This is a genomic window from Enterobacter sp. AG326 (genome assembly GCF_004362415.1).
GTDB lineage: Bacteria > Pseudomonadota > Gammaproteobacteria > Enterobacterales > Enterobacteriaceae > Enterobacter > Enterobacter asburiae.
The window spans coordinates 115344-172111 of sequence record NZ_SNXG01000002.1; the positions used below are offsets into that span (position 1 = coordinate 115344).

Consider the following 56768-nt stretch of genomic DNA (forward strand, 5'->3'; position numbering starts at 1 on the left):
GCTGTCGCGCGTGGACTTTACCTTAACCGGCGGATCCGTACACGCGCTGACCGGCGCCAACGGCGCGGGGAAATCGACGCTGATGGCGGTGCTGTGCGGGACGCATGACCACTATGAGGGCGAGATCAGCATTAACAACCAGCCGGTGAGCATCCGTGAACCGCTTGACGCCAAACGGCTGGGGATCCACCTCGTTCAACAGGAGGTGGACGTGGCGCTGATCCCGGGGTTAAGCATTGCCGAAAACATCATGCTCGACCAGCTGGCGCAGCCGGGGCATCGCTTCAGCTGGCGCGCGATCCGCCAGCAGGCGAGACAGGCGCTGGCGCAGCTGGATGTCTCTCTGGACGTACGCCGTTCCATCGACGGCTGTTCGCTGGCCGAAAAGCAGCAGATTTTGCTGGCACGCGCCCTGTCCCACCACTGCCGTTTTTTGATTCTTGATGAACCCACCGCGCCGCTGGACGCGCATGAGAGCGAGCGCCTGTTTGCGGTAGTGAGACGCTTAAAGCAGCAGGGCATCGGCGTGGTGTTTATCTCTCACCGCATTCACGAGCTGAAGGCCATCTGCGACACCTTAACGGTGCTGCGCGACGGCAAGCTGATCGAGTCCGGCCCGATGGCCGATCTTAGCGGCGAAGCGATCGTCGAGAAGATGCTCGGCCACGTGCTGAGCGATATCTATCCGCCCGCGCGACCGCCGCACGGCGACGAAACGCTGCTGCGCGTTGAGGGGCTTCACGATGACGCGCTGCTGAAAGATATCTCCCTGCACCTGCGCAAAGGCGAAATTCTCGGGATTGCCGGGCTGGCGGGGGCGGGGAAAACCGAACTCTGCAAGGCGCTGTTTGGCGCCACCAAAAGCCGCGTGGCGCGCGGCGAGCTGAATCATCAATCCTGGCAGCCGCGCGATCCGGCCGACTCCGTGCTGCGCGGTCTGGCGCTGGTGCCGGAGGAGCGCCGCAAAGAGGGCATTTTTATCGACGAGCCGGTGAGCATGAACCTTGCAGTGAGCGCCGATAACAGCTTTTCGCGCTGGAGCCTGTTTGGCCATCGTCAGGCGTGGCGCTGGGCGGAAGAGGTGATTGCCCGCGTCGGCGTGCGCACGCGCGGGCCGGGGCAGGTGCTGCGCCGCTTATCCGGCGGCAACCAGCAGAAGGTCGCCATCGGTAAATGGCTGCGCAATGACGCCCGCGTGCTGATATTCGACGAGCCAACCAAAGGCGTGGACGTGAAGGCCAAAACCGATCTGTTCCAGCTGATTGACGGCCTGGCGCGCGAGGGCAAAGGGGTGATTTACGCCTCGGGCGAATTTGCCGAGCTGGTCGGGCTGTGCGACCGCATCTGCGTCCTGTGGGACGGGCGCATCGTGGCGGAAATCGCCGGGGTCGAGGCTCGAGAAGAGACACTACTTTATTATTCAACCGGAGGAACGGCGTCGTGAGCAAGGCCCTTTCAGTGACCGCGGCGGCGTCTGGCCGCCAGCAGATTTTCGATTTTCTCTACAGGTGGGGCATGCTGTTAACCGTCGTCGCGCTGGTGGCCGTCTTTGGCCTGGCGTCGGACAGCTTCCTCGATCCGAACAACATCATCAATATTCTGCGCTCGATTGCCATCGTGACGGTGATTGCCATTGGCGTGTCGATATCATTGACCATCGGCGGGTTCGATCTCTCTGTCGGATCCACCGCCTCGCTGGCGAACGCGCTGGTGATTTCCCTTTTCGTCTGGCACGGCTTTGGTACCACCGAGTCGATTCTGATCACCATCGCGCTCTGCACGCTGGTGGGGCTGTTTAACGCCTTTCTGATCGTCATCCTGCGTATTCCGGACATGCTCGCGACGCTTGCCAGCCTGTTCGTCATTCAGGGCGTGGCGATGACCTACAGCTACGGCGGGTCGATTACCGAGAACATGGTGCTGCCGAGCGGCGACATGGCGGAAGGCACTATTCCGGCGGCGTTCAGCCTGCTGGGGCAGGTGCCGACCATCGTGATCGTCATGCTGGTGGTGACCGTGCTGGCGCAGCTGGGCCTCTCGTTGACCACTCACGGGCGCCGGATGTACGCCATTGGCGGCAACCCCGAAGCCGCGCGTCTCTCCGGCATTCGCACCACGCGCTACAAGGTGGCGGCCTACGTGATTGCCTCTTTGCTGGCGGGACTGGGCGGGATTTTGCTGGCGTCGCGCATCGGTTCGTCGCAGGTGAATGCGGGCGGCGGATACCTGATGGATGCGGTGGCGGCGGCGTGGATTGGCTTCTCCCTGGCAGGCTCCGGCAAGCCGAACGCGCTGGGAACCCTGGTCGGAGCGGTCATTCTCGGCGTGCTGTCGAACGGGCTGGTGATGCTCTCCGTGCCGTATTACGCCATGGACATTATAAAAGGGCTGGTGCTCGCGGTAGCGCTGGCGATTACCTACATACAAAAACGCTGACAACACAACGGGATAAAAAATGAAAAAGATTGCACTCTCTTTGGTGGCACTTGGGTTGCTCACGGCTCTGCCAGGCTTCGCGGCTACGCCCGCGCCGCTTCCGGCTGCCATTGCGAACCATGACGGCCCGATCCGCATCGCGGTGATCCGTAACCTCGGCTCAGATGACAACACCACGCAGTTTATTGCTGGCGCAATTCAGGAAGGGAAAAAGCTCGGCTTTAAGGTCAGCACCTTTTTAAGCAACGGGGATGACGCCAAATTCCAGGACTTCGTTAACCAGGCGATCAGCCAGAAATATGACGGGATTATTCTCTCTCAGGGGCGCGATCCGTACTCCACCGCGCTGGTGAAGAAAGCGGTGGATGCCGGTATTAAAGTCGCCGTTTTTGATACCGCCGTTAACGGCGAGATCCCGGGCGTGACCGTCACCCAGCAGGACGATGCCTCCCTGACGAATCTCTCCTTCGGCCAGCTGGCGAAAGATTTCAACGGCAAGGCCAATATCGTCAAGCTGTGGGTGGCGGGCTTCCCGCCGATGGAGCGTCGTCAGGCGGCCTATAAAGAGCTGCAAAAGCAGTATCCGGACATCAAAGAGCTGGAGTCCATCGGCGCCGTCTCCTCTGACGTACAGGGTGATACCGCCAACAAGGTGGGGGCGATCCTCGCGAAATACCCGAAAGGCAAAATCGACGCCATCTGGGGCACCTGGGACGCCTTCAGCCAGGGCGCGTATAAGGCGCTAGAACGGCCGCACCGAGATCAAGCTCTACAGCATTGACATCTCCAACCAGGATCTGCAGCTGATGCGCGAGCCGGGCAGCGCGTGGAAGGTGAGTGTGGCGGTGGATCCGAAGCTAATTGGCGCGACGAACGTGCGCCTGGTAGCGAACAAGATTGCCGGGGAAGCAACGCCTGCGACCTACGATTTCAAAGCAGCGCCCATTCCACAGGCGCTGCTGACCGCCCAGCCGGGCCCGGTGAACGTCGCGTCTCTGGGGAAAATCATTCCGGGCTGGGGCCAGACGGAAGATTTTATCGCGCCGTGGTTTGCGACGCTGGAAGCGAAAAACAAGTAAAACCAGGCCGGGTGGCGTCAGGTGTGGCCTGATGCCCTCACCCCGGCCCTCTCCCGCAGGGAGAGGGGGAAAACCCAAAGGAGCTAACGGTGACGCAAGTACCCCTTCCAGAATACAGCCGCAATATGCGGCTGATTGGCCATAGCGACCAGGGCGGTCGCCCGGACGGCGTGCAGCTGATGGTGCATCGCGGTTTCGCCTATATCGGCCATATGGTGTCGCAGGGCTTTTCGATTGTCGACGTGCGCGACCCGAAGAACCCGAAAGCGGCGGGCTACGTGCCCGCGCCGCCCGGCACCTGGAACGTGCACCTGCAGGCGCATGATGACCTGCTGCTGGTGATTAACGCCCGGGATCTGTTTGCCGATGCCCGCTTTGCCGACGAGAAGATCTACTACACCCGCCAGGTGGGGGAGACCGTCAGCGACGTGCAGGACAAAGGCTGGAGCGCCGGGCTGCGGGTGTTTGATATCTCCACGCCCGACAGGCCGAGCGAAATCGGCTTTCTGTCGCTGAGCGGCATCGGCATTCACCGCATCTGGTACGTCGGCGGCCGCTGGGCCTACGTGTCGGCGCTTATCGACGGCTTTACCGACTACATCTTCCTGACCATCGATCTGGCGGACCCGCGCAAGCCTGAAGTGGCGGGGCGCTGGTGGCTGCCGGGGATGAATCGGGCGGAAGGGGAGACGCCGAACTGGCCGGAAGGGAAACGCTACGCGCTGCACCACGCGATTATCGCGGGCGATACCGCCTACGGCAGCTGGCGCGACGGCGGCCTGACGCTGCTGGACGTGAAGGACCGCACCCGGCCGAAGCTGATTAGCCACCGCAACTGGAGCCCGCCGTTTGGCGGCGGGACGCACACCGCGCTGCCGCTGCCGGACCGCGATCTGCTGGTGGTGCTGGACGAAGCGGTGCTGGATAACCAGGAGGACGGCGAAAAGCTGATCTGGCTGTTTGATATCCGCGAGCCGTCGAACCCGGTGAGCATCTCGACCTTCCCGCAGCCGGATGAAACCGACTACGTGGCGAAAGGGGCGCATTTTGGCCCGCATAACCTGCACGAGAACCGGCCGGGGAGCTTCGTCAGCTCGACGCTGATTTTTGCGACGTATCAGAACGCGGGCGTGCGTGCGTATGACATTTCCAATCCGTATCGACCGGTGGAAACCGGTGCGCTGGTGCCCGCCGCGCCGGAGAGAATGATGGACACGCGGCCAAATCGTCCGCGGGTGATCCAGTCGTGCGACGTGTTTGTGGATGCGCAGGGGATTATTTACAGCACGGACTATAACGGCGGACTGTCGGTGATTGAGTATTTGGGGTAAGTGCGGTTTTATGCCCTCACCCCGGCCCTCTCCCACAGGGAGAGGGAGAAAACCAAATGTAATCAGCTGTACTGCCGCACCCGTGCCACCAGATCTTCCGCGCTGTCGATGCGGTCGGCAATGACAATCAGCGCTTTACCAAGCGTTATGGCGTGGCGCAGGCACTCGTGGCGCATCGCCTCGTCCTGAATGGTGTCGATATCCGCGACGTGGGAAAGCCCGACGCTGCGGCGAATGAGCTCGGTGCCGCAGAAGCCGATGGCGTCATGCCAGACCTTTTTCAGGAACGCGGAGGCATAGCCCGGCGCGCCGAGCGCGGCGTCGCGCGTTTTCTCGTTTGCCAGCGCCTGGAAGCGTTCCGCAAAGGTATTCCACAGCTCCTGGATATCGGTCAGGCGCTGTTCGCGCGCGGCGGCGGCATCGCGAATGCCCAGATGCCCCGGCAGGCCGCAGAAGTTCAGCAGCAGGTTGCCGATGGCGGTACCGACGTCAAAGCCAATCGGGCCAAAGTAGCCGAACTCGGCGTCGATGGCCTTCAGGCTGCCGTCGGCCACAAAAATCGAGCCGCTGTGAATGTCGCCGTGCAGGAGCGCTTCGGCGTGCGAGAAGAAGCGGTGCTTCAGGGAGGCCACGGCAATTTTAAGCTGAGCGTCGTCGCGCAGGGCCGCTACGTCATTTTCCAGCTCGGCCGGGTAGCTGTTGCGCTCGTGGATCTGGTACGGATCGTTGAAGAACAGATCTTCGGTGATCTCGCACATCTCCGGGTTGATGAATTTCGCCACCTGCGCTTTTTTCGCGTGCGGGTGCAGGTAGAAATCGCTGGTGTGGAACAGCGCGTGCGCGAGGTATTCGCCCAGCTGCTGCGCCGCCTGCGGGTAGTAAATGTTGTTGATCAGCTCCCCGCGCCAGATGCGATGGCTGGAGAGATCTTCCATCACCATCACCGCCAGCTCCGGGTCAAAGTGGTGGATTTTCACGGTGTGCTGCGGGCTGTGCTGGTAGTGCTCGACCAGGGTTTGCGCTTCAAGACGGGCGCGGTCCAGCGTCAGCGGCCAGGACTCGCCGACGCAGCGCACGTAGGGCAGCGCCTGCTTAACGACGATGCGGCTCACGCCCGCGCCGTCGAAAATTTTAAATACCAGATTGAGGTTGCCGTCGCCTACTTCCTGCGCCTCTACCAGCGATGAAGGATCGTCAAGTCCGCCAAACTGCCTGGCATACTCCACGGCGTCCTGAGCGGTAAAGGTACGGTATTGCGACATGGCCTGCTCCTCACGAGTTTTCTAATTAAGACATGTAGACGTCTATACATCTGGATTTCATCCTGACACAATGTGCTACAACAACGCAACAGGGAATTAACGACATGCAGACATTACAGACGACCAGCCTGCGGGTGGCGGATAATCAGCTCTTTATTCTCGATCAGCAGGCGCTTCCGCAGGAGAAACGCTGGCTGGATGCCTCGACGGTCGAGGCGCTGGTCGGGCATATCCACGCCCTGCGCGTACGCGGCGCGCCGCTGATTGGTCTCTCTGCAAGCCTGCTGCTGGCGCTGCTGGCGGAAAACGGCAAAAGCCGAGACGAGCTGGCGGCGGCGCTGGAAACCCTGCGCGCGTCCCGCCCGACGGCGGTGAACCTGATGAACAATCTCGACCGCATGAAGATTGCGCTGTGGCAGGAAGAGTATGTTCCGGCGCTGGTGGCGGAAGCGCTGCGCCTGATTGACGAAGACAAACGGCTTTGCGACGCGATTGCCAAAGCCGGCAGCGCGCTGGTGAAGCCCGGCAGCCGTCTGCTGACCCACTGCAATACCGGCGGGCTGGCAACGGCGGGCGTCGGCACCGCGCTGGGCGTGATTGCCCGCGCGCATCAGGACGGCAACGTCAGCAGCGTCTGGGTGGATGAAACCCGTCCGCTGCTGCAGGGCGGTAGATTAACCGCATGGGAGCTTGGCGAGCTGGGCGTGCCGTATCGGCTGATTACCGATTCCATGGCCGCCAGCCTGATGGCGAAAGGGCAGGTAGACGCCGTGTGGGTGGGCGCAGACCGTATTGCCGCCAACGGCGACGTGGCGAACAAGATCGGCACCTATTCTCTGGCGGTGCTGGCGAAATTCCACGGCATTCCGTTCTACGTTGCCGCCCCGCAAACGACCCTCGATCCGGACTGCCCGAACGGTGACGCGATCCCGATTGAGCAGCGCGCCGCCAGCGAGGTGACGGGCGTGGCCGGAAGCTTTGGCGCGGTGCAGTGGGCGCCGGAAAACGCGCAGGTCTATAACCCGGCGTTTGACGTTACGCCTGCCTCGCTGATTAGCGGCTGGGTGCTGGACACGGGCGTGGTCACGCCGGAAGCGGTGGCAAACGGGAAATTCGCCTGAGTCCGGCTATCCTTTAAGGGGTTCCCTTAAGAGGACAATATCGTGACGCTCGATCCTGAAACTGACTTAAAACTGGAGCGCGTGGTGGACGCACCGCGCGACCTGCTGTGGCTCTGCTGGACCACGCCGGAACACATCAAAAACTTCTTCATTCCTGCTCCCCATAAGGTGACCGAATGCGACCTCGACCTGCGCGTGGGCGGGCGGTTCAACACCGTGTTTGATGTGGACGGGCAGCGGATGGATAACCGGGGCGTATTTCTTGAAATCGACCCGGGTAAAAAGCTGGTCTTTACCGACGGCTATACCGAAGGCTGGAAACCGGCCGAGAAGCCGTTTATGACGGCGATCCTGCTGCTGGAAGATGTGGGTGAGGGCAAGACCCGCTACACGGCGATTGCGCGTCATCCAACGAAGGAAATCCGCGAACACCATGAACAGATGGGCTTCCACGAAGGGTGGGGGATTGTGCTGGATCAGCTGGTGGGGTATGTGAAAGGACTGAAGCGTTGAAGCTCGAGCGGCCTGATGCCCTCACCCCGACCCTCTCCCACAGTGAGAGGGAGCAAACACTAAAAACGGCAGCTATAGCTGCCGTTTTGCTTTTACCTATGCTAACCGTGGATACGCATCCGCGATGGCATCGCCCGTAAACTGGGCCACCCAGCCTTCCGGATTGTCGAAAATACGAATGGCGGTAAAGTTCGGCTCGGAGCCCATATCAAACCAGTGCGGCGTGCCCGCGGGAACGGAAATCAGATCGTTTTTCTCACACAGCACCTGATACACCTCATCGCCAATGTGCAGGCAGAACAGCCCTGCGCCTTCCACGAAAAAGCGCACTTCGTCTTCGCCGTGGGTATGTTCGTTCAGGAACTTCGCGCGCAGCGCCTCTTTCTGCGGGTTGTCGGCGCGCAGGCTGATCACGTCCCAGCTCTGATAGCCTTTCTCCGTCACCAGCTTGTCGATCGCATGCTGATACGCCTCGATCACGGCTTCGGGCGCGGGATCGTGGCCTAAATCGCGATCCGCAGCCCAGCGTTCAAACCGCACGCCTTTGGCGTTGAGCTGCTGGGCGATCTCGGCGGCGTCGGTGCTGTGCCACTGGTGTTGACTGGCATCTTTATCGGAATAAATGGTCAATGCGCTCATGAAGGGATCTGCTCCGGATTAATCTCGTCAAACTGGTGGACCTGATGGTGATGGCTTGCGCCGTCATCATCGCCGCGAATCAGCTGCAGGGTGCGAAAACCTGCCTGTTCAGCCGCGTCCAGCTCCTGATGAATATCGGACAGGAACAGGATCTGCGACGGGGCGATGCCCGTTTGTGCCGCAATGTTCTGATAAGACTGCACTTCGCGCTTGGCGCCGATGTGGGTATCAAAATAGCCGCTGAACAGATGAGTAATATCACCTTCGTCGCTGTAGCCAAATAAAAGTTTCTGCGCGGCGACGGAGCCTGAGGAATAAACATAGAGATCAATCCCTTGCGCTTTCCACTTTTCCAGCGCAGGCAGTACGTCCGGATAGAGGTGGCCGGTAAAGTCGCCGTTCACGTAGCCGTCATGCCAGATGATCCCCTGCAGGGCTTTGAGCGCCGTGGATTTGCGGTCCTCATCCATAAAGGCAAAAAGGGCCTCGATAAGCTCGCTGACGCTGGCGTGCGGGTTACCGATTTCATCACGCAGGTTGTCCAGAATGGATTTGACCGGCTCGGCGTACTGCTGCGCGGTCACGAAGGCCGCCAGCCGCTCACGCGCGTAGGGGAACAAAACGTCATGGACAAAACGGATATCGCTGGTGGTCCCTTCAATATCCGTCACAATCGCGCGAATCATACTCTCTCCAGTTGTCGTAAACGCATTTCGCATTCAAATAAGAATTCTAGTCCTTCCAGATGACGGCGGGCCTCGGCCACGTCGCGTCCCCAGCAGGTTAAGCCATGACCGCGCAGAAGAAAACCATAATTAAGCGGGCGTTCCTGTGCGTAATGGGCGATTCGGGAGGCGAGGGCGTCAATATCCTGGTCGTTATCAAAGACCGGGATAGCCACCGTATCCAGATGCGTGGTCTGCCCGGAGAGGGACTTTTGCATCTCAAAGCCGCTGATGTTGAGCTCGGCTTCTTTGACCAGACGCGACAGCACCGTGGCGTTGACGGTATGAACGTGCAGGACGGCGTTGGCTTCCGGGAACAGGCGATAAATCAGCGTGTGAAGACCGGTCTCCGCCGACGGCCTGCGGCCAGACGGCGCCCGGTTGGTGGCGATTTCAACCTGCAGAAAATCCTCCGTTGTCAGGCTGCCTTTGTCTTTGCCAGATTCGCTGAGCCAGCAGAGGCGTTCGTCCTGGCGCACCGACATATTGCCGCCAGTGGCGGGGGCCCAGCCTTTGGCGCCAATCCAGCGGCAGGCGTCGACAAGATGTGTGAGTTGCAGGTTGTCTGTCATTTCCTTTTACCCTCGCGGCCAGGAATATTCATATGGTTTAGACGTCTAAGCGTCTTGATTGCCAAAGACTAACATCGTGTTATAGTGGCAGCAACATAAGTATTACAAGCAGGCACGACACAATGAGCAATAACGCATTGATTCCGCAGAGTAAACTTCCCAATCTCGGTACTACCATCTTTACGCAGATGAGCGCTCTGGCGCAGCAGCACAACGCCATTAACCTTTCTCAGGGCTTTCCGGATTTCGATGGCCCGGCGTACCTACAGGAGCGTTTGGCGCACCACGTGGCGCAGGGGGCGAATCAGTATGCGCCGATGACGGGCGTGCAGGCGCTGCGGGAAGCCATTGCGGATAAAACGGCGGAGCTGTACGGCCATAAGCCCGATGCGAACACCGACATTACGGTGACGGCAGGGGCGACCGAAGCGCTCTATGCGGCCATCACCGCGCTGGTGCGTGCGGGCGATGAAGTCATCTGCTTTGATCCGAGCTACGACAGCTATGCGCCTGCGGTTGAGCTCTCCGGCGGCGTGGTGAAACGCGTGGCGCTCCAGCCGCCGCATTTTCGCCCTGACTGGCAGGCGTTTGCCGCGCTGCTGAGCGACAAAACCCGGCTGGTGATCCTGAATACCCCGCACAACCCGTCGGCGACGGTGTGGCAAAAGGCCGATTTCGCCGCGCTCTGGCAGGCGATTGCGGAACGTGAAATTTACGTGCTGAGCGATGAGGTCTACGAGCACATCTGCTTTGCAGAAGAAGGACACGCCAGCGTGCTGGCCCATCCGCAGCTTCGCGAGCGCGCTATCGCCGTCTCGTCATTCGGTAAGACTTACCACATGACCGGCTGGAAAGTGGGCTACTGCGTTGCACCTGCGGCTATCAGCGCTGAGTTGCGCAAGGTGCATCAGTACCTGACCTTTGCCGTGAACACGCCGGCTCAGCTGGCGCTGGCGGATATGCTGCGTGCCGAGCCGGAGCACTATCGCGAGCTGCCGCACTTCTATCGTGAACGTCGGGATCTGTTTGTGGCGGCGTTAAGCAAAAGCCGTCTGGAAATTTTGCCCTCAGAAGGGACCTATTTTCTGCTCGCCGACTACAGCGCGATATCGGATCTGGACGACGTGAGTTTCTGCCAGTGGCTGACGAAAGAGGTGGGCGTGGCCGCCATTCCGCTGTCGGTGTTCTGCGCCGATCCTTTCCCGCATAAGCTGATTCGTCTTTGCTTTGCGAAGCAGGAATCGACGCTGCTGGCGGCGGCAGAGCGTCTGAACACGCTCTGATTATTTCACCGTCCAGGCTTCTGAGTCACGGCGGTCTGCAAACAGCTTCAGCAGACCGTTGATTTGCCTGAGGCGCAAGACTTCATCGCCGTCCATTCCCAGCTCCTTGCTTATTCTCATCCTGCGGAATAAATACCAGACTGTAGCGCCAATATTAAAGAGAGGATGATATCAGGCAATAATTAAGTGGATATATGCCGCTTAATTCTATAACGGTGATGCCTTTTTAAAGACGTGGTTCTCATTTTGTGCGAGAACCACAGCAATATCTTACGGTAAGGATATCTCTTCAATAAAACTCGCGAATGCCGAGCTATTGAGCGCGGAACGGTTGTACATCATGTAAATATCAATGCTGGGGAATTGAATATCTGTTTCCACTTTGCGCAGGTTGAGGGCTGGTCCATATTTTTCGAAGGCCGGCATAGGCACTAATCCTATGAGGTCGGATGAACCGATCATCGACAGAAGGGATATAAAAGAGTCGCTACGATAGACAATATTTCTTTTGGTTAACAGGCTTTCGGCCTTTTCCTGATAGTCTTTGAAGCTGTTCTCGTCGTTCAGGTAGGCGGTAAAGTTTTCATTCAGAATCTCTTCACGCGTGGGATTTTCGCTGAGGCGGGGATGGCCCTCCCGACAAACGAGAACGAAAGGAAGCTTATGGTAGAGGCTACAGGCGACGGAATGACTGTTAGAGGACGAAAACGAAAATATCAGGTCGGCTCTTCTGTAGGCTAAGAGATCTTCCGCTGAATCAGATGAAAGAAAAACATCATGTAATTCAATCGAATAGTTATGGTTATCCATGAGCAGTTTTATAGGGTCAAGCGTTGCTTTCGTACTCATAAAATGCGGGCAGTAAATGACAAAATTCTTCTTTAACCCGCTGCTGTGCATGATATTGATAGTCTGCTCCAGCTGGTTCAGGTTCTGTTCCAGGTGATGATGCAAATTGACGCCGACGGTCGTGGGCGTGATCCCTTTACCGGAACGGATAAACAGAGGATCGTTGAGTTGTCCTCTCAGACGTTGCAGTGACTGGCTCACGGCAGAGGGTGTGATATACAGCGTCTCGGCGGCTTTACTGATACTAAGGTGCTGGTAAATGCACTCGAAAATGACTAACAGATTAAGATCGAATTTTTTAAGGTCATACAGGTTTGCCATGTTTCGTCCTGAGGGTGCTGCGTTTGCTGTGGTTATCATATAACTGATAACAATAGTTTGAGGCTAACCATTTATAATTCTTTCGGTTAATTCTCTTAGTTTTAAATTAAAACTACCTTAATATATCACGGTGGCAGATTATTGAAATAGCGCTTCAAAGGTGAGGAGGATAATTTTATCTTAAAAGAGGGAGTGATCGTATTAAATGACAATTGTCATTTATATATTGTGATAGTTTTATAATAAAAATAAATTTATAACGCTACGGAATGGTATTCGACACAACCTATCACAGCCATAGGCAGGAATGCCTCTCTTATGGATTGCTCAATCCCTGCGCGGGTGGTGTAATCAAAAGGCTGTTACCGCCTTGATATAGAGGGTTGTAGAGCGCAACGCAACGCCAGTTTCGGCTGGCACTGAATGTACCTGCGGGGAATTCAGGTATCAGGGCCGCCCGTTGAGGCGGCCTTTTTACTTTCAGGCTTTCCTGTAAAAGGTTCACCTTGTTGTCTTGTCGACGTTGTAAGGTTTGGCTGATTGATTTGATAAAGCATACGCATTAGCCCCGATGAATAAAGTTGGTTACCTTACATCTCAACGAAAACACGGAGGAAGTACAGATGTCTTTGATTAATACCAAAATTAAACCTTTCAAAAACCAGGCGTTCAAAAACGGTGAGTTCATCGAAGTTACCGAGAAAGATACCGAAGGCCGCTGGAGCGTCTTCTTCTTCTATCCGGCTGACTTTACCTTCGTTTGCCCGACTGAACTGGGTGACGTTGCAGACCATTACGACGAACTGCAGAAGCTGGGCGTAGACGTTTACTCTGTCTCTACCGATACCCACTTCACCCACAAAGCATGGCACAGCAGCTCTGAAACCATCGCGAAAATCAAATACGCGATGATCGGCGACCCGACTGGCGCCCTGACCCGTAACTTCGACAACATGCGTGAAGATGAAGGCCTGGCTGACCGCGCCACCTTCGTTGTTGACCCGCAGGGCATTATCCAGGCTATCGAAGTTACCGCTGAAGGTATCGGCCGTGATGCTTCTGACCTGCTGCGTAAAGTGAAAGCGGCTCAGTACGTGGCTTCTCACCCAGGCGAAGTATGCCCGGCGAAATGGAAAGAAGGCGAAGCGACGCTGGCTCCATCCTTAGATCTGGTTGGTAAAATCTAAGTTTTGCCCATCCGGCAATCAATGGGCGCCCCCCGCGCCCATTTTATTCCAGCACCATGATGCAAGTTGCATTCAGGCCGCCCGTATAAGGCAGCTTGCATGATGACGTCTTAAGAGAGGGAAGAACAATGCTCGACACTAATATGAAAACCCAGCTCAAGGCCTACCTTGAGAAACTGACCAAACCCGTTGAGCTGATTGCTACGCTTGACGACAGCGCCAAATCGGCAGAGATCAAGGAACTGCTGGCGGAGATCGCCGAGCTGTCGCCGAAAGTGACCTTCAAAGAAGACAACGCGCTACCGGTCCGTAAGCCCTCCTTCCTGATTACCAACCCAGGATCCGATCGGGGACCGCGCTTTGCCGGTTCTCCGCTGGGTCACGAATTTACCTCACTGGTGCTGGCGCTGCTGTGGACCGGTGGTCACCCGTCAAAAGAAGCGCAGGCGCTGCTGGAGCAGATCCGCGATATCGACGGTGATTTCGAGTTTGAAACCTATTACTCGCTCTCCTGCCACAACTGCCCGGACGTGGTGCAGGCGCTGAACCTGATGTCGGTCCTGAACCCGCGCATCAAGCACACGGCGATTGACGGCGGTACCTTCCAGAATGAAATCACCGATCGCAACGTGATGGGCGTTCCGGCGGTCTACATGAACGGCAAAGAGTTTGGCCAGGGCCGCATGACGCTGACCGAAATCGTAGCCAAAGTGGATACCGGTGCTGAAAAACGTGCGGCGGAAGAGCTGAACAAACGCGATGCCTACGACGTGCTGATCGTCGGTTCCGGCCCTGCGGGCGCGGCGGCAGCGGTGTACTCCGCGCGTAAAGGTATTCGTACCGGCCTGATGGGCGAACGCTTTGGCGGCCAGGTGCTCGATACCGTGGACATCGAAAACTACATTTCCGTGCCGAAGACCGAAGGCCAGAAGCTTGCGGGGGCGCTGAAGGCGCACGTCAGCGACTATGACGTAGACGTGATCGACAGCCAGAGCGCCAGCAAGCTGGTTCCGGCAGCGGTCGAGGGTGGTTTACACCAGATTGAAACCGCGTCCGGCGCGGTGCTGAAAGCGCGCAGCATCATCATTGCCACCGGTGCGAAATGGCGCAACATGAACGTTCCGGGCGAAGATCAGTACCGTACCAAAGGCGTGACCTACTGTCCGCACTGCGACGGCCCGCTGTTTAAAGGTAAACGCGTGGCGGTGATCGGCGGCGGTAACTCCGGCGTGGAAGCGGCTATCGACCTGGCGGGGATTGTTGAGCACGTTACCCTTCTGGAGTTCGCTCCAGAAATGAAGGCCGACCAGGTTCTGCAGGATAAAGTTCGCAGCCTGAAAAACGTCGACATCGTACTGAACGCGCAGACCACGGAAGTGAAGGGCGACGGCAGCAAAGTGACCGGACTGGAATACCGCGACCGCGTGAGCGGCGACGTGCACAGCGTTCAGCTGTCAGGGATCTTCGTGCAGATTGGTCTGCTGCCAAATACCACCTGGCTGGAAGGCGCGATTGAGCGCAACCGCATGGGCGAAATCATCATCGATGCGAAATGTGAAACCAGCGTGAAAGGCGTATTTGCGGCGGGCGACTGCACCACCGTGCCGTACAAACAGATCATTATCGCCACGGGCGAAGGGGCGAAGGCGTCTCTGAGTTCGTTTGACTATCTGATTCGCACCAAAACCGCATAATAGAAGAAAGTAAGGCTACACCTGCAATAGCGAGAGGCCACCGAAAGGTGGCCTCTTTTTTTATCTTACGACCATCACCGGTATGTGGGTGTGGCGGATCACGCTGGAGGCGTTAGAGCCCAGCAGATGCGTGGTAATGGAAGGGTTGCGCGAACCGATGACCACTACGTCTGCTTTCAGCTCGTTCGCCAGTTCGTTTACCGCATCGCGTACGCTGCCGAATCTGACGTGCGTTTTGATCCGTGAAGGGTCGATGCTGAAGTGGCTGACCATGGTTTGCAGGCGAGTTTCCGCTTCATGCTGCAAATGCTCCTCGAAGCGACGCACGTCGGCGGCAAAGCGGTGCAGGCTCAGGCTGGCGGAGCCCGGCAGTACGTGCAAAAGATGGATGACACCGTCCTGCTGCGCCAGGAACTCCGCATGGCGTACGGCCTTGTCGCTCAGCTCCATCTCAAAAACATCAACCGGCATAATGATTCTCTGATACATACCCGTTTCTCCTTGTTTATAAACGCTGAACTCATTTAACCATAAAATATTAATGGTTTCTGTAAGCGCCCCGTCAGTTTTCTTATCTCGCCAGGATAAATCTCAAAAGGCCCATATTCCGGGGCAGACCTTGAGGGGTAGCTACCCTTATACACTTACCTGGAACCTTTCGGAGGTCGCATGAAAGCACTTACGTATCACGGTCCGCACCATGTTCGCGTCGAGAATGTCCCCGATCCTATTATCGAGCAGCCCGACGATATCATTCTGCGCGTCACGGCCACGGCGATCTGCGGCTCCGATTTGCATCTCTATCGCGGAAAGATCCCGAAGGTGCAGCACGGCGACATTTTTGGCCATGAATTTATGGGGGAAATCGTCGAGTGCGGCGCAGAGGTGAAGAATTTGCAAAAAGGCGATCGCGTGGTGATCCCCTTTGTCATTGCCTGCGGAGACTGTTTCTTCTGCCGTATGCAGCAATACGCGGCCTGTGAGAATACCAATGCCGGTCAGGGCGCCGCGCTGAACAAAAAGCAAATTCCCGCGCCGGCCGCGCTGTTTGGCTACAGCCATCTCTACGGCGGCGTGCCGGGGGGACAGGCTGAATATGTCCGCGTGCCAAAAGGCAACGTCGGGCCGTTTAAGGTCCCGCAACTCCTCTCCGATGATAAGGCGCTGTTCCTGTCCGATATTTTGCCCACGGCCTGGCAGGCGGCAAAAAATGCGCAGATTGAAAAAGGCTCAAGCGTTGCGGTTTTCGGCGCCGGGCCGGTGGGGCTACTGACTATTGCCTGCGCGCGGCTGTTAGGGGCTGAGCAGATCTTTGTTATCGATCATCACCTGTACCGTTTGCGATTTGCCGAGGCGCGTTACGGCGCAATCCCCATCAACTTTGATGATGATAACGACGCAGCGGAAAAAATCATCGAGCAAACCGCTGGCCAGCGCGGCGTTGACGCCGTGATTGATGCGGTAGGGTTTGAAGCGAAAGGCAGCACCACCGAAACGATCCTCAGCAATCTTAAAATTGAAGGTAGCAGCGGCAAAGCGCTGCGGCAGTGTATTGCTGCCGTTCGACGCGGTGGCGTGGTTAGCGTACCCGGCGTGTACGCCGGGTTTATTCATGGCTTCCTGTTTGGCGATGCCTTTGATAAGGGGCTGACGTTTAAGATGGGCCAGACGCACGTCCATGCCTGGCTGGGCGAGCTGCTGCCGCTGATCGAAAAGGGGCTGCTTACGCCGGAAGAGATCGTGACTCATTATCTTCCCCTTGCTGATGCGGAATGCGCCTATAAGGTATTCGAAAAACGGGAGGAGGAGTGCCGGAAGGTGATTCTGGTCCCTGGTGCAGAAACGCCCGAGGCCGCAGAGCAGAAAGTTAAGGGCCTGGTGAATGCTTTCCCGGGTGGGGTTGCATAAATACTCGCCTAGCTGTGGCGTTCAAGATAAAGCACGGCCATGACGATAATCGCCGCAATAATCAGAAAAATAAGTGTGATAGCCAGTATCTCACTCATGACCGTCCCCACGGCACCAAAACAGATTAAGCGTGGATTAAGGGCTTTTTGCGCGATATAAGAAAATGGGGTGAATTTACGGAAAGAGGATGCGGCTGCATCCTCTGTGCAAAGCGGGTGGGCGCTTGTTCAGAAGTGGTTAACGCAGGTAATCGCCCGCGGCTTCTGGCTGGTAGAGCAACGCCAGCACTTCAAGATGGGCAGAGGTACCGCCCGGCAATTCCCAGTGGATGGTATCACCCGTGCGCAGGCCCAGCAGTGCGGCACCCACAGGCGCAAGAACAGAAAGCTGTGCGCTGCTGTCGGTCATCTGAGCCGGGTAAACCAGCGTGCGGGTCAGCTCTTCACCGGTGGTGAGGTTGCGGAATTTTACCTGGCTGTTCATGGTGACCACGTCATGCGGCATCGTCTCAGGCGTGCACATCTGCGCCCGGTCGAGCTCCTCATTCAGGGCGTCGGCCACGGGAAGTGAGGCAAACTCTGCTTTTTCCAGCAGCCTGTCGATACGTTCTGCGTCGAGCTCGTTGATGATAATTGTAGGTCTGGACATTTTTACTCCATGTCGTTAATGCTGCGCGTAACGCAGAAACCAATCCAAAAGAAAACCCTCGCCGTCTGGCAGCGAGGGTTTAACTCTCCCGATGATACTGGCTGAGCGCGCAAGTTTGAAGTGATGAAGGTCACATTCATGGTCCATATGAATTTTCGCTGAAATTTATTCAGTCTTCATTCCGGGCGGAATACGTTACGCTGAGTGTCCTGAACCCGGGCGTTGCGCGAAGCGCAATTCGCGCCAGCCCACCAACGAGAGAGAATTATGTATTTCTACCAACCGTCTCAGGGTCACGGCCTGCCGCACGATCCGATGAACGCCATTATTGGTCCACGTCCGATCGGCTGGATCTCCTCATGCGATAAGGCCGGTCAGCTCAACCTCGCACCGTATAGCTTCTTTAACTGCTTTAACTATCGCCCGCCGATCATCGGCTTTTCCAGCAACGGCTGGAAGGACAGCGTGCGTAATATTACCGAAACAAAGGAATTTGTCTGGAACCTGGCGACGCGCGATCTCGCGCAGGCGATGAACCAAACCTCAGCAATGCTTCCCCACGATCGGGATGAATTTAGCTTTGCCGGGCTAACGCCAGCGGCGAGCCAGCTGGTCAATGCGCCCCGCGTCGCCGAAAGCCCGGTGAACTTTGAGTGCCGTCTGTCGCAGTGCATTCAGCTTACCGGTGCCGACGGCACGCCGGTCGATACGTGGCTGGTGCTGGGGGAGGTGGTCGGTATCCATATTGCCGAAACGCTGCTGGAAGAGGGGATATACCAGACGGCGAAAGCGCAGCCCATCCTGCGTGCGGGTGGGCCGACGGCGTATTATGGCATCAGTGATGAAAACCGGTTTGATATGGTGCGCCCGGGCGCGGATCAGTAACCGGCTTTATCAATTACGAACTGTTTTCCGCAGTTACCCGGATGTGGCTGCGGTGCAAATGACGCCGATGAAAGCGGGTTGTTAATGGTGTCCGCCTTAAGTGAAATCTGCATCTCGGTCAGATACGCCGGATTGCCGTTACAGGTCAGCTTGATCGCTTTGATGTTCTCCTTGCCCCAGCTTTTGGCAACGGCACTGTCAAAGTCGCTGCGATTGACGGTTTTCCCGTAATTATCGGCGAGGAATTTACCGACCGCGCTGTTTTTAACTTCCTGATTCATCCGCACCATCGTGCCGAAATAGGCATCTGGATCGAAACCAAAGCAGACGCCATGTTTGGCATATTCGTAACGTTCCAGGCAGGAATTACCGCCCGCACCCGGCATGACGTCGTTGAGCTTAGCGGCAGCGGAAAGCGACAGTCCGGTTTCGGCAGCATCGCATTTGCGGCTGGCCTTCACTTCCGGCATGTTCGGAATGGGGCGCGTGGCACAGCCGAAGCGCATCCATCGACGTTCATCCACGCCGCGCGCGGCAATTGATTTTGGCAGGCCGGGCCATAGACCGTGGACGGTCAGAAAATCGGCTTTATTATCGCGCTCTTTTTGCAGGCGACATTCGTCAGGTTCATTGCGGTTGCGCTCGACCATGCTCTGGCAAAACCCGGTTTGCCTGGACAGAGCCAGCACATAGCGATCGAAATCGCCATACTGTGTTGCCTTCAGCGGTTCCGCCTGTGCGGAGAAGAGACAGAGAGAAAGCGCCATTGCGCCAGACGGGATGACGATATCCTTCCTGAACATATGATTTCCTGATCGAATGAGCACGATTTATTTCTGGAAGTTATTAAAGCACAAAAAGCGCCCGGAGGCGCTTTTTGGATATCCATAATTTAGCTTAGGCCGCGCCGGGTACCAGCACTTCCGTGGCGATAATCACGATAATCAGGCCAACTATGACGGGCACTGAGGTGCGTTTGACGACTTCGAATGGCGAAATTTTCGCCATCCCGGCAACGGCAACGACCACGCCCGACACCGGAGAAATGGTACGGCCCAGGTTTGACGCCTGCAGCATGGGAATGGAAAGGTAGGCCGGGTTAATACCGGAGGAGTGAGCCAGTTTCGGGATCATCTCAACGAAAGCGTAGAAAGGCGCATTACCGGAACCGGTGGTCATCGCCGCAAGCATGGTGAGCACCACCAGAACCAGCATCAGGATAATACTGGCCGAGCCGAATGAGGTGGCGATAGAAATCAGGCTCTGGATAAAGCCGATCGTGCTCAGACCCTGGGCAAAAACGCCCGCGGCAACCAGCAGGATCACCACGCCAGCGAAGGCATCCGCCATACCGCGATACGCCACTTCCAGACCCGAGAAGACTTTTTGCGTGTTAAAACCGCGCACAAACTCCAGCACGGCGGCCAGCAGCATACAGATGACCAGAATGGTGATGATGTGCAGTTGTGGACCCCATTTGCCGTCAAAAATCAGCACTCCGACGATCGGGGTGAACGGCAGAATGGCATAGAACGCAGGAGCGGTCGTGGTGATTTCACTCACGTCCATCATTTCATGGCTGATGTTTTCTTTCTTATCGAGATAGCGCTGCCAGAAGAAATGCGCGATCCCCATGCCCACGATGGCAACAATCGAGATCGGTAACGTGGTTTTAAAGGCGAAGTCGATGAGTGACATCTCCGCCGCCTTTGCCGCCAGCACAACGTCGCCAGAGGTTGGGGAGAGAATAATCGCTGCCGGAGACGCGCAAATTGCCGCGGCCGCGCCACGGCTGATACCGACGTTCACCATGACCGGGAACAGCGTCGCCATGAGCAGTACGCCAAGTCCGGTAGCTGACGAAACGGCCAGCGACATCAGGCAGGCGAGGAAATAGGCGGCGACCATCAGCAGATACGGCGAGTTGATGTATTGCAGGGGCTTGGAGGCAAGTTTAACGACCATGTCGTTGGCGCCGATGTGGGTCATGTAGGCTGCAAAACCGCACAGCATCATGATCATCATACCCAGGTCACCGCCGCGGCTCATGAGCAATATTTTAATGTATTCAACAATATCTGTAGCAGTGTAACCGGTGCTGGTCGCGCTGGCAGGTAACACCTGGTGCCCCATTATTGCGCTGATAATCAGCAGCGTTAAACCGCCGACAAATAATACGCCCGTGGCCGAGTAGCCTTTAATGATGTAACGTGCGACGCCGACAATGACGACGACTCCAATAAGGAGTTCGAATAACGTAAGCATGATTTCCCCTGTATCTCTGCTGCTATGGAGCACAAAAAATCAATAAAAAAAAGAAGGATGAAAATGTGCCGAATAATTGGCCTGTTCTTGCTGATTAAAATCAATAAACAGACGACTAGAGAACTGAACAACCGTGTTTTTGCCATTGCCCATACATTTATGTCATGCGGCCCTTGACCGTCAGAAATAGCGCAACATTTCCCTTTAATGATAACAAATTGTTAATGTTTTGTGTTGTTTTGCATGTCACTGATTAACAAGGCTTAATGGAAAAAGTCACACCCCTTGTGGGCTTATTTGCACGTATCTCTCACTTTCTTTAAGAATATTCCCGGAAAAAGCCCGAATAATTAGGAATAACGCCGATGCCGTTAAGCCTTGATTCAACTATTTTATGGTAAACTTTGCCTCGAATACTAAGAATGGTAATTGCATTGTGATCGTACGTAATACATTTTTCTCTATTTTGTTGTTTATTTTTGGGCAGTTAACGTTTTCTTCTGTTGCACAGGCAGAAAGCAACGCGACGGGTAAAGGCTGGTTCTCCACCTTTACGGATAATGTTTCCCAGACCTGGACGGCACCTGAACATTACGATCTCTATGTTCCGGCAATAACGTGGCATGCGCGTTTTGCTTATGACAAAGAGAAAACCGATAAATACAACGAGCGTCCGTGGGGCGCGGGTTTTGGCCAGTCGCGCTGGGATGAAAAGGGAAACTGGCATGGCATCTATCTGATGGCCTTCAAAGACTCGTTTAATAAATGGGAGCCGATTGGGGGGTATGGTTGGGAAAAAACCTGGCGTCCGCTATCGGACGAGAACTTCCACGTCGGTTTGGGCTATACCGCCGGGGTCACTGCACGTGACAACTGGAACTACATTCCGATACCGGTCCTGCTGCCTTTGGCCTCAATTGGCTATGGTCCCGCAACGTTCCAGATGACCTACATCCCGGGTACGTACAACAACGGTAACGTTTACTTCGCCTGGATGCGTTTTCAGTTTTAACTGACAAAACGTTACATGCTGGTGATAAAACGCGCAGGTGTTGATTCATAAGCGATAAAAATCTGTCAGTGAAAATTAACGCGACTTTAGTCACTTTTTATCAAAGATCCGCTGGACAAAAGGTCCCACAATTGATGTACTGATAACCGACACAGCATTTGTGTCGTTTTTTAATGTAAAGGTAATTTTGATGTCTAAGATTAAAGGTAACGTTAAGTGGTTTAATGAGTCCAAAGGATTCGGTTTCATTACTCCTGAAGATGGCAGCAAAGACGTGTTCGTACACTTCTCTGCAATCCAGTCTAATGGTTTCAAAACTCTGGCTGAAGGTCAGCGTGTAGAGTTCGAAATCACTAACGGTGCCAAAGGCCCTTCTGCTGCTAACGTAATCGCTCTGTAATTCAGACGCGTCGGCAAGAATTTCAAAACCCGCTCACTGAGCGGGTTTTTTTCGTCTTGAATCAGCCAAGCAGATACATTTTCAGGAAGCTGGCTACGATCAGCACGCTCAACAGCACCATTCCTGCGCTCATCAGACTCTGTTTCATTCTGTCACCCTCGTTCAGTACTGCATCCAGAGTGACAGAGAAAAATTAAGCCAACATTAACGGTTCGGCTGTTAATGCGCGCTTGCGGAAGAAAATAGCCAAAATGCGATCCCCGTCATCGCAAACGAGCCGAACATATTGATCGCCATATTCATCAGCGCCCAGCCGATACGGCCTTCCTGAAAGAGAAATACCGTTTCCGCAGAAAAGGTTGAGAAGGTGGTTAATCCACCGCAGAATCCGGTGGTAATCAATACCTTCCACATTGGGTCGATGTGCGTCATTCGGTTAAACCAGGCCAGCCCCATGCCGATGATAAAGGCGCCAATCAGGTTTGCGGCAAGTGTCCCCATAGGAATCGCCTGATGCAGGGGGTTAAACCGCATACTCAGAAACCATCGCGCAACGCTACCCGTTCCCCCACCAATAAAAACGGCTAAAAGTAGTTGTAACACGCTAAATACCTGCTATTTGATGTGTAAGAGTAGCGAGTTTAACGCCGTTTATGATGAGGGGACAAATATGTATGTAGCGGTAGGGCAATTTGTGGTCACGCCTGACTGGCGTGAAAATGCGCTCACGTGCGTCGAACTGATGATGCAGGCCCGGCAGAAAGGCGCGTCGCTGCTGGTTCTCCCCGAGGCGCTGCTGGCCAGGGATGATAATGACCCGGATTTATCCGTGAAGTCCGCGCAGCCGCTGGACGGCGAATTTTTGCAGTTGCTGCTTGCCCAGAGCGCAGGCAATACGATGACGACGATTTTAACGATCCATATACCCTCAACGCCGGGTCGAGCTGTCAATACGCTGGTGGCGATTCGTAACGGGACCATCGTCGCACGCTACGCCAAGCTTCATCTCTATGATGCGTTCAGCATACAGGAGTCGCGTCGCGTTGACCCCGGAGACAGTATCCCTTCGCTGCTGGAGATTGACGGATTTAAGATCGGGCTGATGACGTGCTATGACCTGCGTTTTCCCGAGCTGGCGCTCCATCTGGCGCTGCAGGGGGCGGACGTACTGGTACTGCCTGCCGCGTGGGTCAGAGGGCCGTTAAAAGAGCACCACTGGGCAACGCTGCTTGCTGCGCGCGCGCTGGATACAACCTGCTATGTCGTTGCCGCAGGGGAATGTGGCACAAAAAACATCGGGCAAAGCAGGGTGGTTGATCCGCTGGGGGTGACGATCGCCGCCGCCTCTGAAGCCCCGCATTTGCTGGTGGCGGAGATAAACTTAGAGAGAATTGCGCTTGCGCGTCAGCAATTACCCGTTCTTCGCAATCGTCGGTTTGCGCCACCGCAATTATTGTGATGTTTTTTTCAACAATGCTTGATTCACCTTGTTACAGATTGCTATTGTGTGCACGCGCTAAATGACCGTTAATACAGTCAGGTTTTGGCGCTGAATGCAGCCTGTTTTAAGTAAAGAAGGTATCTATGGGTGAGATTAGTATTACCAAACTGCTGGTGGTTGCCGCACTGGTCGTCCTGCTGTTTGGTACCAAGAAGTTACGCACGCTGGGTGGTGACCTGGGGGCTGCCATCAAAGGCTTTAAGAAAGCGATGAACGATGATGATGCAGCGGCGAAGAAAAGCGCCGAGGATGACGTCCCGGCAGACAAGCTTTCTCACAAAGAGTGACAGCAACGCCTGAGGGCTTGCGAAAAAAACCGGCTCAAGAGGCCGGTTTTTTTGTATTACTGTAAATGAATATTACAGCATTATTTAACTTCTTCGCCTTTAGCCTGCATATCGGCATGGTATGAGGAGCGAACGAATGGGCCGCAGGCAGCGTGGGTGAAGCCCATCGCCATCGCTTCGGCTTTCATTTCATCGAATTCGTCCGGGCTCACGTAGCGCTGTACCGGCAGGTGGTGACGGCTTGGCTGCAGATACTGTCCCAGGGTCAACATGGTCACACCGTGGCGGCGAAGATCGCGCATCACCTCGATGATTTCATCATTGGTTTCACCCAGGCCCACCATCAGACCAGACTTGGTCGGAATATGCGGATGTGCTTCTTTGAAACGCTCCAGCAGTTTCAGGGACCAGTTATAGTCAGCGCCAGGACGGACCTGACGGTAAAGACGCGGCACGTTCTCCAGGTTGTGGTTAAACACATCTGGCGGCGTTGCGGTCAGGATATCCAGCGCGCGGTCCATACGGCCACGGAAGTCAGGCACCAGCGTCTCGATTTTGATGTTAGGGCTTTTCTCACGAATGGCCGTAATGCAGTCGGCGAAGTGCTGAGCACCACCGTCACGCAGATCGTCACGGTCAACTGACGTGATAACCACATATCGCAGCGCCATGTCGGCGATGGTCTGCGCCAGTTTCTGGGGTTCATTTGCATCAGGCGCGACTGGACGGCCATGAGCAACATCGCAGAACGGGCAGCGGCGGGTGCAGATAGCACCCAGAATCATAAACGTCGCGGTACCGTGATTGAAACATTCAGCAAGGTTCGGACAAGAGGCTTCTTCACAGACGGAGTGAAGGCCATTCTTGCGCATCGCCGCTTTGATCCCCTGGATACGCGAAGAGTCGGCCGGAAGTTTGATTTTCATCCATTCCGGTTTTCTTAACAGCGCCTCGCGCTCTGTAGCCACGTTTTTAACCGGGATAAGGGCCATTTTATCGGCATCGCGGTATTTAACACCGCGTTCCATCACAATGGGTTTACTCATAGCGTGCGTGTTCCAGTTGCGAATATCGAAGGAAAGCGTTTCAATTCAAGGGAATGTTGTATTTATCAACTATTTTTGAACGAACGACAGGCAGTATATCATTGAAACGGTCGTTAAAGCAGCCTGCCAGATCGCCAATTTGTAAAATAGTTGTTGTTTTGTGCCTTTTGCCCTGCGGGTTGCAGGGACTTGTGCTGGCTAAACCTGTCAGAAGGCCTGACGGATAATGCGGATGACGTTTTCCAGGACCGGATCGCGCAAACTCAGCTTGTTGTAATGCAGTGAAATCTCGATAGATTCCGCATTAAGCTGACTGAGCGGGATGCTTTCCAGCGGCCAGCATTTTTGTAGCAGGCTGTACAGGCGTGATGGCATAACGCACAGCATGTCGCTGCTGCCGATCAGGGATGCGGTGGTAAACATATTGTAACTGCTGAAGCTGATCTGACGTTCCGAGAAAATTTCATCAATGCGCTGACGAAGTGCATGATTAGATTGCCCTTCGGTCATGAAAGATGAGTGATCGTAGTTGCGCAGGTTTTCGATGGTTAACGGCTCGCTAAGAGCAGGATGCTGCTGGCGGCAAACCAGTACCAGGTTATCCGCATAAAGCACATTTTGCCCCAGCGCTCTGGCACTGAAGCTGCCGCTTTCAATAATCAGGTCCGTCTGGAACTGGGCAAGCTGAATGTCAGGTTCATTGAGAGGCACATTGCGAAGCAGGAGCTGCGGAGCATGTTCTTTCACGGCCTGGAAGATCGCCGGCATCACCAGCACCCCCACAGAAGGGGAACAACCGATGGTGATGGTTCGCTGCTTATCATAGCTCCCGGTTAAATCCAGTGCGCCCAGAATCGACTCCAGCCCCTGGCTGATGTACTCATGGAGATGCGTGGCATAAGCCGTCGGCGTTACCCCCTGGCCCTTGCGGATAAATAATGGGTCAGGAAATATAGCGCGAAGCTTTTGGATTGACTGGCTTATTGCTGATGGCGTGAGATTAAGAATTTTCGCAGCGTTAACGATACCCTTATGGACATATACCGCCTCAAAAATAGTCAGTAAATTGAGATCAATATTACGTAAAGTCCGAAAAATTTGCGGCTTGTCTTCGCCACCGGGTTCATTCAGTCGTTTGGCTGGTAAATTATTATACTCCACGCTTTCACTCCGTATACATTCACAATATGAATGATAGTTGAATTTATTTATTATGCTTGTAGAGATTCGTAAAGTGTTGGTTTTGTTTCACTTGTTTATCAAAAGCAAACAGTTGAGTGATTATTGCTCACGTTACTTATGCCGTGTTTGCCGTGCTTGCTGGAGGCTAAATAATATGTAGCGGTAATATTCGGGCGCTTCGAAAATATAGAATCTGTGGATTATTGTAAAGTGCAAAAGCGGTAAATAAACAGTGGCCCGCCAAATTATCGAGCCCTGTTGTATGATGTATTAAGCAGGGATATATTCGTGTGGTGGATTGTTAAGTAGTGCTAAAACATTCTTCAAAAGCACTGGACGAATAGTTTCTGGCGTAGCGGTTTCAACCCACTGGCGTACCTGCGTCATTTCCATGCCGGCATAGCCGCAGGGGTTAATGCGCTGGAAAGGCGCGAGGTCCATATTAATATTCAAGGCCAGGCCATGGAATGAGCAGCCTTTACGAATACGCAGCCCCAGGGAGCAGATCTTCATTTCCCCAACGTAAACGCCCGGCGCATCGGCGCGTGGATGCGCGTCAATACCATATTCCGCCAGCGTGTTGACGACAGTTTGTTCCAGTAAGGTAACCAGTTCACGTACGCCAAGCTTTCTGCGTTTCAGATTGAGCAGGACGTACATCACCTGCTGTCCGGGCCCATGATAAGTGACCTGACCGCCGCGATCGCTCTGAATAACCGGGATATCTCCCGTCATTAGCAAATGTTCTGCTTTACCCGCCTGGCCCTGCGTAAATACCGGCAGGTGTTCGACCAGCCAGATTTCATCCGGGGTGCTGTCATCGCGTGAATCGGTGAAGTCATGCATAGCCTGGGAGACAGGCTCATAAGGTTGCAGGCCGAGGTGACGGACCAGAATTTTATCCTGATACAAAACTGCGTCTCCGAAGACGAGGGACAAAAGGTGTGGGGGAGTATATCACAGCGGGGAGAGGGGTTACCCGGCAAACCGGGTAACCGCAAAGGGACTACAGCACCATACGAACAATTTCGATATTGCCGAGCTCTTCGTACAGCGTTTCAACCTGCTCAATGTGTGTCGCAGTGATGGTAATAGAGACAGAGTGGTAGTTGCCCTTGCTGCTTGGTTTTACTGACGGAGAGTAGTCACCCGGCGCATGGCGCTGTACCACTTCAACCACCTGATCAACCAGCTCAGGTTTCGCCAGACCCATTACTTTGTAGGTAAATGAGGTAGGGAATTCAAGCAGTTCGTTAAGTTTGGTTTTCATGTCAGCTCCGGCGTAACGTCAAAAAATAATAACTCCCACGTCAGGTGGGAGTTATCAGGATACTTAGTATATGGGGATCAAAATCACACTTTCAAGTGTTCAATTTTTAACCAAACCAGTGGTGGAACATCAATTTAATGTAATCAATGATTTTGCCGAAGAAATTGCCTTCAGGAATTTCTTGCAGGACAACCAGCGGACGCTGATCGATCGTTTTTCCATCCAGCTGGAAGTTGATCGTGCCCACAACCTGGTTTTTCTGCAGCGGGGCATGCAGCTCGGTGCTGTTCAGCACGTAGCTGGCTTTCAGATCCTTCATGCGACCGCGTGGAATGGTCAGGTAGAGATCTTTATCAACGCCGAGTGAAGCACGGTCGTTGTCGCCGAACCAGACGGGTTCAGACGCAAATTCTTTGCCTGCTTTCAGTGGGTTCACGGTTTCGAAGAAGCGGAAGCCCCAGGTCAGCAGTTTCTTGCTTTCTGTTTCACGACCTTTAAAGGTGCGGCCGCCCATCACGGCAGAGATCAGACGCATCTGACCTTCAGTGGCAGAGGCCACCAGGTTGTAGCCCGCTTTGTCGGTGTGGCCAGTTTTGATGCCGTCAACGTTCAGGCTGTTATCCCACAGCAGGCCGTTACGGTTGGTCTGACGAATGCCGTTGAAGGTGAACTCTTTCTCTTTATAGATAGAGTATTCATTAGGTACATCGCGGATCAGCGCCTGACCAATCAGGGCCATATCACGTGCGGAGCTGTACTGACCGTCTGCGTCCAGGCCGTGTACGGTCTGGAAATGGCTGTTTTTCAGACCCAGCGCGGTAACGTAGCTGTTCATCAGACCCACAAAGGCATCCTGGCTACCGGCGGCGAAATCGGCCATCGCCACGCAGGCATCGTTACCAGACTGCAGGTTGATACCACGAATCAGCTGGGAAACAGGAACCTGCATACCCGGCTTCAGGAACATCAGAGAAGAACCTTTGAACACAGGGTTTCCGGTTGCCCACGCATCGTTACCGATGGTGACCAGATCCGATTCTTTGAATTTACCTGCCTTCATCGCCTGGCCGATAACGTAGCTGGTCATCATTTTGGTCAGGCTGGCCGGATCACGGCGGGCATCGGCATTCTGTTCTGCCAGCACTTTGCCAGAGTTGTAATCGATCAGGATGTAGGATTCCGCGTCGATTTGCGGAACGCCAGGGATCATGGTCTTGATATTCAGGTCATCGGCGTGAGCTGCAGAGAGAGCAGCAGCGCAAAGGGCCGTGGTCAGCGCCATGCGCTGCACAAAACGAGCAGAAAAAGTGGTCTTCATGGTCAGAACTACGACATCCGTGATGGAATTAAAAAAAGTGCCTTACTATAGCAAATGCTATTCAGGCAGGCATCCGACTTTAAGCATGAGTTTGTGAATGTGTTTTACACTAACTGACAATTCGGATACCGCCGGTTAATTATTTCGCAACAGCGATAAATGACTGAAGTTGAGCTTCATTCTGCAGACGCTGCTGCAGGGACGCGGCCTGCGATTTGCTGGCAAACGGCCCCATCTGAATGCGCCAGACCGCGCCGTTTTGCTCAACGCGTCCTGGTACGCCAAACTGCTGGCTCAGACGCTGTTGATACTGTTTGGCCCGGGCCTGATCGCTCACTGCGCCTACCTGAACCACATAGCTGCCGCTGGCCGCTGCTGGAGCCGCCACCGCCGCACTTTGCGTGGCCGCTGGCGCCGTTACGGGAGCCGGCTGGGTCGATGGCGCAGCAACGGGTGCAGGGGCCGGAGTTGGCTCACTGCCTTCCAGAACGCCCGAGGCTAAGGTCGTCGGTGCGCCAAGAAAACCGCTACTCTTTACCGGCGCGCCGGTAGCATCCTCGCTTTGCAACGTGTCATTGCTGATCGGGCGTATTTCTCCCCCCGGCTGAGCAGGCTCTGCCGGAGACGAGACGCTTCCCATTCCGCCGTCAAGATTTGGGCGGTCAGGAAGGGCATAGGTCTGTTTTGCCACCGTCGTACACGCGGTACCCGGCCCGGAGAGCGAACCATCCTGTGCGACGATAATCGGATCAATACGGACTTTGGTGTTGTTCGAGGTGTTCAGGCGATCGGCAGACGCGCGCGACAGGGAAATCACCCGGTCATTTCCGTAAGGACCACGGTCGTTGATCCGCACGACGATCATACGGCCATTCGCCAGGTTGGTGATACGGGCGTAGCTCGGGATCGGCAGCGTCGGGTGTGCTGCCGTCAGCTGCATTGGGTCGAACGCTTCCCCGGAAGCCGTCAGGTTACTGCCTGGCTCGGCATCATAAATGGCGGCAAAGCCCGCCTGACTGAAACGGGAAGGATCCTGAACAATTTTATAGCTTTTGCCGTCGCGCTCGTAATCCTGATTGGCACTGGCATTCAGCGGTTCATAAACGGGATCGGCACCGCTGATTTCAACGATCGGGCCATTACACACCGCAGGCTGCGGCGGCGCGACGGTTGCCTGTTGCTGACCATCATCACTTGTGCAGGCCGCAAGTAAACTTGCCGCGATGCAGATCCCCAGCCACTGCTTACGCATTCCGATCCCCTTATTTTTATACGCTTTTTGACAACATTTTTCTGTGGGTATGGATCGACATCACGATACCAAACCCGGCCATCAACACGATCAGTGCCGAGCCTCCGTAACTCACCAGCGGCAGCGGTACGCCTACCACCGGCAGAATACCACTCACCATACCAATATTTACGAAGACATAAACGAATAAAATCAGCATCAACCCGCCGGCCATGACGCGACCAAAGGTGGTTTGCGCGCGTGCTGCAATCCACAATCCCCGCATGATCAGCAGTACGTACAGCGCCAGCAATATTAAGATGCCAACCAGCCCCAGCTCTTCCGCCAGTACCGCAAAAATAAAGTCGGTGTGGCGTTCCGGTAAGAATTCCAGCTGCGACTGCGTGCCGTGCAGCCAGCCTTTACCGCGCAGGCCGCCGGAGCCAATCGCAATCTTGGACTGAATAATATGATAGCCCGCGCCCAGCGGATCGGTTTCCGGATCGAGCAGCATCATGACGCGCTGGCGCTGGTAATCATGCATCAGGAAGAACCAGAGGATAGGAATGAACGCCGCAATCAGCACCACCGCGATACCAATCAGGCGCCAGCTCAGTCCCGACAGGAAAAGAACAAACAGGCCGGAGAGGGCGATAAGAATTGAGGTGCCAAGGTCAGGCTGCGCCGCAACCAGCAGCGTCGGCAGGAAAATCAGCACCAGCGCGATGGCCGTGTTTTTCAGCGACGGCGGACAGACGTCGCGGTTGATAAAGCGCGCCACCATCAATGGAACGGCGATTTTGGCAATTTCCGAGGGCTGGAAGCGGACAACGCCCAGATCCAGCCAGCGCTGCGCCCCTTTTGAAATGGCGCCAAACGCATCTACCGCAACCAGCAAAATAATACAGAAGATGTAGAGGTAGGGCGCCCAGCCTTCGTAGACGCGCGGCGGGATTTGCGCCATAACCACCATGATGATCAGACCCATAGCGATCTGGCCGATTTTGCGCTCCATCATGCCGATGTCCTGGCCGCTGGCGCTCCAGATAACCAGGGCGCTGTACACCAGCAGAGCCAGCAGGATCAGCAGCATGGCTGGGTCGATGTGGATTTTATCCCACAGCGATTTTTTATTTGGATTATCCGTCATGATTATTGGTCCTCCGCCGCAGCGGCGGCCGGGTTTTCAGCCGGCAGTTCGGTGTTGTTATCACCCAGCATAATGTGGTCAAGGATCTGGCGCATGATGGTCCCTACTGCTGGCCCGGCACCGCCGTTCTCCAGAATCATCGCCACCGCGACCTGCGGGTTATCATAAGGGGCAAACGCCGTCATCAGCTTATGGTCACGCAGACGTTCAGCAATGCGGTGCGCGTTATAGGTTTCATTGGCTTTCAGACCAAACACCTGTGCAGTACCGGACTTTGCGGCCACTTTGTACGGCGTACCGGCGAAGTACTTGTGCGCGGTCCCATTCGGGCGATTTGCCACGCCGTACATACCGTCTTTCGCAATTTCCCAGAAGCCGGAATGAATGTCACCCACCGGGGCCTCGTGTGGCTGGTTCCACGGCACTTTTTTGCCGTCTTCAACCGTGCTCTGCAGCAGATGTGGCACTTTTACCACGCCGTCATTGATGAGGATCATCATGGCTTTGTTCATCTGAATCGGCGTCGCCGTCCAGTAACCCTGGCCGATACCCACCGGAATGGTGTCACCCTGATACCACGGTTTTTTAAAGCGCTTCAGCTTCCATTCACGCGTTGGCATGTTGCCAGAACGTTCTTCTGAAAGGTCCACGCCAGTGTAATGCCCGTAGCCGAATTTGCTCATCCACTCTGACAGACGGTCGATACCCATGTCATACGCCACCTGATAGAAGAAGGTATCCGCAGACTCCTCCAGCGATTTGGTGACGTTCAGATGACCGTGGCCCCATTTTTTCCAGTCACGATAGCGCTTGTCTGAACCCGGCAACTGCCACCAGCCCGGGTCAAACAGGCTGGTATTACGGTTGATGACGCCGGCACTCAGCGCAGAGACCGCCACGTACGGTTTAACCGTTGATGCCGGCGGGTAAACCCCTTGCGTCGCGCGGTTGACCAGCGGCGTGTTCGGGTCATTCAGCAGACCGGAATAGTCTTTACTGGAAATGCCGTCAACGAAGAGGTTCGGGTCATAGCTAGGCATGGAGACCATAGCCAGGATGCCGCCGGTACGAGGATCGGTGACCACAACGGCTGCACGGCTGCCCGCCAGCAGGGTTTCGATATACTGCTGAAGTTTAAGATCGAGCGTCAGATAGACGTCATGCCCCGCCTGAGGCGGCACTTCTTTCAGCTGGCGGATCACGCGGCCGCGGTTGTTAACTTCAACCTCTTCATAGCCGGTTTGCCCGTGCAGAACGTCTTCGTAGTAACGTTCGATCCCCAGCTTACCGATATCGTGCGTAGCAGCGTAGTTGGCCAGCTTGCCGTCTTTATCAAGGCGGTCGACGTCTTTGTCGTTAATCTTGGAAACGTAGCCAATCACATGCGTTAGCGCGGAGCCGTAGGGATAGTAGCGACGCTTATATCCTTTCACTTCCACGCCGGGGAAACGGTACTGATTCACCGCAAAGCGGGCTACCTGGACTTCCGTAAGATTGGTTTTAACCGGAATCGAGGTGAAGCGGTGAGAGCGGGCGCGCTCTTTTTTGAAGGCCGCGATATCGTCATCGTTAAGGTCGACAACGCTTTTCAGCGCTTCCAGCGTATCCTGCACATTATCGACTTTTTCCGGCATCATCTCGATTTGATAGATGGTGCGGTTCAACGCCAGCGGAGTGCCGTTACGATCGTAAATAATGCCGCGGCTGGGTGCGATAGGCACCAGCTTGATGCGGTTTTCGTTTGAACGCGTCTGGTAGTCGGTAAAGCGGACAATTTGCAGATTATAGAGGTTGGCAATCAGCACGCCGGTAAGCAGCAAAATCCCGGTAAAGGCGACCAGCGCCCGGCGCACAAACAGCGCGGACTCAGCCGTATAGTCGCGAAAAGAATTCTGTAGTTTCATCCGCTGCTTAATCTACCCTGGTCAGTCATTACTCGCGGTGATAGGGGTGGTTGGTAGTAATGCTCCACGCGCGATACAGGCTTTCTGCCACCAGTACCCGAACGAGCGGGTGGGGAAGCGTCAGCGCGGAGAGAGACCAACTTTGTTCAGCCGCCGCTTTGCAGGCAGGGGATAACCCTTCTGGTCCGCCAATCAACAGACTGACGTCACGACCATCCTGCTTCCAGCGCTCCAGTTCTTGCGCCAGCTGCGGCGTATCCCAGGGTTTACCTGGAATATCGAGGGTGACGATGCGGTTTTTGCCTGCGGCAGCCAGCATCAGTTCGCCCTCTTTATCGAGAATACGTTTGATATCAGCGTTCTTGCCGCGCTTACCGGCGGGAATTTCCACCAGCTCGAACGGCATGTCTTTTGGAAAACGACGCAAATATTCAGTAAAACCGGTTTGTACCCAGTCCGGCATTTTGGTGCCGACGGCGACCAGCTGCAACTTCACGCATTAACCCCAGAGTTTTTCCAGCTCATACAGGCGACGGCTCTCGTCCTGCATGACGTGGACAATCACATCGCCGAGGTCGACTACTACCCAGTCAGCCGTCGCTTCACCTTCAACACCCAGCGGTAACAGCCCTGCTGCACGCGATTCCTGAACCAAGTGATCGGCAATTGAAACAACATGACGCGTCGATGTACCGGTGCAGATGATCATGCAGTCGGTAATACTGGATTTACCCTTAACGTCGATAGCGATGATGTCCTGACCTTTCAGGTCATCAATTTTGTCAATAACAAAATCCTGGAGTGCTTTACCCTGCAAGTTTTCCCCCTGGGGTGAATGAGATTGTAAAACTTTGAATTCGTAGCCAGACAGTATACCTGAACTCACGCCTGCGTCGGGACAAATGTCTCCGGCCGGGCTTTTGAAGGCGGGTATCATCCCACCCTCCGCCTGAGATTGCATTGCCATTTTTGTAAAACAATTTCTGTAAAGCAACGATCGGCGGGAAAGTCTGGCAGCGGAGAATAACAGTATGGCTTACCCTGTCAAGGCAGGATAAACAATAAGCCGCTTTTTATGCTCTCCAGCTATTCATCTGCGCTTTTCTGGTACAAACCGTGCGCATGGATATAGGCCAGCACCGGGGTTGGCAGCAGATCGTCACACGCTAAACCCTGCTGTAAACGCTCGCGAATGAGGGTTGCAGAGATATCGAACCACGGCGTTTCCGCCAGATAGATCTTCCCGGCAGGCTGGTTGTGAAGATCTTCAACATTATCGGTGAGATGGTCTTCCAGCCACTGCTGGTACTGCTCTTCGCGCATGGTCAGCGGATAGCCAGGACGGCGGCAGACGAGCAGGTGGCTGTTCTCCAGAATGGTTTCATACTGATGCCACGTAGGGAAATTCAGCAGGGAATCCTGGCCGATGATAAAAGCCAGCGGTTGGTCTGGTCCTTGTTCGGCGCGCCACTCCTGAAGCGTCTGAGACGTCCAGGAGGGCGTGTCGCGACGCAGCTCACGCTCGTCAAGGCGGAATAGCGGTTTATCTGCGATGGCAAGTGCAAGCATCTCTTTTCGCTGCTCGCTGGTCGCCTCGGGCTGTGGACGATGGGGCGGGACATTGTTGGGCATGATGGTGACGCGCTGAAGTCCGATCAGATTCGCCAGAATTTCAACCGGCTTCAGATGCCCGTAATGTACCGGGTCGAAGGTGCCGCCATATAAGGCCTGTAAAGAATGCATACTATCCATCAATAAAAACGTCTGCCAGCGCCTTGTGGCAGAGCAGCAGAGAAAGGCTTTCCAGCTCCGCCCAGACCGAATGGCCGTAATCTTGTTTTAACGTGAGCTCAGCGCGCATCAGAAGCTGCACAGCCTGACGAAGCTGTTCATGACTCAGGCGGTTGACGGCCTCGGTGATCAAAGCGCGGCGATTTTGCCACACGCGGTGTTTATCAAAGAGCGAACGCAGCGGCGTATGGGCAGACTGACGCTTGAGCGTAATCAGCAGCAGCAATTCGCGCTGCAGCGTACGCAGCAGAATAACCGGTTCGCTCCCTTCGAGACGCAGCTGTTGCAGAATATGCAGGGCGCGTTTGCTCTTCGCCGACAGCAGCGCGTCCACCCAGTGGAACGGCGTGAAGTGCGCCGCGTCGTTAACGGCCTGCTCGACGCGCGGCAAGGTCAGCTTGCCATCCGGCCAGAGCAGGGAGAGTCTGTCCAGCGCCTGCGCCAGGGCCAGCAGGTTACCTTCATAGCAGTAGCAGAGCAGCTGATTCGCAGCATCATCCAGCTGAAGGTTGTTCTGCTTCGCTCTCGCTGCCACCCATTTGGGCAGATGCGCCTGTTCAGGCGTCTGACAGGTGACCTGCACCGCGTGGGCTGCGAGTTGGGTGAACCACGCCGCATTTTCCTGCGCTTTGGTGAGCTTGTTGCCGCGCACAATCAGCAGCAGATCGCTGTGAAGCAGGCTGACCAGCGTCGCCAGCTGTTCATTGATGGCCGCGTTAGGGCCGTTCTCAGGCAGCAGGATCTGAATAGTCTGGCGTGACGCAAAAAGGCTCATCGCCTGACAGAGTGAGAAGAGGGCATTCCAGTCGGTGTTGTTATCCAGCTGGACGGTGTGGTGTTCATCGAAGCCCTGAGAGGCGGCCTCATACCGCACGGCATCCAGGCTTTCCTGAAGTAATAACGGATCGTTTCCAAGAAGCAGATACGCCGCGCGCAGCCCTTCTTTGAGCTGCGCGCGGAGTTGTTCAGGATACAGCCTGATCATCATTTACCCAGAGAGTTAGCAGCAGGAAGCGTGCCGGCAACCGGTTTTTCAACAATGTCAGAGCCTTGTCTGGTAGACGCTGCAATAGCTGGCAGTTTGCGGATCAGCTGTTCTGCCACCTTGTCGTACATTTCGTTGATGATAATCTGCTGTTCGGCATCTTTTGCCAGCGCCGTCTGCGGGTTATCGAAGAACGAACGGTACACTTTAGCGCTGATTGGGTAGATGTCTTTGCCTGGGATCAGAACGGCTGCGTTGACCGTCATAACCATCTGGTATTCAGCGGTACGACCATCCTGGAAGATAGATGCCGTATCTTTGCCGAGAGTCATCCCCAGGACACGCAGAGAGGGAATGTCCTGGCGCAGCGTTTGTTTCTCAACAAGCTCAACGCCGTTCAGACGCAGCTGATTACGAATTGCCCGGCTGAGTGGACCATTCGGATCTGATGAGTCGAAAATCATCGTTTTCATCTCAGCAGGCACCGCCGTGGTATTGCGCAGGTGCCAGCCACAGCCGGCGGTGACAAGCACCGCCAGTGATAAGAGTATTGTTGCCAGTTGTCGCACGTTTCCTCCCGCGCTTAGCCAACGACCAGATTGAGCAGTTTACCCGGTACGTAGATCACTTTACGTACGGTAACGCCCTCAAGATATTTTGCGACCAGAGGTTCCTGGCCCGCGCGCTCGCGAACCTGTTCTTCGGTTGCATCGACCGCCACGGTAATTTTACCGCGGACTTTGCCGTTTACCTGAACCACAACCAGCGTCGTGTTTTCCACCATCGCTGATTCGTCTGCCACTGGCCACGGCGCGTTGTCGATATCGCCTTCGCCTTTCAGCTCCTGCCACAGGGTGAAGCTGACGTGCGGAGTGAACGGGTTCAGCATGCGAACAACAGCAAGCAGCGCTTCACGCATTAAGGCACGATCCTGCTCGCCGTCCTGCGGAGCCTTCGCCAGCTTGTTCATCAGTTCCATAATAGCCGCAATTGCGGTATTGAAGGTCTGACGACGACCAATATCATCGGTCACTTTCGCAATCGTTTTATGAACATCACGACGCAGCGCCTGCTGATCTTCAGTCAGTGCGGCGGCGTTAAGCGCCGGGGCATCGCCCAGTGCAGTGTGTTCGTAAACCAGTTTCCAGACGCGTTTCAGGAAGCGGTTCGCCCCTTCCACGCCGGACTCCTGCCATTCCAGGGTCATGTCCGCCGGAGAGGCAAACATCATGAACAGACGCACGGTATCCGCACCGTAACGCTCAACCATCACCTGCGGATCAATACCGTTGTTTTTCGACTTGGACATCTTGCTCATGCCGGTGTAGACCAGTTCATGACCTTCGGCGTCTTTCGCCTTAACGATACGGCCCTTCTCGTCACGCTCGACGATCGCATCAACCGGTGAAACCCAGTTACGCTCGCCGTTGGCACCAACGTAATAGAACGCATCTGCCAGTACCATGCCCTGACACAGCAGCTGTTTTGCTGGTTCGTCAGAGTTCACCATGCCTGCATCGCGCATCAGTTTGTGGAAGAAGCGGAAGTAGAGCAGGTGCATGATGGCGTGTTCGATGCCACCGATGTAGATATCTACCGGCAGCCAGTAGTTTGCCGCATCGGAATCGAGCATACCGTCCTGATACTGCGGGCAGGTGTAGCGCGCGTAGTACCAGGATGATTCCATAAAGGTGTCAAAGGTGTCGGTTTCACGCAGCGCAGGCTGACCGTTAACGGTGGTTTTTGCCCACTCCGGATCGGCTTTGATCGGGCTGGTGATACCGTCCATGACCACGTCTTCCGGCAGGATCACCGGCAGCTGATCTTCCGGGGTTGGCATCACGGTGCCATCTTCCAGCGTCACCATCGGGATTGGCGCACCCCAGTAACGCTGACGGGACACGCCCCAGTCGCGCAGACGGAAGTTAACTTTACGCTCGCCCACGCCCAGAGAGGCCAGCTTATCGGCGATGGCGTTGAAGCCCTCTTCGAAGCTGAGACCGCTAAATTCACCGGAGTTGAACAGGGTGCCTTTTTCAGTCAGCGCGTGTTCAGACAGGTCTGGTTCTGAACCGTCAGCCGCCAGGATAACAGGCTTGATGGTCAGGCCATATTTGGTGGCAAATTCGTAGTCGCGCTGGTCGTGACCCGGAACAGCCATCACGGCGCCTGTGCCGTATTCCATCAGAACGAAGTTGGCGGCCCAGACAGGGATCGCTTCGCCAGTCAGTGGGTGAATGGCTTTAAAGCCGGTATCAACCCCTTTTTTCTCCATCGTCGCCATGTCGGCTTCGGCCACTTTGGTGTTGCGGCACTCGTCGATGAAGGTGGCCAGCTCCGGATTGTTTTCCGCTGCTTTCTGCGCCAGCGGGTGACCTGCGGCTACGGCCAGGTAGGTCGCGCCCATGAAGGTGTCCGGACGGGTTGTGTAGACAGTCAGGGTCTGGTCGTAGTTCTCAACGTTGAAGGTAATCTCCACGCCTTCAGAACGGCCGATCCAGTTGCGCTGCATGGTCTTAACGGTATCTGGCCAGTGATCCAGGTTATCCAGATCGTTCAGCAGCTCATCAGCGTAAGCGGTGATTTTGATAAACCACTGTGGGATCTCTTTACGCTCAACTTTGGTGTCACAGCGCCAGCAGCAGCCGTCGATAACCTGTTCGTTCGCGAGAACGGTCTGGTCGTTCGGACACCAGTTAACGGCAGAGGTCTTCTTATATACCAGGCCTTTTTTGTACAGCTCGGTGAAGAACTTCTGCTCCCAGCGATAGTATTCCGGGGTACAGGTTGCCAGCTCGCGGCTCCAGTCATAGCCAAAGCCCAGCATTTTGAGCTGGTTTTTCATGTACGCGATGTTGTCGTACGTCCACGGCGCCGGTGCGGTGTTGTTTTTGACCGCCGCGCCTTCCGCAGGTAGACCGAACGCATCCCAGCCGATAGGCTGCAGAACGTTTTTGCCCAGCATGCGCTGGTAGCGTGCAATCACATCGCCGATGGTGTAGTTACGCACATGGCCCATGTGTAGTCGACCAGAAGGATAGGGAAGCATCGACAGGCAGTAATACTTCTCTTTGCTCTCGTCTTCGGTTACTTCAAAGGTGCGCTTCTCGTCCCAGTGTTGCTGGACTTTTGATTCTATCTCTTCCGGGCGGTATTGCTCTTGCATGGCAGCCAGTGGTCCTGTTTTCAATACAGCTACAAATGTAGCCAATGGATGTGGTAATTCAGATCCGCATAGCATAGCCCAAACGCCCGCGTCAAAACAGCCTTTCGCACAAATGCGCTTTGCAGGAATTTACCGGGTCTGTGCTTCACCTGACAAAGCGGCGATGAAATAAGGTCTATTATTAGAAATAGTTACTTACCCGGGAGGCAAAATGATGAACAAGGTTGCTCAATTTTACCGCGAACTGGTGGCGACACTGACGGAACGGCTGCGTAACGGCGAGCGAGATATCGACGCGCTGGTGGAGCAGGCGCGTGCCCGCGTGACGCAAACGGGTGAGTTAACGCGAACCGAGGTGGAAGAGGTGACGCGCGCCGTGCGTCGCGATCTGGAAGAGTTCGCTCGCAGCTACCAGGAGAGTCAGGAGGAGGTCACGGACAGCGTTTTTATGCGGGTAATTAAAGAGAGCCTGTGGCAAGAGCTGGCCGACATCACGGATAAAACGCAGCTGGAGTGGCGCGAGGTCTTTCAGGATTTGAACCATCACGGTGTTTATCACAGTGGTGAGGTGGTCGGCTTGGGAAATCTGGTGTGCGAGAATTGCCACCATCATATTGCGGTGTATACGCCGGATGTTCTACCGATGTGCCCGAAATGCGGCCACGATCAGTTCCAGCGTCGGCCGTTTGAGCCCTAGAAAAGCAAAACTGTTTCCCCCCTCTCCCCGTGGGAGAGGGTTGGGGTGAGGGCATCAGGCCGCACTATAGTAAGCAAGTCTCTCTGCCAGCAAATCCACAAACGCCTCGCGATCGATGTCCACCATCACCGTGGTATTCGCTTTATTCCCCGTCAGCGAGTAATAATCCACCACCGTCATTCCCTGGGTGTATTTTCCCTGCGTCTCAACGCCAACCCATCTGTCCACCGTGGTAAACATTTCAGGCTTCAATAGCCAGGCAATGGTGCACGGGTCGTGCAGCGGCGCGCCGTGGAAGCCCCACTTCTCGGCTTTGTGATACTCCATAAAGAAGTCGAGCAGCTCGGCCACGGTTGTCGCAACCGGGTTGCCCACCGAGCGGAAACGCTCAATATCGTCCGCCATAATCTGCGCGCGGTGGGTAACGTCCAGTCCGGCCATCACAATAGGCAAGCCGGACTGGAAGACGATTTCCGCCGCTTCCGGGTCGACAAAGATGTTGAACTCCGCCGCAGGCGTCCAGTTCCCCAGCCCCATGGCCCCGCCCATAATCACAATACGGGCAATTTTATTATGCAGCTCAGGATGGCTGTTCAGCAGCAGCGCAACGTTGGTTTGCGGTCCGGTTGCCACAAGCGTTACCGGTTCCGCGCTTTCGCGCAGCACCTTCGCCATCAGCTCCACGGCGGTACAGTTTTGCGACGTGAAACCCGGCTCCGGCAGTGCCGGACCGTCCAGCCCGCTTTCACCATGAACGCTGTCGGCAATAATCAGCTCGCGCATCAGCGGCTTCACGGCCCCGCCGGCGACAGGAATATCGGTGCGTTTGAGCAGCGTGAGCATGCGCAGCACGTTGCGCAGGGTTTTGTCTGGCGTCTGGTTTCCGGCGGATGAGGTGACGGCTTTCACGTCGAGTTCAGGGGAGGCAAGTGCAAGGACGAGCGCGATCGCGTCATCATGACCCGGATCGCAATCGAGAATAATAGGCTGTGCCATAGCGTTCTCCATACGTAGCGTTATTTTGTGACAAGGTTAACGCTGCAATGTGACGCCGACGAGAGGAAGTGAGTGAAAGCGTGAAGCAGTGCGCAATCCGCAGATTGCGCACCGGGAAGATTAGTGCAGGATTTTCGCAAGGAAGTCTTTGGCGCGGTCGGATTTCGGGTTAGCGAAGAACTCTTCTTTCGGTGAGTCTTCGACAATTTTCCCTTCGTCCATAAAGATCACGCGGTTGGCCACTTTACGGGCGAAGCCCATTTCGTGGGTCACCACCATCATGGTCATCCCTTCGTGCGCCAACTCGACCATCACGTCCAGTACTTCGTTGATCATCTCTGGATCGAGCGCCGACGTTGGCTCATCAAACAGCATTGCCACCGGATCCATACACAGCGCGCGGGCGATCGCCACACGCTGCTGTTGGCCGCCAGAAAGCTGTGCCGGGAACTTATCGGCATGCGCCGAAAGCCCAACGCGTTCCAGGAGTTTCAGACCTTTCTCGCGCGACGCTTTTTTATCACGCTTAAGCACTTTTACCTGCGCCAGCGTCAGGTTCTCAATAATGGAGAGGTGAGGGAACAGCTCAAAGTGCTGGAACACCATGCCAACATGAGAGCGAAGCTGAGCGAGGTTGGTTTTCTTGTCGTTGACCCTGGTGCCGTTGACGACAATCTCACCCTGCTGCACCGGCTCCAGTCCGTTGACGGTTTTGATCAGCGTCGATTTACCGGAGCCGGACGGCCCGCACACCACCACCACGTCACCTTTTTTCACTTCGGTGGAGCAGTCGGTCAGCACCTGAAAGTGCCCATACCATTTAGAAACATTTTTCAGGGAAATCATTATACCGTCCTTTTCTTCAGCCAGCTGACCAACAGCGACGCGCTTAAACTAATCACAAAATAGACCGCACCCGCGAAGAGCACCATCTCGACCTGCGTACCATCACGTTCACCGATGGTTGACGCGGTACGGAAGAAGTCTGCCAGACTCAGAACGTAGACCAGGGAGGTATCCTGGAACAGCACGATGCCCTGGGTCAGCAGGAGCGGAACCATGGCGCGAAACGCCTGCGGCAGAATAATGAGCTGCATGGACTGCCAGTGCGTCATCCCCAGCGCCAGCGCAGCGCTGGATTGCCCGCGGGAAATACTCTGAATGCCCGCTCGGATAATCTCCGAGTAGTAAGCGGCCTCGAACATTGAGAACGCCACCATGGCGGAGATCAGACGGATATCGGTTTTCGGCGACAGCCCCAGCACGTTCTGCAGGAAGCCGGGCACAATCAGGTAAAACCACAGCAGCACCATCACCAGCGGGATGGAGCGGAACACGTTAACGTAGGCGGTCGCAAACCAGGCGAACGGCTTAAAGCTCGACAGGCGCATGACGGCCAGCAGGGTACCCCAGACGATACCAATGATGATGGCGATAACGGTGATTTTTAAGGTAATCACCAGGCCATCAAGCAGGTAAGGCATGGATGGAACGATAGAACTCCAGTCAAATTCGTACATTATTTGCCCCCCAGATTACCCGGCAGGCGGATTTTGCGTTCAACCAGGTTCATCACCAGCATGATGAAAGCGTTAATCAGAACATACGCGAGCGTGATCGCGGTGAAGGATTCCCACGCGTGAGCGGAGTAATCCAGCAGCTTGCCCGCCTGCGCGGCCATATCGACCAGGCCGATGGTTGAGGCGATGGCCGAGTTTTTCACCAGGTTCATCATCTCAGAGGTCATTGGTGGAACGATAACGCGGTAGGCGTTAGGCAGCAGCACGTAGCGGTAGGTTTGGGGCAGCGTCAGGCCCATTGCCAGGCCCGCGTTTTTTTGTCCACGCGGCAATGACTGAATGGCGGCACGCACCTGCTCGCAAACGCGCGCAGCGGTAAACAGCCCCAGACACATCATGGAGGAGACAAAGAACTGCACGTTCGGATCCAGTTCCGACTTGAACCACATGCCAATATTTTCGGGCAGCAGTTCAGGGATGACCAGATACCAGGTAAAGAATTGCACGATCAGCGGAACGTTACGGAACAGTTCCACATACAGGGTGCCAAGCGTTGAAAGAAAACGGTTAGGGACGGTGCGCAGAATACCGAACAAAGAACCGACAAGAAACGCGATGATCCACGCCGTTATCGATAATGCCACGGTGACCTGAAAGCCGCTCCACAGCCAGCCAAGATAGGTGGTGTTGCCGAACGGGGCTTGTTGCAGGAATATGCCCCAGTTCCAGTCTATTGACATAATAAACTCCAGAAAAAAAAGGGTAGCAGCGCTACCCTCGAAGATTGGTGAGAAGCTCATTTTTCGCGCTGAGTGGGGAACGACCACTCAACGTATAGTCTGTCCATGCTTCCCGACAATCGAGAGGGCAGGAGATCCCGCCCCTGTTGTTCTAATTAGTTAAGAGCCTTGTCATTTGGAGATTTGAACAGCGCTTTCATGTCGTCAGACAGTTCAAAATTCATGTTCAGGTTTTTTGGTGGAATCGGGTTCTTGAACCACTTGTCGAACCATTTTTCGGCTTCGCCGGAGGTCTGCACCTGAGCGATGGTGTCATCGATCAGCTTTTTGAACTGCGGATCGTCTTTACGCAGCATACAGCCGTAGGCTTCTTTGGACTGCGCGGTACCGACGATATCCCAGTTGTCTGGTTTTTTCGCTTTCGCACGTTCGCCCGCCAGCAGGGCGTCATCCATCATAAACGCGACGGCACGACCGCTTTCCAGGGTACGGAAGGAGTCGCCATGGTCTTTCGCGCTGATGATGCGCATATCCATTTTCTTCTCGTCGTTCAGCTTGTGCAGCAGCACTTCTGACGTGGTACCGGAGGTCACAACAACCGCTTTGCCTTTCAGGTCAGCGAAGTCTTTGATCTCACCGCCTTTCTTCGTCAGCAGACGGGTGCCCACGACAAAGATAGTGTCAGAGAAGGCAGCCTGTTTCTGACGCTCGAGGTTATTGGTGGTGGAGCCACACTCGAAGTCAAAGGTGCCGTTTTGCAGCAGTGGAATACGGTTCTGTGAAGTGATTGGGATCAGCTTCACCTGCAGGTCAGGTTTGTTCAGCTTTTTCTTCACAGCTTCAACGATGGCGTTGGAGTAATCCTGTGAATAGCCCACGACTTTTTGCGTGTTGTCGTAGTAAGAGAACGGGACTGAAGATTCACGGTGGCCGACCACGATCACGCCGTTTTTGGCAATCTTGTCGAGAGTGCTGCCTGCTGCAGGCGCATCTTCAGCGTGAACCACGCCTGCAGACATTCCCATAACCAGCATTGCTGTGGCCAGTTTACGTAATTGCATACCCAACTCCTTTTTTATCAGCGCCAGAGACGCTTTGATACCCATTGTGATGTTGTTATATCTCGCGCAGTGCGAGTGCAGTGTTATGCAAGCTTGTTAACATTTAGTCTGGCTTAATGTAAAGATTTTGCTGCGTTATTGTTTATTTTTGCGAAGCGCGCCGCACCAATCAGAGGCAAATATCTCCCGTTGCACCGTTTCGGTGCTACCGATGATCTACGCTGGTGCGACAAAGTTGCACGTTAAGCCAAACTGCGTTTACCTGAATAAACAAAGCAATAGCCGTGCCAGAATGGGAGTCTGGAGAAAATTGTCGGGTGGCGGCAACGCCTTACCCGACCTACAGCATGGGAAACCAGGCCGGGTAAGCGTCAGCGCCACCCGGCAACAGAAGGGAAGGTTATTTCCGACGCTGACGCAGGCTCATCAGCACCGCGCCAAAGCCGAACAGCACGGTCAAAATCCACAGCGGCCAGTTGCCGGTACGCGCGTATGGCGTCAGCCCCGTGGTTGGCGTGACTTTAGTGGTCAGTACCTCACGGGTAAACTGCGGGATCATCGCCTGAATTTCACCCTGCGGACCAATCACGGCGGTGATGCCGTTGTTGGTACTGCGCAGCAGCGGGCGCGCCAGCTCCAGGGAGCGCATACGTGCCATCTGGAAGTGCTGCCACGGGCCGATTGACTTACCAAACCACGCATCGTTGGAGATGGTCAGCAGGTAGTCAGTATCCGGGCGGAAGTTATCGCGTACCTGCTCGCCGAGAATGATTTCGTAGCAGATGGCCGCCGTCAGGGCCAGGCCGTGCGCGTGCAGCTGAGGCTGTACGTACGGGCCGCGGCTGAAAGAGGACATCGGCAGGTCAAAGAACGGGGCCAGCGGGCGCAGAATCGACTCCAGCGGGACAAATTCACCAAACGGCACCAGATGATTCTTGTTGTACCGGTCAGTGGAGTGATAGCTGTACTCGCTATCTTTCCCGAGCGTAATGATGCTGTTGTAGGTGTCGTAGCGGTTCTGCTGATTCAGACGCGCATCGACAATCCCGGTGATCAGCGTGCTGCCGCGCGCCAGCAGCAGGTCGTTCATCATGTTGAGGAACGGCTGCTGGTTAATTTCCAGATCGGGGATTGCAGATTCCGGCCAGATAATCAGCTGGGATTTACCCATCACCTCTTCGGTGGCGTTGGCGTAAATCTTCAGCGTATTCAGCAGCTCTTTCTCATCCCATTTCATAGACTGCGGGATATTCCCCTGCACCATGGAAACCTGCATGGCGCGCTCTGGCTCAGGCGTGAACCACTGGATATAGCGCAGCGGGAAGGGCAGGGCAAACAGCACCAGCGCTACAGCCAGCGGCTTCCAGCAGCGTGTGACCAGCGCTAATACCAGCAGGCCGCTCACCACCATCAGCAGGAAGTTGATGGCCTCAACGCCCATTACCGGTGCCAGCCCTTTCAGCGGGCCATCAATCTGGCTGTAGCCAAACTGCAGCCACGGGAATCCCGTCAGCACCCAGCCTCGCAGGAACTCGGTTATTTGCCAGACCACCGGTGCGGCAATAGCGACGCGCAGCCACGTGGTTTTTGGCCACAGGCGAGAAAGGATGCCGGCGAACAGACCGGTATAGAGCGAGAGATACGCGGCGAGCAATACCACCAGGAAGACGTTTACCGGGCCTGGCATACCGCCAAACTGGGCGATGCTGACATAAACCCAGTTGATGCCTGAGCCAAAGAGCCCCAGCCCCCAGAAGTAACCGATGGCAGCAGCCTGTACCGGACGACGATTCAGGGTCAGGCCCTGAAGCCCCATCAGGGAGAGAATGGCCGCGGGCCAGATATCGTAAGGAGAGAAAGCCAGCGTACCGCTGGCTCCAAGTAACAGCGCCAGCAGCAAACGGACGCGCTGGCGTTCAAGCAGTGGGGCAAATGCCATTTACATTAATCTTCCAGTTTTGGCACCGGTGAGTCGTCCGGCGTTCTGACGTGAACCTGTATAATACGTCGGCTGTCGGCCATTGCCACTTTGAACTGGTAACCGTCGATGTCAACGGTCTCACCGCGCGCCGGGAGGTGACCAAAGGCCTGCATCACCAGCCCGCCAATGGTATCGACCTCTTCATCGCTGAAGTGGGTACCGAAGGCGTCGTTGAAGTCCTCAATCGAGGCCAGCGCACGCACGGTCCAAGTGTGGCGGCTAAGCTGACGGAAGTCGATATCTTCTTCTTCGTCGTACTCGTCTTCGATTTCGCCCACGATCAGCTCAAGGATATCCTCGATCGTGACCAGACCGGAAACGCCACCAAATTCATCAATAACAATCGCCATGTGGTAACGCTGAGAGCGAAACTCTTTCAGCATCCGATCCACACGTTTACTCTCCGGCACAACCACGGCCTGGCGTAACACTTTTTCCATGCTGAAGGCTTCGGCATCGCTGCGCATAAACGGCAGCAGATCTTTGGCCATCAAAATCCCTTCGATGTGATCTTTGTCTTCGCTGATGACCGGGAAACGCGAGTGGGCGGATTCGATGATCACATCGAGGCACTCGTCCAGGGTCTGGTTACGTTTCAGGGTGATCATCTGCGAGCGGGGGATCATGATATCGCGAACGCGCTGGTCGGCGATGTCCATAACCCCTTCGAGCATTTCGCGCGTATCTTCGTCGATAAGGTCGTTCTGCCCGGAATCACGAATCAGCTCCAGCAGTTCATCACGGTTTTTGGGTTCGCCGTGGAAAAGCTGGTTCAGAATGAGGGAGAAAAATCCCTTTTTACTGGTTGTCGTGTCGCTACTGTGTGAATTGTCGTCGCTCATGGCGTTTGTTAAGGGTTCTCTTGTTAGTTCAACGTTTACCGCCACGCGATGTCCTTTCGTGGCGGCATGTGAGTCAGTCAGGTGACGGACTATTCTTTCTCGGCAATGTACGGATCCTCATAGCCCAGAGCAAGCATTATCTCTGTCTCGAGGGACTCCATCTCTTCCGCTTCGTCATCTTCAATGTGATCGTAGCCCAGCAGGTGCAAGCTGCCGTGTACCACCATATGCGCCCAGTGGGCCTCAAGCGGCTTTTGCTGTTCTTTCGCTTCCTGCTCAACCACCTGACGGCAGATGATCAGATCGCCCAGCAGCGGCATCTCAATGCCCGGCGGCGCTTCGAATGGGAAAGAGAGCACGTTGGTCGGCTTATCTTTCCCGCGATAGGTCAGGTTAAGCTCATGGCTTTCTGCTTCATCCACCAGGCGAATCGTCACTTCTGATTCTTCCTGAAACTGAGGAATAACGGCATCCAGCCATTTCTGAAACTGTGCCTCATCTGGCATGCCGGAATTGTCTTCACAGGCCAGCTGTAAATCGAGGATCACCTGACTCATTTCTGTTCTTGCTCCTGCGCTTCGCGCTTACGTTCTGCGGCCAGTTCGGCCTTACGCTTCTGATCCGCCTCTTCCCAGGCTTCATAGGCGTTAACGATACGCGCGACCACCGGGTGGCGTACCACGTCTTCACTGTGGAAGAAGTTAAAGCTTATTTCGTCGACCTCGGCCAGCACCTCAATGGCGTGGCGCAGGCCTGATTTGGTGCTGCGCGGCAGGTCGATCTGGGTAACGTCACCGGTGATGACCGCTTTCGAGTTAAAGCCGATACGCGTCAGGAACATCTTCATCTGTTCGATGGTGGTGTTCTGGCTCTCATCAAGAATGATGAACGCATCGTTCAGCGTACGACCGCGCATGTAGGCGAGCGGGGCAACTTCAATAACGTTACGCTCAATGAGCTTCTCGACCTTCTCAAAGCCCAGCATTTCGAACAGCGCATCGTATAAAGGACGCAGATACGGGTCGACCTTCTGGCTCAGATCGCCCGGCAGGAAGCCCAGCTTTTCGCCCGCTTCAACGGCCGGGCGGGTCAGCAGAATACGACGGATATCCTGGCGTTCCAGCGCATCTACCGCAGCGGCAACGGCAAGATAGGTTTTACCCGTACCCGCAGGGCCCACCCCGAAGGTGATGTCGTGGTCGAGGATATTGGCGATGTACTGCGCCTGGTTTGGCGTACGCGGCTTAATAACGCCACGTTTGGTCTTGATGTTAATGGCCTTGCCGTAGTCCGGCACGCTTTCCGCGCTTTGCTCAAGCACGCGCGCCTCTTTAATGGCGAGGTGGATCTGTTCCGGCTCGATATCCTGCGTTTCGCCGCGCATTGGGGCGGTATCAACATACAGGCTACGCAAAATATCCGCAGCGGCGTTAACGCAGATAGGGCGTCCGGTAAGTTTGAAATGATTATCGCGACGATTGATTTCGATACCCAGACGTCGCTCCAGTTGTTTGATGTTGTCATCAAACGGCCCGCACAGGCTCAGCAGGCGAGCGTTGTCTGCTGGCTCAAGGCTAATTTCACGCGTATCTATATTCAAACTGTTCCTCTTTAATTGGTTAACTGACCCATTGCGATAGGGCGTAATAAAACGGTCATTACCGAAATTATTCACGCCATAGAATAAAGGCGCAAGCGTTGCGGAAGATATTGGGGACGATGAGAGGAAATACAAGGCCTGCCGGAAAGGCAGGCCAGGAGGATTAAGGCTGGTAAATCCCCACGCCAGAATCGTTTTCTTTACGGGTTCGAGAGATCACGGATTCCGGTGACTCGGCAATACGCAGGCCCATTTCGTCCTCGGTGCGTACCAGCTTAGCGCGCAGCGAGTTGGTCAGCACTTCGACAATCTCGACGTCCACGAATTTACCGATCATATCCGGGGTGCCTTCAAAGTTCACCACGCGGTTGTTTTCGGTACGACCGGAGAGTTCCATAATGCTCTTGCGGGAGGTGCCTTCCACCAGAATGCGCTGAACGGTGCCGAGCATACGGCGGCTCCACGCGTTGGCCTGCTGGTTAATACGCTCCTGCAGAATATACAGACGCTGCTTTTTCTCTTCTTCCGGCACATCGTCAACCATATCGGCCGCAGGTGTTCCAGGACGCGCAGAGAAGATGAAGCTGTAGCTGACGTCAAAATTCACTTCACCGATGAGCTTCATGGTGCGCTCGAAGTCATCAGCGGTTTCGCCAGGGAAGCCGACGATAAAGTCGGAGCTGATCTGGATATCCGGACGCGCTTCACGCAGCTTGCGAATGGTGGACTTGTACTCCAGCACCGTATGCGGGCGGCCCATCAGGTTCAGCACGCGGTCAGAGCCACACTGAATCGGCAGGTGCAGGAAGCTCACCAGCTCTGGCGTATCGCGATACACGTCAATGATGTCGTCGGTAAACTCCATCGGATGGCTGGTGGTAAAGCGAATGCGGTCTATACCGTCAATCGCGGCCACCAGACGCAGCAGCTCGGCAAAGCTGCCGGTGGTGCCGTCGTAGTTTTCCCCGCGCCAGGCGTTTACGTTCTGGCCCAGCAGGTTCACTTCGCGAACGCCTTGTGCGGCAAGCTGCGCAATTTCAAACAGAATATCATCTGCCGGACGGCTGACTTCTTCACCGCGGGTGTAAGGCACCACGCAGTAAGTGCAGTATTTGTTGCAGCCTTCCATGATGGAGACGAAGGCGGTCGGGCCATCTGCGCGCGGCTCCGGTAGACGGTCAAACTTTTCGATTTCCGGGAAGCTGACGTCAACGACCGGACTACGGTTGCCGCGAACCTGATTGATCATCTCCGGCAGGCGGTGAAGGGTCTGAGGGCCAAAGACAATATCCACATACGGGGCTCTCTGGCGGATCAGCTTACCTTCCTGCGACGCGACGCAGCCACCCACCCCGATGATCAGGTCCGGATTTTTTCGTTTGAGAAGCTTCCAGCGGCCTAACACGTGAAAGACTTTTTCCTGCGCTTTTTCACGAATCGAACAGGTGTTCAGCAGCAGCACGTCCGCTTCTTTCACATTTTCTGTCAGCTGGTATCCGTGGGTTGAATCCAGCAGATCGGCCATCTTGGATGAATCGTATTCGTTCATCTGACAGCCCCAGGTTTTTATATGGAGTTTTTTAGTCATCGACTTGCTCAGCTCAGGAATGCAAGCCGCGTATTGTAATGCTTTGGTGGGGTTGTGACCAGTATGAAGGTTATGTGTCTCAGGACCGCAAAAATCCGGTAAACTTAAGGGATTCTCCAATAAGGAAAATTGACCATGACACTCCTACACACCGAAGTTGCCGTTGTCGGCGGCGGTATGGTCGGCGGCGCGCTGGCGCTGGGGCTGGCGCAGCAGGGATTCGAGGTAACGGTAATTGAACAGGCTGCTCCGCCAGCCTTCGATCCCGCCAGCAAACCGGATGTGCGCATTTCCGCGATCAGCGCGGCGTCCGTTGATCTGCTGCGCGGGCTGGGCGTCTGGGAGGCGGTGCTGGCGATGCGCGCCCATCCTTACAGTCGTCTTGAAACCTGGGAGTGGGAAAACGCCCACGTCGCGTTTGATGCCGCTGAGCTGAAGCTGCCGCGCCTGGGTTATATGGTGGAAAACAACGTGCTTCAGCAGACGCTCTGGCAGGCGCTGGAGGCGCACCCGAAGGTGACGCTGCGTGTTCCGGCGTCGATTAAGGCACTGCATCCTCACGAGAGCGGGTATTTGCTGACGTTCGACAGCGGCGATGAACTGGCCGTGAAGCTCGTCGTCGGAGCGGACGGCGCTAACTCGCAGGTCAGACAGATGGCGGGAATTGGCGTTCATGCCTGGCAGTATGAGCAGTCCTGCATGCTGATTACCGTCGAGTGCGAGAATGCGCCGGGAGAAAGCACGTGGCAGCACTTTACGCCGAATGGCCCGCATGCCTTTTTACCGCTGTTTGATAACTGGGCTTCGCTGGTCTGGTACGACAAACCGGCACGCATTCGCCAGCTGCAGGGGCTTTCAATGGAACAATTGCAGCGGGAAATCCGCCTGCATTTCCCGGGCCGTCTGGGCAACGTTACGCCGGTGGCTGCCGGGGCGTTTCCCCTCACGCGACGCCATGCTTTGCAGTATGCCCGTGAAGGGCTGGCGCTGGTGGGCGATGCGGCACACACCATTCATCCGCTGGCCGGGCAGGGCGTGAACCTGGGGTACCGTGATGTCGATGCGTTACTGGATGTGCTGGGCAGCGCCCGCGGGCACGCGGAAAACTGGGCCAGCCATCAGGTGCTGAAGCGTTATCAGACGCGACGCATGGCGGATAACTTTATTATGCAGTCGGGGATGGATCTGTTCTATGCCGGATTCAGCAATGACCTGGCCCCGGTGCGCATACTGCGTAATATTGGAATGATGGCAGCGGAGCGTGCAGGTGGTTTGAAGCGTCAGGCGCTGAAATACGCCTTAGGACTTTAGTTTTCATTCCCTCTCCCCGTGGGAGAGGGTCAGGGTGAGGGCATCAGGCCGCACAATACTAACAACAAAAACAAAAAAGCCCGCAGAGCGGGCTTTTTTGTTACTTAAGTGGCTGGGGTGCAGGGATTCGAACCCCGGAATGCTGGTATCAGAAACCAGAGCCTTACCGCTTGGCGACACCCCAATTGCGTTAAACAAACCGCTTAACGACTTTTTAAATTGGCTGGGGTACGAGGATTCGAACCTCGGAATGCCGGAATCAGAATCCGGTGCCTTACCGCTTGGCGATACCCCAACAATTTGTCTTGATTACCGAAAAATCGACAATCTAAATTTGGTGGCTACGACGGGATTCGAACCTGTGACCCCATCATTATGAGTGATGTGCTCTAACCAACTGAGCTACGTAGCCAGTACTGCAATCTTCGATGGCTGGGGTACCTGGATTCGAACCAGGGAATGCCGGTATCAAAAACCGGTGCCTTACCGCTTGGCGATACCCCAATACCGCGGAGAACCGCAAAATCGAAGAAATATGGCTGGGGTACCTGGATTCGAACCAGGGAATGCCGGTATCAAAAACCGGTGCCTTACCGCTTGGCGATACCCCATCCGTGCAACGCTTACCTGGGAATGGTGCGGGAGGCGAGACTTGAACTCGCACACCTTGCGGCGCCAGAACCTAAATCTGGTGCGTCTACCAATTTCGCCACTCCCGCAAAAAAGATGGTGGCTACGACGGGATTCGAACCTGTGACCCCATCATTATGAGTGATGTGCTCTAACCAACTGAGCTACGTAGCCATCTTTTTTCGCGTTACCTTATCGGCGTTGCGGGGCGCATTATGCGTATAGACCCTTGCAGCGTCAACACCTTTTTCAACGAAAATAGCCGGAATGTGACTGTTTGGTTAGGTTGCGAACAGCGTGACCGAATATTCGGCAATTATTGGTTATTAATCAGATTTAGACGGTGAAATACGAGGCAAAAAAATCAGGCCCCTGAGGGGCCCGATTGCAATCTGAGTGATTATTTGTAGGCTGACTGGTGAACGCCTACCGCGCGTCCTGATGGATCGTTCATGGATTTGAAAGATTCATCCCATTCAATCGCTTTGGCAGAAGAGCAGGCGACGGATGGGCCACCCGGTACGCACTCCGCGGCGCTCGGTACAGGGAACAGCTCTTCAAAAATTTCACGATACAGATAAGCTTCTTTCGAGCCCGGCGTGTTGTACGGGAATCGGAAGCTTGCGGTTTCCAGCTGTTGGTCAGAAACCTGTTTCGCCGCGACCTCTTTCAGGGTGTCGATCCAGCTATAGCCTACGCCATCTGAGAACTGCTCTTTCTGACGCCATGCTACGCTCGCCGGCAGGTAGGATTCAAAACATTCACGCAGGATATGTTTTTCCATTTTGCCGTTGCCGCACATTTTGTCCTGCGGGTTGATGCGCATCGCCACGTCGAGGAATTTCTTATCCAGGAACGGCACGCGCGCTTCCACGCCCCATGCGGACATCGCTTTGTTGGCACGCGCACAGTCAAACATATGCAGGGCCTGCAGCTTGCGCACGGTCTCTTCGTGCAGCTCTTTGGCGTTCGGCGCCTTATGGAAGTACAGGTAGCCGCCAAACACTTCGTCAGAACCTTCGCCGGAGAGCACCATCTTGATGCCCATCGCTTTGATCTTACGCGACATCAGGTACATCGGGGTCGAGGCGCGGATGGTGGTCACGTCATAGGTTTCAATGTGATAGATCACATCGCGGATCGCATCCAGACCTTCCTGCACGGTGAAATGAATCTCATGGTGCACGGTGCCGAGGTGGTTTGCCACTTCCTGCGCGGCTTTCAGGTCAGGTGCGCCTTCCAGGCCAACGGCAAAAGAGTGCAGCTGTGGCCACCAGGCTTCTGAGCGCTCCTGATCTTCCACGCGACGGGCCGCGAATTTCTTGGTGATCGCGGAGATCACGGAGGAGTCCAGACCGCCGGAGAGCAGCACGCCGTAGGGCACGTCAGACATCAGGTGGCTTTTCACGGAATCTTCCAGTGCCTGACGCAGCTCGGCTTTGTCCGTGACGTTGTCTTTTACCGCATCATAGTCGAACCAGTCGCGCTGGTAATAGGAGCGGATCTCGCCGTCTTTGCTCCACAGATAGCTGCCAGCCGGGAACTCTTTAATGGTGCGGCATACCGGCACCAGGGCTTTCATTTCAGAGGCGACGTAGAAGTTGCCGTGCTCATCGTGACCCATGTACAGCGGGATAATACCGATATGGTCACGGCCAATCAGGTAAGCGTCTTTTTCGCTGTCGTACAGGGCGAAGGCAAACATGCCCTGCAGGTCGTCCAGGAACTCGGGCCCTTTCTCCTGATACAGCGCCAGGATCACTTCACAGTCAGAACCGGTCTGGAACGCGTAGCGGTCGCCATATTCGGCGCGCAGCGCCTGGTGGTTGTAGATTTCACCGTTGACAGCCAGCGCGTGCGTTTTTTTCTCGTTATACAGCGGCTGTGCACCGGCGTTGACGTCAACAATAGACAGACGTTCGTGAGCCAGAATCGCTTTGTCACTGGCGTAAACGCCTGACCAGTCCGGGCCGCGATGGCGCATCAGGCGGGACAGTTCGAGTGCCTTTTTACGCAGTTCGCCCGCGTCAGTTTTAATATCCAGTACGCCAAAAATTGAACACATAACCTTCTCCGTTAACCCTGTTGCTTTGTAATGTTGCTTGCTTATGAAAATGCCGCAAAGGGGCAGGGCGCGCAAGCGTTTTACGGGTGAAAACGCAAATAGTGCAACAGTGATTGCGGAATAGTGAAAAAAGAGTACGTCATGGATTCTTTTATTGATGATTGTTCAATAAAACGTGTTTTTTGTTAGATGGTATTCTGTTTGCGTAGGCTATAAATGAAAAACCACGCCCTGAGGCGTGGTTCGGTATCAGATGATGTCGATTTCATCGACGGAGGGGTAAATCCAGCTTGGCCGGAACGGCATCGAATCAATGTCATCAAGTTGAGAGACGCCGGAGAGAACCAGGATGGTCTCAAGACCCGCCTGGAAACCGGCCAGAATATCGGTACGCAGGTTGTCGCCGACAATAACGGTTTCTTCAGAGTGGGCCTGCATTTTGTTCAGCGCGGCACGAATGATCCACGGGCTTGGTTTCCCGACCACAAACGGCTGACGGCCAGAGATTTTCTCGATACCGGCGCACAGCGCGCCGCAGGCCGGATAAAAACCACGGCCGTGCGTATCCGGATTGGTGGCGATAAAGCGCGCGCCGCTGGCGACAAAGTATGCAGCTTTATGCATCATCTCCCAGTTAAAGGAGCGCGTTTCGCCGACAATCACAAAGTCCGGATTAACATCGGTGATGGTAAAACCCGCTTTGTACAGCTCATGGATCAGCGCACCTTCACCCACCACGTAGGCTTTTTTCCCTTCCTGACGCTTCAGAAAATCCGCCGTGGCCATTGCCGAGGTATAAAACACGCTGTCCGGGACGTTGACACCCGCCGTGGCAAAGCGGTTAGCCAGGTCCTGACCGGTTTGGGAAGGGTAGTTCGTGAGCAGAACCAGAGGCATTCCTTTGTCGATGATGCGGTGTAGAAACTCCGCAGCACCCGGCACGGCAACGTTGTCGTGCATCAGCACGCCGTCGATATCACAAATTACATTCTTAATGGTCATGGACAGTCCGACATCAAAAAAAGAAGGCGTTACTATAAGGTCCGATCAGCTTTCCAGCAAATGCTGCAGCAGAATTCCGTTGAGCATGGCGCGTTTGACCAGCGCGAACGCGCCGATCGCCGAGCGATGGTCAAGCTTTGAACGAACCACCGGGAGGTTCTGGCGGAATGCTTTCAGCGCCTGGGTGTTAATACAGCCTTCAATGGCGGGGAGCAGCACCTTTTCCGCCTCCACAATTTCACCGGCAATCACCACTTTTTGAGGGTTAAACAAGTTAATGGCGATGGCGATGGTTTTCCCCAGGTGGCGTCCTACCTGCTCGATCACTTCGCAGGCCAGCGCGTCGCCCTTATTGGCGGCTTTGCAGATGGTGCCTATCTTGCAATCGTCCAGCGTGACGCGGCTTTGGTAGCCCTGTTCAAGGAGATGGCGAACCCGCTGCTCGATGGCCGTGTTGGCGGCAATGGTTTCAAGACAACCGAAGTTGCCGCAGTGGCAGCGCTCCCCGAGGGGTTCAACCTGAATGTGGCCAATCTCGCCGACGTTACCGTTGCGACCAATAAAAATACGGCCGTTAGAGATAATACCCGCGCCCGTTCCGCGGTGAACGCGCACCAGAATAGAGTCTTCGCAGTCCTGGCTCGCACCAAAGTAGTGCTCTGCCAGCGCCAGCGAGCGAATGTCGTGACCCACAAAGCAGGTCACTTTGAAACGCTTTTCCAGCGCGTCGACCAGCCCCCAGTTTTCAACCTGAATGTGCGGCATATAGCGGATCACGCCGCTTTCCGGGTCGACCAGGCCGGGCAGAATCACGGAGATGGCGATGAGTTCGCGGATCTTGCGCTGACAGCTTTCAATAAACTGCGCGATGGTATTGAGCAGCGCATGCTCCAGCGTCTCCTGGGTGCGCTCCGGAAGAGGGTAGTGCTCTTCCGCAATGGCTTTACTGCTCAGATCGTACAGCGTGAGCGTGGTGTCATGACGGCCCAGACGGACGCCAATGGCCTGAAAATTGCGGGTTTCGGTAATAATGGAGATGGCGCGGCGGCCCCCGGTGGAGGCCTGCTGATCGACTTCTTTGATCAGACCGCGCTCAATGAGCTGACGGGTAATTTTTGTCACGCTGGCGGGAGCAAGCTGGCTTTGTTCGGCTATCTGAATTCGCGAGATTGGTCCGTGCTGGTCAATCAGGCGGTATACCGCCGCACTGTTAAGTTGTTTAACGAGATCGACATTACCGATTTGAGCTTGTCCGCCAGGTGTCATACTTTTACTTACTCAGTGACGACCTCGTTACCATTAACGATGGTCTTAATAATTTTATAATCGTGTGTGAATGCCGTCAGGTTTGCAACCATACCTGGTGCAATTCCGCCGAGCTGCTTATCTACGCCCATTGCGCGAGCCGGATAAAGGGTTGCCATACGCAGGACTTCATCAAGCGCAATACCGCAATGTTCAACCAGGTTACGCACCCCTTCAATCATGGTTAAAGAGGAACCGCTCAGCGTACCGTTTTCATCCACACACAGTCCATTGCGGTAGTATATTGTTTTACCGGCAAAAATGAACTGCTCAATATTTGCACCTGCCGGCGCGGTGGCATCCGTCACCAGACAAAGCTTGTCACCTTTCAGCCGCTTAGCGTTGCGGATGTTGGTGTAATCGACATGTAAGCCGTCAGCAATAATGCCGCAGTAGACGTCTGGCTCATCCAGGATCGCCCCGACCAGACCCGGTTCACGGCCTGTGATATACGGCATGGCGTTGTAAA

General features: G+C 55.2%; 55 protein-coding genes, 7 tRNA genes and 1 pseudogene (2 of these 63 cut by a window edge). 17 read left to right on the top strand and 46 right to left on the bottom strand.

From position 1 onward, the window contains the following. The 4 genes and pseudogenes from DFO52_RS07500 to DFO52_RS07515 form a co-directional block, all read left to right on the top strand. Positions 1-1444, top strand: the 3' portion of a protein-coding gene (locus DFO52_RS07500) for a sugar ABC transporter ATP-binding protein (RefSeq protein ID WP_133549975.1). Its footprint begins 59 nt before the window's first position; 1444 of the gene's 1503 nt are visible here — the last part of the coding sequence; its start codon lies off the left edge, out of view; it ends in the stop codon at positions 1442-1444. Then, a complete protein-coding gene (locus DFO52_RS07505; protein ID WP_133549977.1) occupies positions 1441-2436 on the top strand; it encodes an ABC transporter permease in 996 nt (331 codons plus the stop codon). The genes DFO52_RS07500 and DFO52_RS07505 overlap by 4 nt, the downstream gene beginning before the upstream one ends. A gap of 19 nt (positions 2437-2455) precedes the next feature. After that, positions 2456-3515, top strand: a pseudogene (locus DFO52_RS07510) (sugar ABC transporter substrate-binding protein). A gap of 89 nt (positions 3516-3604) precedes the next feature. Beyond that, positions 3605-4846, top strand: a complete 1242-nt coding sequence (locus DFO52_RS07515; protein ID WP_208110470.1) for an LVIVD repeat-containing protein — start codon at positions 3605-3607, stop codon at positions 4844-4846. A gap of 62 nt (positions 4847-4908) precedes the next feature. Here DFO52_RS07515 and mtnK read toward each other — a convergent pair whose 3' ends face one another. Next, the gene (gene mtnK, locus DFO52_RS07520; RefSeq protein ID WP_121931052.1) at positions 4909-6108 is read right to left on the bottom strand and encodes an S-methyl-5-thioribose kinase; all 1200 of its coding nucleotides are present in this window, start codon (positions 6106-6108) and stop codon (positions 4909-4911) included. 104 nt (positions 6109-6212) lie between these two features. Between mtnK and mtnA the strand changes: the two genes are divergently transcribed. Both mtnA and DFO52_RS07530 read left to right on the top strand, forming a co-directional pair. After that, complete coding sequence (gene mtnA / locus DFO52_RS07525; RefSeq protein ID WP_133549980.1) at positions 6213-7229, top strand: S-methyl-5-thioribose-1-phosphate isomerase; 1017 nt, start codon at positions 6213-6215, stop codon at positions 7227-7229. A 42-nt stretch (positions 7230-7271) separates the two neighbouring features. Then, positions 7272-7742 carry an SRPBCC family protein gene (locus tag DFO52_RS07530; RefSeq protein ID WP_133549982.1) on the top strand — a complete coding sequence of 157 codons (471 nt, stop codon included), beginning with the start codon at positions 7272-7274 and terminating at the stop codon, positions 7740-7742. A 96-nt stretch (positions 7743-7838) separates the two neighbouring features. Here DFO52_RS07530 and DFO52_RS07535 read toward each other — a convergent pair whose 3' ends face one another. Genes DFO52_RS07535 through DFO52_RS07545 form a run of 3 tightly spaced genes read right to left on the bottom strand, consistent with a single transcriptional unit; the run spans position 7839 to position 9678 of the window. Continuing rightward, complete coding sequence (locus DFO52_RS07535) at positions 7839-8381, bottom strand: acireductone dioxygenase (protein WP_133549984.1); 543 nt, start codon at positions 8379-8381, stop codon at positions 7839-7841. Then, positions 8378-9067, bottom strand: coding sequence for an acireductone synthase (gene mtnC / locus DFO52_RS07540; RefSeq protein ID WP_029740121.1), 690 nt, complete (start codon positions 9065-9067; stop codon positions 8378-8380). Before mtnC ends, DFO52_RS07535 begins: the two co-directional genes overlap by 4 nt. Then, a complete protein-coding gene (locus DFO52_RS07545; protein ID WP_029740122.1) occupies positions 9064-9678 on the bottom strand; it encodes a methylthioribulose 1-phosphate dehydratase in 615 nt (204 codons plus the stop codon). Before DFO52_RS07545 ends, mtnC begins: the two co-directional genes overlap by 4 nt. Before the next feature lie 122 nt (positions 9679-9800). Here DFO52_RS07545 and DFO52_RS07550 point away from each other — a divergent pair, with 122 nt between their 5' ends. Continuing rightward, on the top strand, positions 9801-10961 hold the full coding sequence (locus DFO52_RS07550; protein ID WP_133549986.1) for a pyridoxal phosphate-dependent aminotransferase: 1161 nt from the start codon (positions 9801-9803) through the stop codon (positions 10959-10961). A gap of 270 nt (positions 10962-11231) precedes the next feature. Here the strand turns inward: DFO52_RS07550 and DFO52_RS07555 are convergent, their stop codons facing one another. After that, positions 11232-12131 (bottom strand): LysR family transcriptional regulator, encoded by a 900-nt coding sequence (locus DFO52_RS07555; RefSeq protein WP_029740124.1) that lies wholly within the window; start codon positions 12129-12131, stop codon positions 11232-11234. A gap of 623 nt (positions 12132-12754) precedes the next feature. Here DFO52_RS07555 and ahpC point away from each other — a divergent pair. Then, positions 12755-13318: an alkyl hydroperoxide reductase subunit C gene (gene ahpC / locus DFO52_RS07560; protein ID WP_008501015.1), complete on the top strand. Its 564-nt coding sequence runs from the start codon at positions 12755-12757 to the stop codon at positions 13316-13318. A 128-nt stretch (positions 13319-13446) separates the two neighbouring features. Then, positions 13447-15012 carry an alkyl hydroperoxide reductase subunit F gene (ahpF, locus tag DFO52_RS07565; RefSeq protein ID WP_047648423.1) on the top strand — a complete coding sequence of 522 codons (1566 nt, stop codon included), beginning with the start codon at positions 13447-13449 and terminating at the stop codon, positions 15010-15012. Between the two features lie 60 nt (positions 15013-15072). Here ahpF and uspG read toward each other — a convergent pair whose 3' ends face one another. Further along, on the bottom strand, positions 15073-15501 hold the full coding sequence (uspG, locus tag DFO52_RS07570; protein WP_023310731.1) for a universal stress protein UspG: 429 nt from the start codon (positions 15499-15501) through the stop codon (positions 15073-15075). 180 nt (positions 15502-15681) lie between these two features. On the opposite strand from uspG, the gene DFO52_RS07575 reads away from it, so the two are divergent. Next, positions 15682-16920, top strand: coding sequence for a zinc-dependent alcohol dehydrogenase (locus DFO52_RS07575; RefSeq protein ID WP_133549988.1), 1239 nt, complete (start codon positions 15682-15684; stop codon positions 16918-16920). Between the two features lie 8 nt (positions 16921-16928). Here DFO52_RS07575 and yldA read toward each other — a convergent pair whose 3' ends face one another. Continuing rightward, the gene (gene yldA / locus DFO52_RS23410; RefSeq protein WP_274518173.1) at positions 16929-17018 is read right to left on the bottom strand and encodes a small membrane protein YldA; all 90 of its coding nucleotides are present in this window, start codon (positions 17016-17018) and stop codon (positions 16929-16931) included. Between the two features lie 139 nt (positions 17019-17157). After that, a complete protein-coding gene (rnk, locus tag DFO52_RS07580) occupies positions 17158-17568 on the bottom strand; it encodes a nucleoside diphosphate kinase regulator (RefSeq protein WP_029740127.1) in 411 nt (136 codons plus the stop codon). Positions 17569-17835: 267 nt separating this feature from the next. On the opposite strand from rnk, the gene DFO52_RS07585 reads away from it, so the two are divergent. After that, a complete protein-coding gene (locus tag DFO52_RS07585; RefSeq protein ID WP_133549990.1) occupies positions 17836-18453 on the top strand; it encodes a flavin reductase family protein in 618 nt (205 codons plus the stop codon). Here DFO52_RS07585 and rna read toward each other — a convergent pair. Both rna and dcuC read right to left on the bottom strand, forming a co-directional pair. Continuing rightward, positions 18447-19256, bottom strand: coding sequence for a ribonuclease I (gene rna / locus DFO52_RS07590; RefSeq protein WP_133549992.1), 810 nt, complete (start codon positions 19254-19256; stop codon positions 18447-18449). The two genes, DFO52_RS07585 and rna, sit on opposite strands and share 7 nt — an antisense overlap. 94 nt (positions 19257-19350) lie before the next feature. Continuing rightward, positions 19351-20718 (bottom strand): anaerobic C4-dicarboxylate transporter DcuC, encoded by a 1368-nt coding sequence (gene dcuC / locus DFO52_RS07595; RefSeq protein ID WP_023310737.1) that lies wholly within the window; start codon positions 20716-20718, stop codon positions 19351-19353. Positions 20719-21112: 394 nt separating this feature from the next. On the opposite strand from dcuC, the gene pagP reads away from it, so the two are divergent. Both pagP and cspE read left to right on the top strand, forming a co-directional pair. Next, entirely contained in the window at positions 21113-21730 is a 618-nt protein-coding gene (gene pagP / locus DFO52_RS07600) for a lipid IV(A) palmitoyltransferase PagP (RefSeq protein ID WP_347813467.1), read from the top strand. A 190-nt stretch (positions 21731-21920) separates the two neighbouring features. Next, on the top strand, positions 21921-22130 hold the full coding sequence (gene cspE / locus DFO52_RS07605) for a transcription antiterminator/RNA stability regulator CspE (protein WP_002439184.1): 210 nt from the start codon (positions 21921-21923) through the stop codon (positions 22128-22130). A 219-nt stretch (positions 22131-22349) separates the two neighbouring features. Here cspE and crcB read toward each other — a convergent pair whose 3' ends face one another. Continuing rightward, positions 22350-22733: a fluoride efflux transporter CrcB gene (gene crcB, locus DFO52_RS07610; protein ID WP_023310740.1), complete on the bottom strand. Its 384-nt coding sequence runs from the start codon at positions 22731-22733 to the stop codon at positions 22350-22352. A 67-nt stretch (positions 22734-22800) separates the two neighbouring features. On the opposite strand from crcB, the gene DFO52_RS07615 reads away from it, so the two are divergent. Both DFO52_RS07615 and tatE read left to right on the top strand, forming a co-directional pair. After that, the gene (locus DFO52_RS07615) at positions 22801-23589 is read left to right on the top strand and encodes a deaminated glutathione amidase (protein ID WP_133549995.1); all 789 of its coding nucleotides are present in this window, start codon (positions 22801-22803) and stop codon (positions 23587-23589) included. A gap of 125 nt (positions 23590-23714) precedes the next feature. After that, positions 23715-23918 (top strand): twin-arginine translocase subunit TatE, encoded by a 204-nt coding sequence (gene tatE, locus DFO52_RS07620; RefSeq protein WP_023310742.1) that lies wholly within the window; start codon positions 23715-23717, stop codon positions 23916-23918. Positions 23919-23998: 80 nt separating this feature from the next. Here tatE and lipA read toward each other — a convergent pair whose 3' ends face one another. The 14 genes from lipA to leuS all read right to left on the bottom strand — a co-directional run bounded on the left by lipA (position 23999) and on the right by leuS (position 38961). After that, entirely contained in the window at positions 23999-24964 is a 966-nt protein-coding gene (gene lipA, locus DFO52_RS07625; protein WP_013097595.1) for a lipoyl synthase, read from the bottom strand. A 207-nt stretch (positions 24965-25171) separates the two neighbouring features. Next, entirely contained in the window at positions 25172-26125 is a 954-nt protein-coding gene (locus DFO52_RS07630) for a YbeF family transcriptional regulator (RefSeq protein ID WP_133549997.1), read from the bottom strand. A 291-nt stretch (positions 26126-26416) separates the two neighbouring features. Further along, on the bottom strand, positions 26417-27058 hold the full coding sequence (lipB, locus tag DFO52_RS07635) for a lipoyl(octanoyl) transferase LipB (protein WP_126785959.1): 642 nt from the start codon (positions 27056-27058) through the stop codon (positions 26417-26419). A 94-nt stretch (positions 27059-27152) separates the two neighbouring features. Continuing rightward, positions 27153-27416: a DUF493 family protein YbeD gene (gene ybeD, locus DFO52_RS07640; protein ID WP_006177135.1), complete on the bottom strand. Its 264-nt coding sequence runs from the start codon at positions 27414-27416 to the stop codon at positions 27153-27155. Between the two features lie 106 nt (positions 27417-27522). Further along, positions 27523-28734: a D-alanyl-D-alanine carboxypeptidase DacA gene (dacA, locus tag DFO52_RS07645; RefSeq protein WP_014069323.1), complete on the bottom strand. Its 1212-nt coding sequence runs from the start codon at positions 28732-28734 to the stop codon at positions 27523-27525. Between the two features lie 139 nt (positions 28735-28873). After that, positions 28874-29986, bottom strand: coding sequence for an endolytic peptidoglycan transglycosylase RlpA (gene rlpA / locus DFO52_RS07650; protein WP_133549999.1), 1113 nt, complete (start codon positions 29984-29986; stop codon positions 28874-28876). A 16-nt stretch (positions 29987-30002) separates the two neighbouring features. Then, positions 30003-31115, bottom strand: a complete 1113-nt coding sequence (mrdB, locus tag DFO52_RS07655) for a peptidoglycan glycosyltransferase MrdB (RefSeq protein WP_023310746.1) — start codon at positions 31113-31115, stop codon at positions 30003-30005. A 2-nt stretch (positions 31116-31117) separates the two neighbouring features. After that, the gene (mrdA, locus tag DFO52_RS07660) at positions 31118-33019 is read right to left on the bottom strand and encodes a peptidoglycan DD-transpeptidase MrdA (protein ID WP_023310747.1); all 1902 of its coding nucleotides are present in this window, start codon (positions 33017-33019) and stop codon (positions 31118-31120) included. Positions 33020-33047: 28 nt separating this feature from the next. After that, positions 33048-33515, bottom strand: coding sequence for a 23S rRNA (pseudouridine(1915)-N(3))-methyltransferase RlmH (gene rlmH / locus DFO52_RS07665; RefSeq protein WP_023310748.1), 468 nt, complete (start codon positions 33513-33515; stop codon positions 33048-33050). A gap of 3 nt (positions 33516-33518) precedes the next feature. Next, positions 33519-33836: a ribosome silencing factor gene (rsfS, locus tag DFO52_RS07670; protein ID WP_133550001.1), complete on the bottom strand. Its 318-nt coding sequence runs from the start codon at positions 33834-33836 to the stop codon at positions 33519-33521. Positions 33837-34105: 269 nt separating this feature from the next. Then, on the bottom strand, positions 34106-34771 hold the full coding sequence (gene nadD / locus DFO52_RS07675; protein WP_029740134.1) for a nicotinate-nucleotide adenylyltransferase: 666 nt from the start codon (positions 34769-34771) through the stop codon (positions 34106-34108). After that, positions 34764-35795 (bottom strand): DNA polymerase III subunit delta, encoded by a 1032-nt coding sequence (gene holA / locus DFO52_RS07680; protein ID WP_133550399.1) that lies wholly within the window; start codon positions 35793-35795, stop codon positions 34764-34766. The genes nadD and holA overlap by 8 nt, the downstream gene beginning before the upstream one ends. Beyond that, complete coding sequence (gene lptE, locus DFO52_RS07685) at positions 35795-36364, bottom strand: LPS assembly lipoprotein LptE (RefSeq protein ID WP_029740136.1); 570 nt, start codon at positions 36362-36364, stop codon at positions 35795-35797. Before lptE ends, holA begins: the two co-directional genes overlap by 1 nt. Before the next feature lie 14 nt (positions 36365-36378). Beyond that, on the bottom strand, positions 36379-38961 hold the full coding sequence (gene leuS / locus DFO52_RS07690; protein WP_029740137.1) for a leucine--tRNA ligase: 2583 nt from the start codon (positions 38959-38961) through the stop codon (positions 36379-36381). Between the two features lie 214 nt (positions 38962-39175). On the opposite strand from leuS, the gene DFO52_RS07695 reads away from it, so the two are divergent. Beyond that, positions 39176-39658 (top strand): zinc ribbon-containing protein, encoded by a 483-nt coding sequence (locus DFO52_RS07695; RefSeq protein ID WP_029740138.1) that lies wholly within the window; start codon positions 39176-39178, stop codon positions 39656-39658. Positions 39659-39712: 54 nt separating this feature from the next. Here DFO52_RS07695 and rihA read toward each other — a convergent pair whose 3' ends face one another. The 10 genes from rihA to miaB all read right to left on the bottom strand — a co-directional run bounded on the left by rihA (position 39713) and on the right by miaB (position 49986). After that, positions 39713-40654: a pyrimidine-specific ribonucleoside hydrolase RihA gene (gene rihA / locus DFO52_RS07700; RefSeq protein ID WP_133550003.1), complete on the bottom strand. Its 942-nt coding sequence runs from the start codon at positions 40652-40654 to the stop codon at positions 39713-39715. 120 nt (positions 40655-40774) lie between these two features. Continuing rightward, positions 40775-41500: an amino acid ABC transporter ATP-binding protein gene (locus DFO52_RS07705; RefSeq protein ID WP_059346345.1), complete on the bottom strand. Its 726-nt coding sequence runs from the start codon at positions 41498-41500 to the stop codon at positions 40775-40777. After that, a complete protein-coding gene (gene gltK, locus DFO52_RS07710; protein ID WP_023334900.1) occupies positions 41500-42174 on the bottom strand; it encodes a glutamate/aspartate ABC transporter permease GltK in 675 nt (224 codons plus the stop codon). The genes DFO52_RS07705 and gltK overlap by 1 nt, the downstream gene beginning before the upstream one ends. Continuing rightward, complete coding sequence (locus DFO52_RS07715; protein ID WP_023310756.1) at positions 42174-42914, bottom strand: amino acid ABC transporter permease; 741 nt, start codon at positions 42912-42914, stop codon at positions 42174-42176. Before DFO52_RS07715 ends, gltK begins: the two co-directional genes overlap by 1 nt. 155 nt (positions 42915-43069) lie before the next feature. Next, positions 43070-43975, bottom strand: coding sequence for an amino acid ABC transporter substrate-binding protein (locus DFO52_RS07720; RefSeq protein ID WP_008501049.1), 906 nt, complete (start codon positions 43973-43975; stop codon positions 43070-43072). Between the two features lie 400 nt (positions 43976-44375). Beyond that, complete coding sequence (gene lnt / locus DFO52_RS07725; RefSeq protein WP_133550005.1) at positions 44376-45914, bottom strand: apolipoprotein N-acyltransferase; 1539 nt, start codon at positions 45912-45914, stop codon at positions 44376-44378. 5 nt (positions 45915-45919) lie between these two features. Beyond that, positions 45920-46798: a CNNM family magnesium/cobalt transport protein CorC gene (corC, locus tag DFO52_RS07730; RefSeq protein ID WP_021242574.1), complete on the bottom strand. Its 879-nt coding sequence runs from the start codon at positions 46796-46798 to the stop codon at positions 45920-45922. Between the two features lie 89 nt (positions 46799-46887). Beyond that, positions 46888-47355 carry an rRNA maturation RNase YbeY gene (gene ybeY, locus DFO52_RS07735; protein WP_008501052.1) on the bottom strand — a complete coding sequence of 156 codons (468 nt, stop codon included), beginning with the start codon at positions 47353-47355 and terminating at the stop codon, positions 46888-46890. Then, the gene (locus DFO52_RS07740; RefSeq protein WP_029740142.1) at positions 47352-48398 is read right to left on the bottom strand and encodes a PhoH family protein; all 1047 of its coding nucleotides are present in this window, start codon (positions 48396-48398) and stop codon (positions 47352-47354) included. The genes ybeY and DFO52_RS07740 overlap by 4 nt, the downstream gene beginning before the upstream one ends. A 163-nt stretch (positions 48399-48561) precedes the next feature. Beyond that, positions 48562-49986 carry a tRNA (N6-isopentenyl adenosine(37)-C2)-methylthiotransferase MiaB gene (gene miaB / locus DFO52_RS07745; RefSeq protein WP_032641703.1) on the bottom strand — a complete coding sequence of 475 codons (1425 nt, stop codon included), beginning with the start codon at positions 49984-49986 and terminating at the stop codon, positions 48562-48564. A 135-nt stretch (positions 49987-50121) separates the two neighbouring features. Here miaB and ubiF point away from each other — a divergent pair, with 135 nt between their 5' ends. Continuing rightward, positions 50122-51297 (top strand): 3-demethoxyubiquinol 3-hydroxylase, encoded by a 1176-nt coding sequence (gene ubiF / locus DFO52_RS07750; protein WP_133550007.1) that lies wholly within the window; start codon positions 50122-50124, stop codon positions 51295-51297. A 109-nt stretch (positions 51298-51406) separates the two neighbouring features. Here ubiF and DFO52_RS07755 read toward each other — a convergent pair. The 11 genes from DFO52_RS07755 to nagA all read right to left on the bottom strand — a co-directional run. Further along, positions 51407-51481: transfer RNA gene (locus DFO52_RS07755), tRNA-Gln, on the bottom strand. Between the two features lie 36 nt (positions 51482-51517). Further along, positions 51518-51592: transfer RNA gene (locus DFO52_RS07760), tRNA-Gln, on the bottom strand. Positions 51593-51632: 40 nt separating this feature from the next. After that, positions 51633-51709, bottom strand: a tRNA-Met gene (locus tag DFO52_RS07765). Between the two features lie 17 nt (positions 51710-51726). Further along, positions 51727-51801: transfer RNA gene (locus DFO52_RS07770), tRNA-Gln, on the bottom strand. Positions 51802-51833: 32 nt separating this feature from the next. Then, a tRNA-Gln gene (locus DFO52_RS07775) sits at positions 51834-51908 on the bottom strand. Positions 51909-51931: 23 nt separating this feature from the next. Next, positions 51932-52016: transfer RNA gene (locus DFO52_RS07780), tRNA-Leu, on the bottom strand. Positions 52017-52024: 8 nt separating this feature from the next. Further along, positions 52025-52101: transfer RNA gene (locus tag DFO52_RS07785), tRNA-Met, on the bottom strand. A 226-nt stretch (positions 52102-52327) separates the two neighbouring features. Next, a complete protein-coding gene (gene asnB, locus DFO52_RS07790) occupies positions 52328-53992 on the bottom strand; it encodes an asparagine synthase B (protein WP_023310762.1) in 1665 nt (554 codons plus the stop codon). 249 nt (positions 53993-54241) lie between these two features. Then, positions 54242-54994, bottom strand: a complete 753-nt coding sequence (nagD, locus tag DFO52_RS07795) for a ribonucleotide monophosphatase NagD (protein WP_029740145.1) — start codon at positions 54992-54994, stop codon at positions 54242-54244. Between the two features lie 45 nt (positions 54995-55039). Then, positions 55040-56260, bottom strand: a complete 1221-nt coding sequence (locus DFO52_RS07800; RefSeq protein ID WP_021242995.1) for an N-acetylglucosamine repressor — start codon at positions 56258-56260, stop codon at positions 55040-55042. An 8-nt stretch (positions 56261-56268) separates the two neighbouring features. Then, on the bottom strand, positions 56269-56768 hold the 3' portion of the coding sequence (gene nagA, locus DFO52_RS07805) for an N-acetylglucosamine-6-phosphate deacetylase (protein WP_133550009.1). It continues 649 nt past the right edge of the window; 500 of the gene's 1149 nt are visible here — the last part of the coding sequence; its start codon lies beyond the right edge, outside the window — the gene reads right to left on this strand; the stop codon is at positions 56269-56271.

Coding starts and splice junctions, on each gene's coding strand:
- gltK (WP_023334900.1), bottom strand. CDS start 42,174: ATGTACGAATTTGACTGGAGTTCTATCGTTCCATCCATGCCTTACCTG.
- DFO52_RS07800 (WP_021242995.1), bottom strand. CDS start 56,260: ATGACACCTGGCGGACAAGCTCAAATCGGTAATGTCGATCTCGTTAAA.
- DFO52_RS07720 (WP_008501049.1), bottom strand. CDS start 43,975: ATGCAATTACGTAAACTGGCCACAGCAATGCTGGTTATGGGAATGTCT.
- holA (WP_133550399.1), bottom strand. CDS start 35,795: ATGATCAGGCTGTATCCTGAACAACTCCGCGCGCAGCTCAAAGAAGGG.
- nagD (WP_029740145.1), bottom strand. CDS start 54,994: ATGACCATTAAGAATGTAATTTGTGATATCGACGGCGTGCTGATGCAC.
- nadD (WP_029740134.1), bottom strand. CDS start 34,771: ATGGATAGTATGCATTCTTTACAGGCCTTATATGGCGGCACCTTCGAC.
- lnt (WP_133550005.1), bottom strand. CDS start 45,914: ATGGCATTTGCCCCACTGCTTGAACGCCAGCGCGTCCGTTTGCTGCTG.
- DFO52_RS07555 (WP_029740124.1), bottom strand. CDS start 12,131: ATGGCAAACCTGTATGACCTTAAAAAATTCGATCTTAATCTGTTAGTC.
- DFO52_RS07535 (WP_133549984.1), bottom strand. CDS start 8,381: ATGAGCGCATTGACCATTTATTCCGATAAAGATGCCAGTCAACACCAG.
- rihA (WP_133550003.1), bottom strand. CDS start 40,654: ATGGCACAGCCTATTATTCTCGATTGCGATCCGGGTCATGATGACGCG.
- ubiF (WP_133550007.1), top strand. CDS start 50,122: ATGACACTCCTACACACCGAAGTTGCCGTTGTCGGCGGCGGTATGGTC.
- cspE (WP_002439184.1), top strand. CDS start 21,921: ATGTCTAAGATTAAAGGTAACGTTAAGTGGTTTAATGAGTCCAAAGGA.
- miaB (WP_032641703.1), bottom strand. CDS start 49,986: ATGACTAAAAAACTCCATATAAAAACCTGGGGCTGTCAGATGAACGAA.
- DFO52_RS07695 (WP_029740138.1), top strand. CDS start 39,176: ATGAACAAGGTTGCTCAATTTTACCGCGAACTGGTGGCGACACTGACG.
- mtnK (WP_121931052.1), bottom strand. CDS start 6,108: ATGTCGCAATACCGTACCTTTACCGCTCAGGACGCCGTGGAGTATGCC.
- DFO52_RS07715 (WP_023310756.1), bottom strand. CDS start 42,914: ATGTCAATAGACTGGAACTGGGGCATATTCCTGCAACAAGCCCCGTTC.
- rnk (WP_029740127.1), bottom strand. CDS start 17,568: ATGTCCAGACCTACAATTATCATCAACGAGCTCGACGCAGAACGTATC.
- rlpA (WP_133549999.1), bottom strand. CDS start 29,986: ATGCGTAAGCAGTGGCTGGGGATCTGCATCGCGGCAAGTTTACTTGCG.
- lipA (WP_013097595.1), bottom strand. CDS start 24,964: ATGAGTAAACCCATTGTGATGGAACGCGGTGTTAAATACCGCGATGCC.
- ybeD (WP_006177135.1), bottom strand. CDS start 27,416: ATGAAAACCAAACTTAACGAACTGCTTGAATTCCCTACCTCATTTACC.
- pagP (WP_347813467.1), top strand. CDS start 21,113: ATGGTAAACTTTGCCTCGAATACTAAGAATGGTAATTGCATTGTGATC.
- ahpC (WP_008501015.1), top strand. CDS start 12,755: ATGTCTTTGATTAATACCAAAATTAAACCTTTCAAAAACCAGGCGTTC.
- DFO52_RS07585 (WP_133549990.1), top strand. CDS start 17,836: ATGTATTTCTACCAACCGTCTCAGGGTCACGGCCTGCCGCACGATCCG.
- ybeY (WP_008501052.1), bottom strand. CDS start 47,355: ATGAGTCAGGTGATCCTCGATTTACAGCTGGCCTGTGAAGACAATTCC.
- mrdB (WP_023310746.1), bottom strand. CDS start 31,115: ATGACGGATAATCCAAATAAAAAATCGCTGTGGGATAAAATCCACATC.
- DFO52_RS07615 (WP_133549995.1), top strand. CDS start 22,801: ATGTATGTAGCGGTAGGGCAATTTGTGGTCACGCCTGACTGGCGTGAA.
- leuS (WP_029740137.1), bottom strand. CDS start 38,961: ATGCAAGAGCAATACCGCCCGGAAGAGATAGAATCAAAAGTCCAGCAA.
- asnB (WP_023310762.1), bottom strand. CDS start 53,992: ATGTGTTCAATTTTTGGCGTACTGGATATTAAAACTGACGCGGGCGAA.
- corC (WP_021242574.1), bottom strand. CDS start 46,798: ATGAGCGACGACAATTCACACAGTAGCGACACGACAACCAGTAAAAAG.
- rna (WP_133549992.1), bottom strand. CDS start 19,256: ATGTTCAGGAAGGATATCGTCATCCCGTCTGGCGCAATGGCGCTTTCT.
- dcuC (WP_023310737.1), bottom strand. CDS start 20,718: ATGCTTACGTTATTCGAACTCCTTATTGGAGTCGTCGTCATTGTCGGC.
- uspG (WP_023310731.1), bottom strand. CDS start 15,501: ATGTATCAGAGAATCATTATGCCGGTTGATGTTTTTGAGATGGAGCTG.
- ahpF (WP_047648423.1), top strand. CDS start 13,447: ATGCTCGACACTAATATGAAAACCCAGCTCAAGGCCTACCTTGAGAAA.
- mtnC (WP_029740121.1), bottom strand. CDS start 9,067: ATGATTCGCGCGATTGTGACGGATATTGAAGGGACCACCAGCGATATC.
- DFO52_RS07575 (WP_133549988.1), top strand. CDS start 15,682: ATGAAAGCACTTACGTATCACGGTCCGCACCATGTTCGCGTCGAGAAT.
- yldA (WP_274518173.1), bottom strand. CDS start 17,018: ATGAGTGAGATACTGGCTATCACACTTATTTTTCTGATTATTGCGGCG.
- tatE (WP_023310742.1), top strand. CDS start 23,715: ATGGGTGAGATTAGTATTACCAAACTGCTGGTGGTTGCCGCACTGGTC.
- mrdA (WP_023310747.1), bottom strand. CDS start 33,019: ATGAAACTACAGAATTCTTTTCGCGACTATACGGCTGAGTCCGCGCTG.
- dacA (WP_014069323.1), bottom strand. CDS start 28,734: ATGAAGACCACTTTTTCTGCTCGTTTTGTGCAGCGCATGGCGCTGACC.
- mtnA (WP_133549980.1), top strand. CDS start 6,213: ATGCAGACATTACAGACGACCAGCCTGCGGGTGGCGGATAATCAGCTC.
- DFO52_RS07550 (WP_133549986.1), top strand. CDS start 9,801: ATGAGCAATAACGCATTGATTCCGCAGAGTAAACTTCCCAATCTCGGT.
- DFO52_RS07705 (WP_059346345.1), bottom strand. CDS start 41,500: ATGATTTCCCTGAAAAATGTTTCTAAATGGTATGGGCACTTTCAGGTG.
- DFO52_RS07545 (WP_029740122.1), bottom strand. CDS start 9,678: ATGACAGACAACCTGCAACTCACACATCTTGTCGACGCCTGCCGCTGG.